This window comes from Mycobacterium sp. E2989 (genome assembly GCF_001667595.1).
GTDB lineage: Bacteria > Actinomycetota > Actinomycetes > Mycobacteriales > Mycobacteriaceae > Mycobacterium.
In genome coordinates this window covers 1-57,671 of record NZ_LZJX01000052.1, presented here as the reverse complement: position 1 = coordinate 57,671, position 57,671 = coordinate 1, and the positions used below count along the sequence as shown (strand labels likewise).

Genomic DNA, 57,671 nt, shown 5'->3' with positions numbered 1-57,671 from the left:
TCTGGCTGGCCGCGCGCACCGACCCGAACGCCAAGAAGCACAAGGGCATTTCGATCCTGATCGTGCCCACCTCGTCGCCCGGGTTCTCCTGGCAGCCGCTGCACACCATGCCCGGCATCTCCACGTTCTACACGTTCTACGACAACGTGCGGGTGCCGGCCAGCGCGCTGGTGGGCGGCGAGAACCAGGGCTGGCAGCTGATCACCACGCAGCTGAATTTCGAGCGGGCGGCGCTGGGCAATCTCGGCGCGCTGGAACCGTTGTTCGAGCGGACGCTGCAGTGGGCCACCAGCACCGAGTTCGACGGCGCCCGCGTGATCGACCAGCCGTGGGTGCGGCTCGCGCTGGCGCGGGTCGAGGCCCAGGTGGCCGCCTACAAACTGGTGAACCTGAGGGTGAACGCCGCGATGACCAAGGGCGTGCTCAGCATGGGGGAAGCGTCGGCGGCCAAGGTGTTCGGCACCGAGCTCACCCAGCAGGTCGCCCGCCAGCTGCTCGAGGTGCTCGACCGCAACGGCGTGCGCCGCGGGCCCGGCGCGCCCCTGCGCGGCGCCCTGGAATCCGCGTACCGTCAGGCGGTGATCAACACCTTCGGCGGCGGCGCCAACGAGATTCAGCGTGACATCATCGCCATGGCCGGATTGGGCATGCCGCGAGCTCCCCGTGACCTTCGCGCCACCGCACAGTAGGAGGACAGCAGCACGTGACCGACTCAGAAACCGTCAGCGCCAAGGTGCGGGCCCTCGTCGGCCAGCCGACCGGCGGCACCGGAAAGCCCTCGGTGGCACCGGATCCGGTCAACCAGCCGATGATCCGGCACTGGGCGTACGCGATGGCCGACATGAACCCCGTCTACCTCGACCCCGAGTTCGCCGAGAAGTCGCGGTTCGGCGGCATCGTGTCGCCGCCGGTGATGTTGCAGACCTGGACGATGCCGTCGCCGATCCTGGAGGGCATCGGCGAGCGTGGGGGTGCACCCATCGAAATCAAAAGCAACCCAACGGCGTTCCTCGACGAGGCCGGCTACACCAGCACGGTGGCCACCAACTCGGAGTTCGAGATCGAACGCTACCCGCGGCTGGGCGATGTCATCAGCGCTACGACGGTCTACGAAACGGTTTCCGAGGAGAAGAAGACTGCGCTGGGCACCGGGTTCTTCCTGACCTGGCTCACGACCTACACCGACCAGAATGGTGAGGTGCTGGGACGCCAGCGATTCCGGGTGCTGCGATTCAGGCCGGAGCGCTGATGGCCGCCCGACTTGCGCCGGCCATCACCGCCGACACCGAGTTCTTCTGGAACGGGTTGCGGGAGAACAAACTCCTGATCCAGCGCTGCGGCGGATGCGGACAGCTGCGGCATCCGCCGCGACCCATGTGTCCACACTGCCGTTCCCTGGACTGGGACACCATCGAGTCGTCGGGCCGCGGCACCGTCTACAGCTACGTGATGCCGCACGAGCCGAAGTTCCCGTTCTTCGAATATCCGTACGTGGTCGTGCTCGTGGAACTCGAGGAGGGAATCCGGCTGGTGTCCAACCTGACCGGCATCGCCCCGGCCGACGTCACAACCGGAATGCCGGTCGAGGTGTACTACCAGGGTTTCGATAACGACCTGGTGTTGCACCAGTTCCGGCCGGCGAGCTAGGCGAGCGCTGATGGACTTCACCTTCACCGAGGAGCAGGAGACCATCTCCAAACTCGCCCGCGACCTCTTCGAGCGCCGGGCGGCACCGGAGCGCCTGGCCGAATTGGAGGCCGGCGACGTTCGTTTCGACGCCGCGCTGTGGCGGGAGCTGGCGGCCGCCGACCTGCTTGGGACAGGCCTGCCGGAGTCGGATGGCGGCACGGGCGGTGGCTTCGTGGAGCTCGGGGTGCTCCTGGCCGAGGTCGGCTGGGCGGTCGCGCCGGTGCCTGCCTACGCCACGCTGGTCCTGGGGGCCGACCCGATCGCGCGCCACGGCAATGCCGAACAGCGGCAACGCTTCCTGCCGGGCGTCGTCGCCGGAGACCGCATCCTCACCGCGGGAGTGGCCGAGCCGGGCCGCTCCGACGCGACGGCTCCCGCGACCACCGCGCGCCGCGACGGCGGCAATTGGCGGCTCGACGGCGCCAAGGAACTGGTCCCGGCCGCCCAGCTCGCCGACACCGTACTGATCCCGGCCGCGATCGACGACGGTGAGACCGGTCTGTTTCTGTTACCGGCCGACGCCAACGGCGTCGAGATCCGGCCGGCGGCCACCACCAGCCGCGAGCCGCACGCCGACGTATACCTGAACGGCGCAACGGTTTCGGATGCCGACCGGATCGCCGGGCTCGACCTGATCGAGTCGCTGCGCACCCGCGCGTTGGTCGCGCTGTGCGCAATCCAGCTCGGTGTCGCGGAGCGCGCCCTGCGGATCGCGGCCGAATACACCAGCGGCCGAGAGCAATTCGGCCGGCCCATCGGCAGCTTCCAGGCCGTGCAACAGCGCATGGCCGACGCCTTCATCGATGTCGAGGCGATCCGGTGGACCACGTGGCATGCGGCCTGGTTGATCGCGGACGGTCGGTCCTTGGCGCAAACCCACCGCGCCGCGCGCATCGCGAAGTTCTGGGCCGCCGAGGCCGGCGCCCGCGTCGCCGCCACCGCCCAGCACGTCCACGGCGGCATCGGCATCGACACCACCTACCCCCTGCATCGCTATTTCTTGTGGGCCAAGCACAACGAGCTCACGCTCGGCCCGGCCACGGCCCAGCTGGCCCACTTGGGTGCGACGTATGGCGCCACGTATTCGGAAGGACTTTCATGACGACCACCGCGACCCGCACCACCACCCTGCGCTGGGCCGACATCTCCGTGGGCGACGAGGTCACCCTGCTCGAGGTCCCCATCACCACGACGATGATCGTTGCCGGGGCGATCGCCACCCGCGACTTCATGCCCGTGCACCACGACCGCGACTACGCCAACAAACAGGGCTCGCCCAACCTGTTCATGAACATCCTCACCACCAACGGCTACTGCGTGCGGTTCCTCACCGACTGGGCCGGACCGGAAGCGATGATCAAGAAGCTGTCGATCCGCCTTGGCGTGCCGTGCTTTCCGGACGACCCGCTGCGCTTCACGGGCAGCGTGACCGCGAAGACCGAGGGCACCGGCGGGGAGAACTTCGTCGAGGTGACGTTCAAGGGCTCCAACAGCCTGGGCGACCACGTGTCGGGCACCGCGATCCTCAGCCTGCTCGACGAAGGGGACCGAGCGTGAGCCGCTCGCTGCCGGGCGCCGCGGCCATCGTCGGGATCGGCCAGACGGAGTTCTCCAAGGAATCCGGCCGCAGCGAGCTGCAATTGGCGTGCGAGGCCGTGAGCGCCGCGCTCGACGACGCCGGCCTGACGCCCGGCGACGTGGACGGCATGGTCACCTTCACGATGGATTCCAGCGACGAGATCGACATCGCCCGCAACGTGGGCATCGGCGACCTGAGCTTCTTCTCACGCGTGCACCACGGCGGCGGCGCGGCCGCGGGCACCGTCGTGCACGCCGCGATGGCCGTCGCAACCGGCGTCGCCGACGTGGTGGTGTGCTGGCGCGCGTTCAACGAGCGCTCGGGTTTCCGCTTCGGCGGCAGCGGGCGCAGCATGGCCGAAACCCCTTTGTTCCTGGCGCATTACGCGCCGTTCGGGTTGCTCACGCCGGCGGCCTGGGTCGCGATGCACGCCCAGCGCTACATGTCGACATACGGGGTCACCAACGAGGACTTCGGCCGCATCGCGGTGGTGGACCGCGCGCACGCCGCCCGCAATCCCGACGCGTGGTTCTACCAGCGCCCGATCACGCTGGAGGACCACCAGAATTCCCGCTGGATCATCGAACCGGTGCTCCGGCTGCTGGATTGCTGCCAGGAGAGCGACGGCGGGGTCGCGCTGGTGGTCACCAGCGCCGAACGCGCGCGCGACCTGCGGCAGCCGCCGGCGGTCATCACCGCGGCCGCCCAGGGCGCGGCCGGCAACGGCGAGATGATGACCAGCTACTACCGCGACGACATCACCGGCCTCCCCGAGATGGGCGTGGTCGCCGAGAGGCTGTGGCGCGATTCGGGGCTCAAGCCGCAAGACATCCAAACCGCCTTCATCTACGACCATTTCACGCCGTTCGTGTTCACCCAGCTCGAGGAGCTCGGGTTCTGCGGGCGCGGCGAGGCGAAGGACTTCGCCACGGTCGAACGGCTGTCCCTGGGGGGAGACTTCCCGATCAACACCAACGGCGGGCTGCTGGGCGAGGCCTACATCCACGGCATGAACGGCATCACCGAGGGGGTGCGCCAGGTGCGCGGCACGTCGTACAACCAGGTCGACAACGTCGAACACGTCCTGGTCACGTCGGGCACCGGGGTGCCCACCAGCGGGCTGATTCTGGCGCCCGCGGACTAGAGGGGGATCGGAATGCCCAAGCTCGCACTGCTCACCGCCCACGGCGGGCCCATCGAGCTCGCCGACTTCCCGTTGTCCACCCCGGCGCCGGGGACCGCGGCGCTGCGGCTGCGGATGGCCGGCATCTGCGGCTCCGACTTGCACATCTTCCGCGGCGAGCTGCCGCTGCCGTGCCCGTTCGCCATGGGCCACGAAATGGTCGGCGAGATAGCCGAACTCGGCGACGGCCTGACCGCCGACGCCACCGGCAAGCCGCTGGCCGTCGGCGATCGCGTGGTGACGCCGTACTTCTGGTTCTGCGGGCAATGCCACGCCTGCTCCCGGGGCCGGTCGTACGCGTGCCAGAACCTGATGGCCGGCGAGTACCGCACCCACGACCAGGAACCGCACTTCGTCGCGGCCTACGGCGAGTACTACTACACCAGCCGGCGCCAACCGCTGTACAAGGTGCCCGAGGGCCTGCCCGACGCGGCCGTCGCACCGCTGAACTGCGCCCTGGCCCAGGTGCTTTTCGCGCTGCGCGATGTGCGGCTGGGCGACACGGTCGTCATCCAGGGCGCTGGCGGGCTGGGCATCAACGCCGCGGCCGTGGCACGCACGGCCGGGGCCGCCGAGGTCATCGTCATCGACAAGATCCCCGAACGCCTCGACGTCGCGGCCGATTTCGGCGCCACCCACTGCATCGACGCGAGCGCGATCTCCGCCGCGGAGGTCGCCGAACAAGTCCGCCAACGCACCGACGGCATCGGCGCCGACTGGGTGCTCGAGGTCGTCGGCGTCCCGGGCGTGATTCCTGAGGGCGTCGGGTTCCTCAACAACGGCGGCACGCTTCTCGAGGTCGGCAACGTCGGCATGGGACGCACCTTCGAGCTGGACCCCAGCGCGCTGGTCTACGGCAACAAATCCATCCGCGGCGTGATGTTCTACGACCCCGTCACGCTGGCGGTCGGTCTGACCTTCCTGCAGCACACCGACTTTCCGTTCGACCGCCTGATGCCCGAACCATTCCACCTCGCCGACGTCAACGCCGCCTTCGCCTCGGCCGATGCGGGGCTGGTGCCCCGGGGGGCGTTGGTGCCGTGACGACGCAAGCGGCCCAGGCCATCGACACCCGCGAGCTGATCGTGGAGTCCGCGTACGCCTGCTTCGGCAAGCAGGGGCTGCAGAAGGCGACGATCGTCGACATCGCCAGGACGGCAGGGGTTTCCCGCAGCACCATCTACGAGTACTTCTCGGACAAGGGCGCGATCATCGAAGCGTGCGCCGAACACGCTTCCGAACGCTTCTATCTCGAGATGTCCAAGGCCATGGACTCGGGTGGCTCGCTGGAGGAAAAGCTCGCCCAGGCAGCCGTTTTCGTGACGCAGGCGCGGCGGTCCATCGCGTCCGAGAAGTACTTTGACGAGGACGCGATCAGCCTGCTGCTGACCAAGGACGCCGCCGTGCTGCTGCGCGAGTGCGTCGACTTCTTCGCGCCCTACCTGTCGGCCGCCCGGCTCACCGGCGAGGTGCGCAAGGACCTCGACATCGAGGCCGCCGCGGAATGGTTTGCGCGCATCCTGTTCTCGCTGTTCAGCACGCCGTCCTCGATCCGGGACATGGACGATCCCGAGGTGGCGGCCGACTTCGTGCGCGCGCACGTGGTGCGTGGCTTCGCGGGCGACCGGCCGCGGCCCCGTCGCGCGTAGCGACTCAGCGCCGCTGCCCCGGCCACACCGTCTCACCGGCGTGAACCGGCCGGCCGTGGCCGGGCAACAGATGCGCAACCGGCAACTCCTCCAAGCGCTTTCGCGTGGCGGCGGCGCTGGCGGCGTCGACGATTTCCGGTGTGTGCCAAACCTTGCCGCGGACGGTCAGCACGGCATCGCCGGACAGCAGCGTGCGCGTGGTCGGGTTCCACAGCGCGATGCTGTCATCGGTGTGCCCGCCCGCGTTGATGACGGTCCACTCCGGCGCGCCGGGCAGCGACTGGCCGCCTGCCAGTCCCCCGCGGGGGGATGCCCCCGTCCAGCGCATGCCGGCCGGCGTGCCGTATCCGGCCAACCGGGCGCCGCCCAGGAACCCGCTGAAGCCGACACGATCGAGCGGCTGGTCGATCAGCGTGGGCCAGATGCTCGCGGCCCGGCCCAGGGTCGGCGTGCGCGGTTTCGCTCCGTCGAGGTAGGTAAGCGTTTCGGCGGGCAGCCAGATCGGCGCGGGGTAGCGGGCGGCCAGTTCCGCCGCGCCGGCGACGTGGTCGCTGTGCCCGTGGGTGGCCACCACCGCGTGCACGGTGCCGCCGAGCCGATTCAGCGTCGCCGCCAGATCGCCGGCGACCCGCGGCAACCCGGCGTCGACCACCACCACCCCGTCGTGGCCGTGCAGGACATAGCAGTTGAAGACCCAGCGCGAGAACCGGGTGATGCCGAGTTCGGGCATCGCCTCGATAACCAGGCTCATGGCCGAAAGGCTACGCCTGGTCAGCCGCGGCCAACGAGTGTGAATCGTGGGATTCGAGCGTGCGGCCAGGGCGGTGATCGTCGGCTGTCGTCGCCCAGCCGGCACGCTCGAAGCCCTCGACGCACACTCAATGCCCGCAAATGTAGTGACGGCCCGCTGCGCCCGGCTTCGCCGCGCTTGCGACCGTCACGGCTGGGCCAGCGCCCGCAAGAAGAACGTCAGGTTGGCCGGCCGCTCGGCCAGGCGGCGCATGAAGTACCCGTACCACTGGGTGCCGAACGGCACGTAGACCCGGACGCGATGGCCGGCCGCGGCCAGCCGGCGTTGCTCGCCGTCGCGAATGCCGTACAGCATCTGGTACTCGAAATCCGACCGGCCCGCTTCGCGCGCCAGCGCGGGCACCGCCTCGATGATCGCCGGGTCGTGAGAGGCCACCATCGGGTAGCCGGAGCCGGCCATCAACACCCGCAGGCAGCGCAGGTAGGCGTCCGTGACGGCGGCGGGGTCGCGGTGGGCGACCGCCGCCGGTTCGTCGTATGCGCCCTTGCACAACCGGATTCGCGCCCCGGCCGCCGCGAACTCCTCGCAATCGTCGAGCGTGCGCCGCAGATAGGCCTGCAGGGCCACCCCCAGCCAGCCGAACTCGGCCCGCAACTCGCGCACGATCGCCAGCGTCGAATCCGTCGTGGTGTGGTCCTCGGCGTCCACCGTCACCCACACCCCGGCCCGCTGGGCGGCCGAGCAGATCGACCAGGCGTTCTCCCGGGCGATCTTCTCGCCGTTGCGATCGAGCGCCTGCCCCAGGGCCGACAGCTTCACCGACACCTCGAGCGGCGAGACGGCGGCACGGTCGTCGCACCGGCCCAGGCGGTCGATCAGATCGAGGTAGACGCGCACCGCCGCGCCGGCGTCGTCGGCGTCGGTGACGTCCTCGCCGAGGTAATCCAGGCTGACATAGCGGCCCGAATTACGAAGCGCGGCAGCGCTGTCCAGCGCGATGTCGATGGTCTCGCCGGGGACAAACCGATGCACCACGCGACGGGTGACCGACAACCCTTCGGCGGCCCGGCGCAACCCCGGGCGTCGGCTGGCGGCGATGATCGCCGGCCGCAGGGTGCTGGCGTACACGCGGCCCATCAGTCGGCCGCCATGTGCGGATAGGTGTGCCGCGTCGCCGGGACGAACGTCTCCTTGAGGGTGCGGGCCGACGTCCACCGCAACAGGTTCAGCACCGACCCGGCCTTGTCGTTGGTGCCCGAGCCGCGCGAACCACCGAACGGCTGGCGCCCGACGACCGCGCCGGTCGGCTTGTCGTTGACGTAGAAGTTCCCGGCGGCGAAGCGCAGGCGCTCCTGCGCGGTCAGCACCGCCTCGCGATCGTCGGCGATCACCGCTCCGGTCAGCGCGTATCGCGAGCCGGTGTCGATGACGTCGAGGATGCGCTCGTAGTCGTCGTCGGGGTAGACGTGCACCGACAGCAGCGGACCGAAGTATTCGGTGGCGAACGACTCGTCGGCCGGGTCATCGGAGAGCAACACCGTGGGGCGTACGAAATAGCCGACGCTGTCGTCGTATTCGCCGCCCACCGCGATGGTGACCTGAGCCGCGCTCTTCCCCCGCTCGATGGCCTTGACGTTCTTGGCGAAGGCGCGCTCGTCGATCAGCGCGCCCCCGAAGTTCGTCAGGTCGGTGACGTCGCCGTAGCGCAGCTCGGCGGTCTCCCCCAGGAAGTCGTCGCCGATGCGCCGCCACACCGACAGCGGGACGAACGCCCGCGACGCCGCCGAGCACTTCTGCCCCTGGTAGTCGAACGCGCCGCGAATCAGGGCGGTGCGCAACACATCCGGGCGCGCCGACGGGTGCGCCACGACGAAGTCCTTGCCGCCGGTCTCCCCCACCAGCCGCGGATAGCTCCGGTAGCGGCCGATGTTCGCGCCGACCTGCTGCCACAGGTGCTGGAAGGTGGCCGTCGAACCGGTGAAGTGGATGCCGGCCAGCCGCGGATCGGCCAGGGCCACTTCGGAAACCGCGAACCCGTTGCCGGTGACGAGGTTGATCACGCCGGGCGGTAGCCCGGCGGCCTCGAGCAGCTGCATGGTCAGATACGCCGACAGGGTCTGGGTGATCGACGGCTTCCACACGACGGTGTTGCCCATCAGCGCCGGCGCGGTCGGCAGGTTGCCGGCGATCGAGGTGAAGTTGAATGGCGTGATCGCATAGACGAATCCGTCCAGCGGGCGGTAGTCGCTGCGATTCCATTCCCCTGGCCCGCTGATCGGCTGCTGCGCCAGGATCTGGCGCGCGAACGCCACGTTGAAGCGCCAGAAGTCGATCTGCTCGCAGGGCGAGTCGATCTCGGCCTGGTAGGCGGACTTGGACTGGCCGAGCATGGTCGCCGCGGCGATCTTCTCCCGCCACGGTCCGGCCAGCAGATCGGCGGCCCGCAGGAAAACCGCCGCGCGCTCGTCGAAAGGCATTGCCGCCCAGCCGGCCTTCGCGGCGGTCGCGGCGTCGATCGCCGCCGCCGCGTCGGCGGGCCCGGCGTTGGTCAGGGTGCCCAGCGTCGCGGCGTGCCGGTGCGGCTGGACGACGTCTATGCGTTCGCCGTCGCCCATCCGGTGCCGACCGCCGATGACGTGCGGGAGGTCGATGGGGTGATCGGCCAGCGCGGCCAACTCGGCGCGCAGCCGGTCACGTTCGGGGGAGTGCGGGGCGTAATCGTGGACCGGCTCGTTGGCCGGCAACGGCACCTCGGTTATCGCGTCCATGCTGCCAGGATCCTCGCCGCGACGGCGCCCGGACTTAGCCGATCGGACAAGATGATCCGCCTTTGGTAGTACGATCGGACAATGACCGGGCTGGGCCAGCTGTTGCTGGCGCTGGACGCGACGCTGGTCAGCCTGGTGGAGGCGCCGCGGGGCCTCGACCTGGCCGTGGGCTCGGCGGCGCTGATCGACAGCGACGACGTGCGGCTGGGGCTGGCGGCCGCCGCCGGCTCGGCCGACGTGTTCTTCCTGCTCGGCGTGGCCGACGACGAGGCGCTGCGGTGGATGGACAAGCAGGCGCGCGAGCGCGTTCCGGCGGCGATCTTCGCCAAGGAGCCGTCGACCCGTTTGGTCACGGCGGCGGTCGCGGCGGGGTCGGCGGTGGTGGCCGTCGAGCCGCGCGCGCGGTGGGAACGGCTCTACCAGTTGGTCAACCACGTGCTGGAACATCACGGCGACCGCGCCGACGCGACCGAGGACTCGGGCACGGACCTGTTCGGGCTGGCGCAGTCGCTGGCCGACCGCATTCACGGCATGGTCAGCATCGAAAACGCCCAATCGCACGTGCTGGCGTATTCGGCATCCAACGACGAGGCCGACGAGCTGCGCCGGCTGTCCATCCTGGGCAGGGCGGGGCCGCCCGAGCATCTCGAATGGATCGGGCAATGGGGCATTTTCGATGCCCTGCGAGCCGGCGACGGCGTGGTGCGGGTGGCCGAGCGCCCGGAGTTGGGCCTGCGCCCGCGGCTGGCCATCGGGATCTACCGGCCCGCGGCGGACGCGCGGCGACCGCCGGAGTTCGCCGGCACCATCTGGGTGCAGCAGGGCGCACAACCGCTGGCCGACGACGCCGAGGAGATGTTGCGCGGCGCCGCGGTGCTGGCGGGGCGCATCATGGCGCGGTTGGCGGCCCGGCCCTCCACGCAGCTGCGGCGGGTGCAGCAGCTGTTGGGCCTGATCGACGGCGAACCCGACGTGGCCGCCGTCGCAAGCGAACTCGGCCTGGCCGCCGACGGCGCCGCGGCGCTGGTCGGCTGGGACACCGCGGACGCGGACGCCGGCGCGGCCCGTCAAGTTCGGTTACCCGACGTGATGGCGCTCAGCGCCAGCGCTTTTCGGCCGGACGCCCAGGTGGCCTCCCGGGGATCCCGAATCTATGTGCTGCTGCCCCAGACGCCGACCCGCTCGGCCACCTCCTGGGTGCGCGGCACCATCGCCGGGATGCGCACCGAGCTCGGGATGCAGCTGCGCGCCGCCGTCGCCGCTCCGGTCACCGGCCTCGCCGGGATCGCCGCCGCGCGCGCCGAACTGGACCGGGTGCTGGACAGCGCTGCGCGCCATCCCATTTCGATGCCGCAGGTGACGTCGCTGGCCGAGGCGCGCACCACCGTCCTGCTCGACGAGATCCTCGGCCTGGTTGGCCGCGAGGAGCGCCTGGCCGACCCGCGGATCGTCGGCCTGCGCACCCGGGAGCCGGCGCTGGCCGACACGCTGCGGGTGTATCTGGACAGCTTCGGCGACATCGCCGCCGCCGCGCGGTCGCTGCACGTGCACCCCAACACGGTTCGCTACCGCGTGCGGCGGATCGAGAGGTTGCTGTCGACATCGCTTGCCGATCCCGAGGTGCGGCTGCTGTTTTCGTTGAGTTTGCGACTCCCGGGTGCACCCCGGCGGGAGGCGGTACCCTGACGGCCATGCCGAACGCGTCCGTGGTCGCCCTGCTGCGCGAGCGCGCGGGCCTGCAGCCCGACGATGTCGTGTTCGCCTACACCGACTACGAACGCGATTGGGAGGGCGTCACCGAGACGGTGACGTGGGCGCAGCTCTACCAGCGGACCCTGAACGTCGCGCACGAGGTCAAGCGGCACGGCGCCGTCGGGGACCGGGCCGTGATCCTCGCCCCGCAGGGGCTGGACTACATCGTGGCCTTCCTGGGCGCGATGCAGGCCGGGCTGATCGCGGTGCCGTTGTCCGTTCCGGCGGCGGGCTCGCACGACGAACGGGTGAGCGCCGTCCTGGCCGACACCACGCCAACCGTCGTCCTCACCACGTCCCCGGTGGCCGGGGCGGTTTCCGAGTACCTGGGGCCGGGCCCGGTTGCCGTCGAGGTCGACGCGCTGAACCTCGACGACCCGGGCGCGCCGAGCATCCGCATCAGCGGGGCCCCCGACACGGCGTACCTGCAGTACACGTCCGGTTCCACCCGCGTGCCCGCCGGGGTGATGATCTCGCACCGCAACCTGCACGTGAACTTCCGGCAGCTGATGACCGCCTATTTCGCCGAATTCAACGGCGTTCCCCCGCGCGGCAGCGCGGCGGTGTCCTGGCTGCCCTTCTACCACGACATGGGGCTGGTGCTCGGCGTCATCGCGCCGATCCTGGCCGGCTACCGCGCCAACCTGACCAGCCCGGTGGCCTTCCTCCAGCGCCCGGCGCGGTGGATTCAGGCCATGTCGATCGGCGTCCCGATCATCTCCGCGGCGCCCAACTTCGCCTTCGAGCTGGCCGTCCGAAAGACGACGGACGCCGACCTCGACGGCGTCGACCTCGGCAAAGTCTTGGGCATCGTCAGCGGCGCCGAACGCATCCACCCCGCGACGCTGGAGCGGTTCTGTAAACGGTTCGCCCCGTACGGCTTTCGCGAGAACATGATGCACCCCTCCTACGGTCTGGCCGAGGCCACCGTGTACGTCTCGAGCCGCATCGCGAGCGGCCCGCCCGAGATCGCGCACTTCGACGCCGAGAAGTTGTCCGACGGCACCGCCCAGCGGTGTTCGGCCGAGACCGGCTCACCGCTGTTCAGCTACGGCATGCCCGAGTCGCCGGCGGTGCGGATCGTGGACCCCGATACCCACCAGGAATGCCCGCCGGGTTCGGTCGGCGAGATCTGGGTGCACGGCGAGAACGTGGCCGCCGGCTACTGGCAGAAGCCCGAGGAGACCGCGCGCACGTTCGGCGGCATGCTGGCCGACCCGTCGCCGGGCACGCCCGAGGGACCGTGGCTGCGCACCGGCGACCTCGGCTTCGTTTCCGAGGGCGAGCTGTTCATCGTCGGCCGGACGAAGGACCTGTTGATCGTCTACGGGCGCAACCACTATCCCGAGGACATCGAGTCGACGGTCCAGGAGATCACCGGGGGGCGGGTCGCGGCCATCTCCGTCGCGCTGGACGAGACCGAGAAGCTGGTGACCATCATCGAAATGAAGAAGCGCGGCGATTCCGACGAGGAGGCGCTGCGCCGGCTCGCCGTCGTCAAAAACAATGTCACCGCGGCGATTTCCAACTCGCACGGTCTGAATGTCGCCGATCTCGTGCTGGTCTCACCGGGGTCGATTCCGACCACGACGAGCGGCAAGATCCGCCGGGCCGCCTGTGTCGAACAGTATCGCCGCCAGGAGTTCACCCGGCTGGACGCCTGAGCGGCCCGCTAGGTTTGCGATTCGTCCAGGAAACGGCCCATCACGTCCGGGCCGGTCGAGTGCATGTTGATCGACAGCTCGAGCAGCCGGTCCTTGGCCTTCTTCGGCAGTAGCTCGATGGACTTGGTGGTGGCGGAGTCGTACTTGGCCCCCGGAAAGCGTTGCAACACAAGGTCCTTCTGCTCCTCGGTGGTGTAGATCTCCAGGAGCTTCATGCCGGCGAAGGCGTCCTTCGCCGAATCGGCCATTCCCGCTTTCGCCAGCGCCTCCAGCCGTTCCTCGTTGATCCAGACGTTGACCTTGATCTTCTTGGCGGCGCTCATGATTCGGCCCCCTCCAGCTGGTTGAGCGTGAACACCGGCAGCCGGTTCGCCAGGTATTCCTCGGTGACGAACGGTGAGCCCTGACCGTATTTCGCGGCGGACTCCAGCACGACCTCGAACACCTCGTGCCGCATGACCTGCTGGGTCGGCTTCACCTCGTCGGTGAGGATGCTGCGGATCAGGCTGCCGCTGAAGCTCTGCGCGTGTGTGTCGTGACCGCACAGCGCCGAGTTGGTCACCTCGCGGCATTCGGGGCAGTACCAGTTCTCCCGCAGGAACACCGGTTTGATGCCGAGGTCCGAGCGGTGATCCTGCAGCAGGTTCTGCGAGTCGTAGGGGTGGTAGAAGTCGCCGACGCCGGCGTGGTCGCGACCGAACATGTGGTGGGTGCAGCCGAGGTTGGTCCGCAGGATCGCATGGAAGATCGCCTCGCGCGGGCCCGCATAGCGCATGTCCCACAGCGTGAAGGTCACCTTGTGCACGTCCTCGCGGAAGTAGCCGCTCTTGCGCAACTCGTCCTGCGTCAGCAGGATCGCCTCGTCGATGTAGTCCCCCACCCGCTTCTGGCCGATGATCGCGTTCACCAGCACGCCGGTGTTCAGGTTGTCGACGGGCATGTCCTCGTTCGCGGCCAGCCACGCCTGCTTCATCAGCGCCTCGTGACCGGTGTGCGGGACGTTGCGGGTCTGGTGGGCGACGACGTGTTTCCAGTCCTTCTCCGCCAAGGCGTCCTGATGCTGCTTGGGGGTGAGCCAGAAACTCTTGAACGGCTCGTTGAAGACCGGCTCGTTGATCAGCGTGATGTCCCCGGCGATGAATCGGTTCGCGTACGCGAGCGTCTTCTTCACCCCCGGGTGCCGGGGATCGGTTGTGCCGTAGGTCTTCTCGGCGAAGTGCTGCAGGTCGTAGGAGTAGATCTCGGCGACCTCGAAGGTGGCCATCGGGGCCCCGAGATACTCGAGGACGACGCTGCGGCCCTCTTCGATCCCCAGCTCCTCGATTTCGTCGGAGGACAGGTCGAACACGATCGGGATGCTCCACAGCGTGCCGTCCGGCAGCGCCATCTTGTCCAGCGTGGTGTCGACCTCTTGGCGGCCCATGAACCCCGTCAGCGGCGTGAAGAAGCCATACGACAGGCTGATCACCTCGTGCGCGGTCGCCTTCGAAATGGGCACCCGGGGCAGGCCTTTGATCAGGTCGGCGGCGCCGGCCGTGGCCACCCTTTCCACGATCGGTTTCCCGTTGTGGCCCGTATAGCTCATCTGATGACCTCGCTTCGAGTGGTGTTCGAGCAGTCCGCCTTGATGCCCGTTATCCCGGTTTGCTAAACCCCTCCCGGCTGCGGGCCAGGGCCGGGATCACACCCACCTTCTCGAGGTGGGCGATCACTTCCTCGGCCAGCGTGTCCGCGTCCTTCTGGCCGCCCTCGAGTCGCAACTCGGGCTGCACCGGAGCCTCGTACGGGTCGTCGATGCCGGTGAATCCCTTGATCTCCCCGGCCCGCGCCTTCTGGTAAAGCCCCTTGGGATCCCGCTTTTCGCAGATCTCTATCGGGGTGTCGATGAAGATTTCCTGGAAGTCGCCTTCGACCAGCGTTTCGCGGACCGCGTCGCGATCGCGCCGGTAGGGGCTGATGAAGGCGGTCAACGCGATGATGCCGGCCTCGCAGAACAGCTTGGACACCGCCCCGATCCGCCGGATGTTCTCCTCGCGATCCTGGGCGGAGAAGCCCAGACCGAACCTCTTGGCGAACTCGGCCCCGTGGCGCGGTTCGAGGGTTCCCGGGCCCGCGTTGAGCCCGTAGCGGACGTTGTCCCCATCCAGCAGATAGCTGCGGACGCCCCGCTCGTAGAGCTTCTGCTCGACGGTGTTGGCCACCGTGCTCTTGCCGCTGCCGCTGAGCCCGGTGAACCAGAGGACGCAGCCCCGGTGCCCGTTGAGTTGTTCCCGGCTGCTGCGGCTGATGTGGTGTTCGTGCCAGGTGATGTTGTCCGACATGCTCAGCCCCTCACCACGTCCGCTCGCCAGTCAAACCGGGTTGTAGCCATTCGGCTACTTAAGATGGCCAATTTACAGGAGATTTGACGGGCCCCGCCACCGCGCGGCGGCTGCCGGCTCGCCTGGCCGCGGGGTGGCCTTGCCCGACCGTGACGGCAACGGTTACGACCGCGATGAGTCGAATTGCGTCAGGATGCCGACGGTGCGAGTTCGGTGGCGGCGAGCTCGTCGCACAGATGCTCCGCCAGATCCCGCACGGTGGTGATCTTGGTGGGGCTGATGCGCACGCCCGTTTCGGTTTCGATGCGGGTGCGCAGTTCCAAATTGCCGAGCGAATCCAGCCCGTAGTCGGACAGGGGACGATCGGGATCGATTGTGCGCCTGAGCAACAGGCTGATCTGGCCGGACACCAGCCGACGGATGGCGGTGGGCCATTCCTCGCGGGGCAACCCCTTGAGCTCGGCGAGGAATCTGCCCGTGTCCGGGTCGCCCTGACCCGACGACCGGAACGCCTCGGCGAACCGGCTGCGCTGCGCGAACGAGGTCAACCACGGCGTTCCCGTGATCGGCGCGTAGCCGCAGTAAGCGCGGTCGTAGCGCAGCAGCGACTCGAAGGCGTGGAAGCCCTCGGCGGGCTTGATGGCGATGCCGGCGCCCTCCGCCAGGGCGGTGGCCCGCCCCACCTCGGACCACGCGCCCCAGGCGATCGCGCTGCCCGGCAGCCCCTGCGCGCGGCGCCAGTGCGCGAACGCGTCCAGCCAGCTGTTGGCCGCCGCGTAGGCGCCCTGCCCCGGGGAGCCGACGAGCGCGGCCGCCGACGAGAACGCGCAGAACCAGTCCAGCGGCTGCCCCGCCGTGGCGTGATGCAGGTTCCAGGCACCGTAAACCTTTGGCGCCCAGCACCGTTCGACCAGTTCGTCCGTGACGTTGGTCAGCGTGGCGTCCTCGACCACCGCCGCCGCGTGCAACACGCCGCGCACCGGCAGTCCCGTCGCGGTCGCGCACGCCACCAGGCGTGCGGCCGTGCCCGGCTCGGCGATGTCGCCACACTCCACCACGATGTCGGCCCCGCCGGCGGTCAGGCGCTCAATGGCTTGCCGCGCCCGCGCGTCGGGCGCCGAACGGGAGTTGAGCACGAGCCGCCCGGCTCCCCGGGAGGCCATCTCACCGGCCAGGAACAGTCCCAGCCCGCCGATACCGCCGGTGACGATGTAGGCGCCGTCGCCGCGGAACGGCCGCACCTGTTCCGGGGGAACCGTGGCCACGCTGCGCCCGGCCCGCGGCACGTCGAGCACCACCTTGCCGGTGTGGCCGGCGGCGCCGACCAGCCGGACCGCGGCGGCCGCGTCGTGGATCGGGAAGTGGGTGGTCCGCGGCCGCGGCAACTCGCCGTCGCCCGTGCGCTGGTACACCGTGGTCAGCAGCCGTCGGACCGTCTCGGGATGGGTGACCGTCAGCAGCGCCAGGTCGACCGCGAACAGGGACAGGTTGCGGCGGAACGGATAAAGCCCAAGGCGGGTGTCGCCGTAGATGTCGCGCTTGCCCAGCTCGATGAACCGGCCGCCGAAGGCCAGCAATTCGATTCCCGCGCGCTGCGCGGCGCCGGGCAGCGAGTTGAGCACCACGTCGACGCCGTAACCGTCGGTGTCCCGGCGGATCTGCTCGGCGAACTCCGTGCTGCGCGAATCGTAGACGTGTTCAATTCCCATGTCGCGCAGCAGTTGCCGGCGCTGCGGGCTGCCCGCGGTGGCGAAGATCTCGCAACCGGCGGCGCGGGCGATCGCGATGGCGGCCTGCCCGACGCCACCGGTGCCGGAGTGGATGAGGACCTTGTCGGTGGGTGCGACCCGGGCCAGATCGTGCAGCCCGTACCACGCGGTCGCCGCGGCGGTGGGTACCGCGGCCGCGGCGTCCAGCGGCAGGCCGGGCGGCAGGACGACCGCGTGCCGCGCGTCGGCGATGACGAACGTGCCCCAGCAGCCGTTGCGGGAGATGCCGCCGACCCGATCACCCACCCTAGGCCCGGTGACGTCCGGCCCGACGGCGGTGACCACCCCGGCGAAGTCGCCGCCCAACTGCTGCTGGTAGCCCTCGAAGGTGGGATAGCGGCCGAAGGCGAGCAGCACATCGGCGAAGTTGATGGTGGACGCGGTGACGGCGACCTCGATCTCCCCCGGCCCGGGCGGGACGCGGTCGAACGCGACGAACTCCAGCGATTCGAGGTCGCCCGGGGTGCGGATCTGCAGGCGCACGCCGTCCCGCTCGTGGTCGACGACGGTGGTCTGGCGGTCGGCCGGACGCAGCGGAGCCGACCGCAGCCGCGCGGTGTGCCACTCGCCGTGCCGCCAGGCGGTCTCGTCCTCCTCCGAGCCGCTCTTCAGCTGCAGGGCAACATGTTTGGCATCGGTCGCGGCCTCGACGTCGATCTGGGTGGCGCTCAGGTGCGGGTGCTCGGAATCGATCACCCGCAGCAGCCCGCGCAGCCCGGTCTGCTCCAGGTTGGCCACGTCGCCGGTGGTCACGTTCGCGGCGTTCCTGGTCACCACGAAGAGCCGGGGTGATTCGCCCGGCAACTCGGAGAGCTCGCGGGCGATGGTCGCCAGGTGCGAGACGTAGTCGCGGCCGCCCCGGGTCGGGTCGGCGTCGCCGGCGGGTGGCGCGGTCACCACGACGACACCGGTCAGGCCCTTGAGCGGCCCGTGCCCGTTCGAGGCGGCCGGGCCGTTTCTCGCCAGCAGCGTGCGCAGCTGTGGGGTCTTCGCCGACCCGGGCGGCAGCGCCACCGTGGTGCATTGGGCGCCGTCGGACAACGCCTCGCCGAGTTGCGCCGTCAGCGGATCGGTCACCTCACCGGCGCTGAGCAGCAGCCACGATCCGGGCTCGCCGCGCGACGGGTCGGGAAGCCTGCGGGTCTCCCATTCGATGGTCAACAACCGCTCGCCCAGCAGCCGGCGCGCCCGGTCGCCCTCGGCGGCGCCACCGGCCAGGCGCAGCCCCTCGACGGTCAGCAGCACGGCGCCGGAGGAGTCCAGCACGTCGATGTCCGCCTCGCACTCGCCGGGGCGCGACGACGTTACCCGCGCGAGGCAGTATTGCGCGTTGCGCGTCGAGGCATGACTGCGCAGGCGGCGCACGCCGACCGGTAGCAGCAGACCCTCCGCGCTCGCCTTCTGCACCTCGGGATGAACGACGACCGACTGGAAGCACGCGTCCAGCAGCGCGGGGTGGATGCCGTAACCCGACTGCTGGGAGCGGATCGCTCCGGGTAGCGCCACCTCGGCAAGCACGGTACCCGCGCCCGCATCGGAGTTGCGCGCCGCGGCCAGGCCCGAGAAGGCCGGGCCGTACTGAATTCCGATGGCGCCGAACGCCTTTCGCAGTTCGCCGCCGTCGGTGCCGGACGGGTGATTGGCGATCAACGTGACCAGGTCGCGGGCGGGCGGCTGCCGCGGCGCGGCCCCATCGGTTACCGGTGGGGCGTGCAGGACCGCGGCCGCCCGGCGAACGCGTTCGCCGTCGGCGTGGGTGTCCACGGTGAATTCCAGGACGCCGGGAGCGGTGACCGTGGCGGTCGACGATGCCGGAGTCTGCCCGTCCAGCAACAGCGTCTGGTCGAACGTGATGTCGCGGACCTCGGCCTGGCCGCCGAGGGTCGCCCGCGCGGCGGCCAGCGCCATTTCGCAGTAGGCGGCACCGGGAAGCGCTGCCACGCGGTGGATTTGGTGGTCGCCGAGCCATGGGTGCGCCTCGGTGCCGACGTCGGACTGCCAGACGTGGCGCTCGGGTTCCTCGTGCAGGTGGACGTGCGCACCCAGCAGCGGATGGACGGCGTGGACCGACGCGCCGTGCGCCTGCTCTTTTGCCTCGCGGCGCAACATCAGGGTGCGGTGCGTCCAGGCCGGGAGCGGGGCGTCCAGCAGGCGGCCGGTGGGGTACTGCACCGAGAAGTCGACCGCGGCGCCGGCGCTGTGCACGTCGGCGACGAAACCACGCAATCCGGCCGGCAGCTCTTGCTCCCGGCGCATGGCCGCCAGCGCCGCGATCGGCGTGTCGAGGGCGCCGGCGTTCTGCTCGACGGCATGGGTGAGCAACGGATGCGGCGCCAGCTCCCCGAAGACGCGGAACCCGTCCTTGAGGGCGGCCTGTACCGCCGCCGCGAATCGCACGGTGTGGCGCAAGTTTTCGGCCCAGTAGTCGGCGGTGAACGACGGGCGTTCGCGGGGGTTCCACAGCGTGGCCGAGTAGTAGGGAACGTCGGACTCCCTCGGCTCGAGGCCGGCGAGGGCCTCGAGGAGTTCGTCGAGGATCGGTTCCACCTGCGGCGAGTGCGAGGCCACGTCCACCGCCACCTCACGCGCCAGCACGTCCTGCTCGCTCCAGGCCGCGACCAGATCCCGGATCGTCTGCGCGTCGCCGCCCACGACCGTCGACGTGGGCGAGGCGACCACCGACAGGACCACGTCGGTGATGCCGCGGATGGACAGTTCCGAGAGCACCTGTTGGCCGGCCAGTTCCACCGACGCCATGGCGCCGCTGCCGGCGATGCGCGCCATCAGCGCCGAGCGGCGGCAGATGACGCGCACGCCGTCTTCGAGCGACAGGCCGCCGGCGACGACCGCCGCGGCGGATTCACCGAGCGAATGCCCGATCACGGCGCCGGGGCGCACCCCGTAGGACTTCATCGTCTCGGCCAGGGCGACCTGCATCGCGAAGATCGTCGGCTGCACGCGGTCGATGCCGGTGACCACCTCCGGCGCCGACATGGCCTCGGTGACCGAGAAACCCGATTCCGCGGCGATCAGCGGCTCCAACGTGGCGATCGTCGCGGCGAACACCGGCTCCCTCGCCAGCAGTTCGGCGCCCATCCTCGGCCATTGCGAACCCTGCCCGGAGAACACCCACACGGGCCCACGATCGTCCTGCCCGACGGCGGGCTGGTAGGGCAAATCGCCGTCGGCGACGTCGCGCAGGGCCGCGCTCAGCTCACCGAAGTCGCTCGCCGACACCACCGTCCGCACCGGCCGGTGCGCGCGCCGGCGCGCCAGGGTGTAGCCGAGGTCGCGCATGCTTACGGCGCCGGCGTGCTCGTCGACCCAGGCCGCGAGGCGGGCGGCCGTGGCACGCAACTGTTCGGCCGACGTGGCCGACACGGCAAACAGCAACGCCGCGGCGCTAACCGGCGCCGGCTCCCCCGCACCGTGCGGCGGCGCCTCCTCCAAGACGGCGTGCACGTTCGTGCCGGATATGCCGTACGACGACACCGCGGCGCGGCGCGGGTGGTGACCGTCGGTGGGCCAGGACGTATTGGCCTGCGGCACAAAGAGTTCGGTTTCGATCTCGGCCATCCCGTCGGGCAGGCGGGTGAAGTGCAGGTTCCGCGGCACCATGCCGTGCCGCAGCGCGAGGATCGCCTTCATCAGCCCCAGCGGTCCCGACGTCGACTGCAGGTGGCCGAAGTTCGTCTTCACCGAGCCCAGCGCGCACGGCCCCTCGGTCCCGTACACGGCGGCCAGGCTCGAGTACTCGATGGGATCGCCGACCGGCGTGCCGGTCCCGTGCGCCTCGACGAAGCCAACGGTGGCCGGGTCGACGCCGGCGGCCGCCAGGGCCTTGCGGTAGACGCCCACCTGGGCGGTTTCCGACGGCGCCGCGATGTTCACGGTGCGGCCGTCCTGGTTCGCGGCGGTGCCGCGCAGCACGGCCAGGATGCGGTCACCGTCGCGCTGCGCGTCGTCGAGCCGCTTGAGCAGCAGCATGACGCAGCCCTCGCCGGACACGAAGCCGTCGGCCGCCACGTCGAAGGCGTGGCAGCGGCCGGTCGGCGACAGCATGCCCTGCAGCGAGCCCGACACGGACTTGCGCGGTTCCAGCGTCACGGCGACGCCCCCCGCGAGGGCAAGGTCGCTTTCCCCGCTGTTCAGGCTGCCGCAGGCCTGGTGGACGGCCATCAACCCCGACGAGCACGCGGTGTCCACGGTGACCGCCGGGCCGTGCAAACCCAGCGTGTAGGCGACCCGCCCCGAGGCGAAGCTGTTGGAAGTCCCGGTGAATCCGTACGGCCCCTCGGCGGCACCGCAGTCGGCGGAGAGCAGTTCGTAATCGCCGTGGGTCAGTCCGACGAAGACCCCGGTCTGCGAGTGGGCCAGACCCGCGGGATCGAGGCCCGCGTGCTCGATGGCGTCCCAGGACGTCTCCAGCAGCAACCGGTGCTGCGGGTCGATCGCGGTGGCCTCGCGCTCGGTCATGCCGAAGAAATCGCAGTCGAAACCGCCGACGTCGTCCAGGAAGGCCCCCCACCGCGTCACCGACCGGCCCGGCACTCCGGGCTCGGGGTCGTAATACAGGTCGGCGTCCCACCGGTCGGCGGGAATCTCGCCGACGAAATCCTCTGCGCGCAACAACGCGTCCCACAGCTGTTGCGGCGAGTCGATGCCGCCGGGAAGCCGGCAGGCCATGCCGATCACGGCAACGGGGGTGGCGTTCGCGAGAGGCAACGTGCGGTCCCCTGTTCTCCGCTGGTGGGCGGTCGGCGGCCGTACGAATGCTCGGCAGAGCCCCCCCGTGCGCATGGGCGCACCACCGCTCACGCATCCGGGCTCAGGATTCGTAAAGTGCGGTATCAGCTTAGCGACCCGAACTCCGTGCGCTGCGCGGTTGGAAAATTTCGGGCGCACAACCGGTCTCGGGTCGACATCGGGCGAAACTCGGGTGGCGCTGGCGTGCCCGCACGCGCGGGGGCGAAAGGACTTGGCGGGGAACCTTATTCGCGAAGGTTATGTCTCTCCGCCATCACCGGATTTGTCGGATTCGCCGGATCCGACGGCGTCGGCCGGGTCCTCGATCACCCGATAGGTCGGGTCCACCATCGTGATGGGCCGGGTGCCCGATTGCCGGGCCTTCCCGCTGACCCGCAAAACCTGGCCGGGCTGGATGTCGGCGCCACCGTGGCCGGGCCGGAAGGTGATCGTCAATTCCCCGCTGTTGTCCCCGACGACGACCTCGCGCAGGGTGCGCCCCCGGTCGTTGACGTCCTCGACCTCGCTGACCCGGCCCTCGACGGTGGCCCGTTGGCCGGAGATCAGGCCGGCCACCAGGATGACCGACGCCGGGCGCTCCGGGTGCTCGTAGGCGTCCACCTTCTCGTCCTCACCCTTGGACACCCACGCCTCGAGCTTGTCGATCTCGCCGGCGATCCGTTGCTCGACGGTGTCGGGGTAGGCCTCCCTGATCCGCGATTCCACGTCGTACGGCACGATGGTCGCCGCCGCGTCGGGGATCAGGCTCACCGCGCTGGAGATCTTGTCCGCGGTGCGGTCGTGCAACAGCCGCCCCAGCAGCCGCCCGAAGGTCCGGCGCGGCAGGAGCACGGTCACGTTGGTGCGCGCTTGTTCGTCGCGGGCCTTGGCGACAAACAGCTGCGCGGCCCGGATGATCCGCCGGTCCGGGCAATCGACGACCCGCAGCGGGGTATCCAGATCGAAGTGGTCCCAACGCTTTCGCAGGACGGCGGCGTGGGCCGGGTCCACCATGAAGTGCACCGCCGTCAGCTCGTCGGCACGCAGTCCCCTGCCGTAGCGCAACGCTTCGATCACCGCCAGGTCGACGGAGTCGACGAACACGAACACCCGGTGCCGCGCGTACTTCACCAGCTCCGGGCGGTCGGTGCGGAACATCTCGAGAATGGCGGCCTCGGCGCGGTATTCGCGGTTGAGCCGGGTCAGGATGAACACCAGCAGCGGGAAAACCACGACCACCAGCCACGCGCCCTCGGTGAATTTCGCGACCGCGAAGATGCCGACGACGATCGTGGACAGGATCGCCGCGGACAGGTTGATCGCCAGGCGGCGGCGCCATCCCGGTTCGCGGTGCGTCAGATGGTGTTTGGTCATGCCGTAGCCGGCCATCGAGAACCCGGTGAACACGCCGATCGCGTAGAACGGGACCAGCGCGTTGACCGAGCCGCCCGTCACCACGAGCAGCAGCACCGACAGCGCGGTCAGGGTGATGATGCCGTTCGAAAAGACCAGCCGGTGCCCGCGTTTGGTGAGTTGGCGCGGCAGGAAGCGGTCCTCGGCGACGAAACTGGCCAGCGCCGGGAATCCGTTGAAGCTGGTGTTCGCGCCGGTGAACAGGATGGCGGCTGTCGCGGCCTGGACCAGGGTGTAGAAGACATTGCCGAGCACGCCGTTGCCGAAGACGGCGCGCCCGATCTGCGAGAGCACCGACGGGTATTCGGTGAGATACGGCGTGGCGTGTGTGACGTGGGCCAGATAGGCGACGCCGGCCAGCAGCAGGCCGAGGATGGTGGCCATGGCGGTGAGCACTCGGCGGGCGTTGCGGCCCTGAGGCTTTCGGAAGTGATCCACGGTGTTGGAGATGGCCTCCACCCCCGTCAGGGACGAGCCCCCGTTGGCGAAGGCTCGCAGCAACACCAAGATCGTGGCCCCCAGCACCAGGCCGTTGCCCTGGTGAACGGGCACGGTTCCGGACAGGTGCGCGGGATCGTAGATCGGCAGATTGCCCAGGGCCGCGCGGATGACGCCGACCACGATGGTCAGGCCGACCATGCCGATGAAGGCGTAGGTGGCGAGCGCGAACGGCAGGCCCGCCTCCTTCAGCCCACGCAGGTTCGCGTAGCAGATGGCGAGCACCACCCCGACCGTGATTTCCAGGCTGTACGGGCCCAGCGAGGGGACGGCCGACACCACCGCGACCGTCCCGGCCGCCGACTGCACCGCGACGGTGACCACGTAGTCGATCAGCAGCGCGGCGGCGGCGATCTGCGCCACCCGGGGACCGAAATTCTCGCGGGCGACGATGTAGGAGCCGCCCGCTCGGGTGTACGCCATCACCACCTGGCGATACGAGGCGGCCACCAGCACCAGGATGAGCAGGATGACACCGGTGATCGGAAGCAACAACACGAAGGCGGCCAGCCCCGCGTGGGGCAGCAACTCGATCAGGATCTGCTCGGGGCCATAAGCGACGGACGAGACCGCGTCCGGCGAAAGCGCGCCCAGGGCAACTGGATTCGACAACTTCTCGGAGGCGATGTCCTCGGTGACCAGCGGCTTGCCCAGGAACACCCGCTTGGCGATGTCCCCGACCGAAAGCGGGATCCGTAGCTTGCCGGCCGACGTGGTCACGACCACCGTCCTTAACTCGAGCGGGCGAACACCTCCGATGCATTGTGCACGGTCGCCGCCGTCCCGGTGGCGGCTTGCTAGGCGAGCCGGTGCACCGCGGCGGCGATCCGCTCGTCGGTGGCCGTCAGCGCGACGCGGACGTGCTGTGCGCCGCGCGGGCCGTAGAAGTGGCCGGGCGCCACCAGGATGCCCCGTTCGGCCAGCCAGGTGACGCTGTCGGCGCATGGCTCGGCGCGGGTGGCCCACAGGTACAGGCCGGCCTCGGAATCCTCGACGGCGAATCCGGCGGCGCGCAGGGCCGGCAGCAACGCGGCCCGCCGCCGCTCGTACCGTTCGCGCTGCGCCCGCTCGTGGGCGTCGTCGTCGAGGGCGGCCACCATGGCCGCCTGCACCGGCGTCGGGACCATCATCCCGGCGTGTTTGCGCACCGCCAGCAGCTCGGCCACCAGATCGGGGTCACCGGCGACGAACCCGGCGCGGTAGCCGGCCAGCGACGAGCTCTTCGACAGCGAGTGGATCGCGAGCAGCCCGGCATGGTCGCCGTCGCACACCGAGGGATGCAGGATGGACAGCGGTTGGGCCTCCCAGCCCAGCCCCAGGTAGCACTCGTCGGAGGCCACGATGCTGCCCCGGTCGCGCGCCCAGCCGACCACCTTGCGCAGGTGGTCGACGCCCAGCACACGCCCGGTGGGGTTGCTCGGCGAGTTCAGGTAGACCAGGGCCGGCGATTGCGGGCCGAGCTGGGTCAGCGAATCCGCGCGCAGCACCGTCGCGCCGGCCAGCCGGGCCCCGACGTCGTAGGTCGGGTACGCCAGCTCGGGCACCACGATCGCGTCCGCGGGCCCGAGTCCGAGCAGGCTCGGCAGCCAGGCGATGAGTTCCTTGCTTCCGATCACCGGCAGGACGGCGGCCTCGGTCAGCCCCGTGATGCCGAAGCGCCGCGCCAGGGCGGCGACCGCCGCCTCGCGCAGTCGCGGGGTGCCGGCGGTGGCGGGGTAGCCGGACGCGGAACCGGCGGCCGCCAACGCGTCGGAGATCACCGGCGCGACCGGGTCCACCGGGGTGCCGACGGACAGGTCGACGATGCCGTCGGGATGCGCGACAGCCAGCGCCTTCGCCCCAGCCAGTGTGTCCCAGGGGAATTCCGGCAGGGCCGCCGAGACCCGCCCGCGGGTGGCTCGCGGCCGCGCCCCGGGCTTATCCAGCACCGGCCCGCTCAGTCGCCCTCGCCCTGCGGCGGCAGGTCCTTGACCACCTGCGGGTCGTTCTCGGTCATGCCGACCTTGGCGGCGCCGCCCGGCGACCCGAGCTCGGTGAAGAAGTCGGCGTTGATCTGCGTGTACTGGCTCCACTGCTCGGGCACGTCGTCTTCGTAGTAGATCGCTTCGACGGGGCAGACGGGCTCGCACGCACCGCAGTCGACACACTCGTCGGGGTGGATGTACAGCATCCGCGCGCCCTCGTAGATGCAGTCGACGGGGCACTCCTCGATGCATGCCTTGTCTTTGATGTCGACACAGGGCTCGGCGATCGTGTAGGTCACAGACGTCTCCTCCATGTACTGCGGTGTGGGCTGCTCTTCGGCTCGCGCCCGGTGCTTCCGGCCGCTCCAGACAAAGCTTTCGGTTACTGATACTAGACGTTGCACATACACGTCAACCACTTGGCACGCCCGTTGAATCGACGATTTAAGACCACCAGTCTCGCAAGCCGCGACCGGGGCCCGTTTCGCCAAGGGCGAACACCGCCCCCGGGCCGCCGACCTGCGCATAGTCGCAGTCCAGCCGGGTTCGGCGATATTCGTTGAGATGGAAGCACGGTCGTGGCGCCTGGTAGCCTCGACCGGAAGACGGCAACCGCTGGGCAGATGTCGTCGCCTTTAAAAGCGGTGCATTAACGGGGAAGGTGTCCACACATGAGGCTGTCGTTGACCAAATTGACCGTTGCGGTGGGTAGCGCTGCAGTGGCGTTGACCGCCGGCGCCGGGATCGCATCCGCGGACCCGTCGGACGCGATCATCAACACCACGTGCAACTACGGGCAGGTGATCGCGGCGCTCAACGCCACCGACCCGGCGGCGGCCGCGCAGCTGAACAACTCGCCGATCGCGCAGTCCTACATCCGCAACTTCCTGGCCGCGCCGCCGCCGAAGCGCCAGCAGATGGCCCAGCAGATCCAGGCGATGCCGTCGGCGATGAAGTACTACGACGACATCAACCAGGTCGCCGTCACCTGTAACAACTTCTGAGTCAGTAACCGCTGAGCAGGCCGCGGACGCGGCCCAGGGTTTCCGGTCCGACGCGGCTGCAGATGCGCGACGGGTCCGCGGGCTTACGCCCCCAGAGCAGCAGCACGCGCGCGGCCGGATCGGTTTCCAGCGTGGCGGGTCCCTCGGGTTGCCTGAGTTCGATGGCGGTCCGGTCCGCCTCGGCGCTGATCAACACGTCGTCGGTGCCGGGGGTCCGCAGCCGCGCCTCGACGCGTTCGTCCGGCCGTAGCCGCTTGGCGCCCTTGACCAGCAGCGGCTTGCCGACCGCCAGGACGCTGTGGGTGGTCATCCAGGGCTCGGCCAGCCGCGCCTGGGCGGCGGCATCATCACCGGTGATGTCCCAGCCGTGCAGCACCAGCTCCTCGCGCATGTGCTCGGCGAACCAGGGCACCTTCATCGTGCGGCCCGTCCAGGCCACGTCGGTGTCCTGCGGCACGGCGTCGGCCTCCGCCGAGACGGCGCTCAGGGTGGCCATCCGGTCGAGCAGGGCGTCCCACAACTGGGCGTCGGTCAGGGCGCGCAGCGGTCCCTCGCGCTCCTCGAAGGAGCGCGTGCCGACGGTTTCACCGGCCAAGTGCGCGCCCAGCACCCGGGCGAGCTCCTCGGCGTTGCCCGCCTGATGGATGACGATGTCGCGCACTGTCCATGCCTCACACCAGGTTCCGGCGTCGGGCCGCCGCCGCTGCACCGCGTCGACGAACGGCCGCCACTCCGGGAACCGGTCCTGGTCGATGTCTTGCTTCACGGCGTCGGTTATACCCGCCGCCGGTGACACGCAAGCGCCGCTACGCCGCCCGCGGGGCGTACGTCGTGGTGCGCTGACGCGCCGGGCGCCCGATCCCTTCGGCGATGGCCGTCAGCTCTTCGACGGTCTTGGCCGACCCGTGCTCCGAGCCGGCCATCCGCGAGATGGTCTCCTCCATCAGCGTGCCGCCCAGATCGTTGGCGCCGCCGTTGAGCATCACCTGGGTGCGCTCGACGCCCAGCTTCACCCAGCTGGTCTGAATTTGGGATATCCGGCCGTGCAACATGATTCGCGCCAGCGCGTGCACGGCCCGGTTGTCGCGGTGGGTGGGACCGGGCCGGGCGGCGCCGGCCAGATACAGCGGCGAGCTCTGGTGCACGAACGGCAGCGGCACGAACTCGGTGAACCCGCCGGTGCGATCCTGGATCCCGCGCAGCACGTTGAGGTGGGCGACCCAGTGCCGCGGGCTGTCCACGTGGCCGTACATCATCGTCGACGACGAGCGCAGGCCCACCTCGTGCGCGGTGGTGACGATGTCGATCCATTCCGACGTCGGCAGCTTGCCCTTGGTGAGCACCCAGCGCACCTCGTCGTCCAGGATCTCGGCAGCGGTGCCGGGGATGGTGTCCAGTCCGGCCTCGCGCAGGCTGATCAGCCACTCGCGCACGCTCAGCCCGCTCTTGGTCACGCCGTTGGCGATCTCCATGGGCGAGAACGCGTGCACGTGCATGGACGGCACCCGCGCCTTGACGGCGCGGACCAGATCGGCGTAGCCGGTGACCGGCAACTCGGGGTCGATCCCGCCCTGCATGCACACCTCGGTGGCGCCCTCGACGTGCGCCTCCCACGCGCGGTCGGCCACCTCTTGCGTCGACAGCGAATACGCGTCGGCGTCACCCTTGCGCTGCGCGAACGCGCAGAACCGGCAACCCGTGTAGCAGATGTTGGTGAAGTTGATGTTGCGGTTCACCACGAACGTCACATCGTCACCGACGGTGTCGCGGCGCAGCGAATCCGCCAGCGCGGCAACGGCTTCCAACGCGGGCCCGTCGGCGGTGGCCAGCGCCAGGTATTCGCCGTCGGTGCAGCCGGCGGGATTGCGCTCGGCCGCCCGCAGCGCGGCGAGCACGTCGGTATCGATGCGCTCGGGGGTCCGTGCGGCCAACTCGTGGACGTGGGCGCGGATCGATTCCCAGTCGCCGAACGCGCTGTCCAGGTCGCTGCGGGCTTCGGTCGCGCGGCCCTCGGTGTCGATCGCCTCGTTGAGGTCGGTCCGCCCGGCGGACGCGACGTCGTCGGGCTCCTGCCACGGCAGCCCCACCGGGTTGACGTCGCGGGCCAGCCCGGTAGCCGGATCGGCCAGCGCCATGACGTGGCCGCGCACCCGCGGGTCGATCCACGCCGCGCCCGCCTGCACGTATCTCGGCTGGGCGGTCAGCCGCTGCACCAGTTCGTATCCCGCCTCGGCGGTGACGTCGGCCAGCTCGTCGAGCGCGGGCCACGGCCGCTCCGGGTTCACGTGGTCGGGCGTCAGCGGCGACACCCCGCCCCAGTCGTCGACCCCGGCGCCGACCAGGGCCAGGCACTCGTCGCGGGACACCAGGTTCGGCGGCGCCTGGATGCGCATGCCGGGACCGAGCACCAACCGCGCGACCGCCACCGTCGCCAGGTAGTCGTCAATTCCCGCGTCCGGGACGGCGGCCATCGCGGTGTGCTCCTTGGCCCGGAAGTTCTGCACGATCACTTCCTGGACGTGGCCGAACTCCTTGTGGGACTTGCGAATCGCGTGCAAGGTCTCGGCCCGCTCGGTCAGCGTCTCGCCGATTCCGACCAGCAGACCGGTCGTGAACGGAATGGACAACCGGCCGGCGTCGGTGAGCGTGCGCAGCCGGACCGCCGGATCCTTGTCCGGACTGCCGTAGTGCGCAAGCCCTTTCGTTTCGAACAACCGACGCGACGTGGTCTCGAGCATCATGCCCATCGACGGCGCCACCGGCTTGAGCCGCGCCATCTCCGACCAGCTCATCACGCCGGGGTTCAGGTGCGGCAGCAGCCCGGTCTCTTCGAGCACCCGGATCGCCATGGCCCGCACGTAGGACAGCGTGGAGTCATATCCGCGTTCGCCGAGCCACTGCTGCGCCTCCGGCCACCGGTCCTCGGGGCGGTCGCCAAGGGTGAAAAGCGCTTCCTTGCAACCAAGTTCGGCCCCGCGACGGGCGATGTCGAGGATTTCGTCGGGCTCGAGATACATCCCCGCCCCCTGCGCACGCAGCTTGCCCGGCACGGTGACGAACGTGCAGTAATGACACGTGTCGCGGCACAAATGGGTGACCGGGATGAACACCTTGCGCGAATAGGTGATCGGCAGCCCGCCACCGGGGCCGCGCCGGCCGGCCGACGTCAGGCCCGCGTCGCGCACCCGCGCCGCGCTCGCGCACAAAGCCGCGAGGTCTTCACCCCGCGCGGTCATCGCGACGGCAGCCTCATCGACGTTGAGCGCGACGCCGTCTCGGGCGCGGCGCAACACCCGCCGCAGCGCCGAGGCGCTGGTCTTAGGCGGAACCACAGGATTAGGAAGAGCGGTAGGCTCCTCGCCCGGAGTCAGCGGCACCTTCGTGTAACTTCCCCACGATCGAATTTCATCCGCGTGTCCCAACATGTGAAATTTTCTCCGACCCGTGCGGGCCCCGTCTGCGCAACAGTAAACAGTAGCGTCAGGGCCGCAACCCGGGACATCCCGGCCCGCGCGAACCTCAGGCCCCGCGACCCCGCCGCCACAGCACCCAGAACGGCGGCGCCACACCGAGCACGATCAGCAGCAGGGCCCCGTAGGCCAGCAGGCCGCGGCCGCCCAGGATGACGTCGTCCGCCGGGCCGCCCATGCTGATCACGGCCACGGTGAGCAGCCACGTCCACAACGGCAGCGCGGCCAGCCGCGACGACGTGGTCCACCGCCCGGCGGCCCACACCAGCGCGGCGTTGACCAAGCCGGAAATCAGGCCACTGATGGGAAACGGGACGGCCCCGATATAGGACGGCAGCAGCAGGGCCCCGGCAAGTGCGGAGAGGACCCCGTCGACCGCGAGCAGCGCCAGGACAACGAAACGTATCGCGGGGTCTGTCGCGCCGGCGTCCTCGGTGGATGCGGCGCGCGGCTTCGTTTCGGTCAGGTCGGGACGCTGTCGATGTTGGAGAGTATCGAGCCGATAACCCACTGCAGGCTGTCGAGCCGGTCCTGCCAATGCTGCTGATTAGGGTCCAGGTCGGGGTCCATGCGAAGTCCTTCCGTGGCTGCCTGATCGAAAAGCCTACCGCGTGTCGACCGCGCTGAAATCAAGCCCCGCAAGCAGATCTGTTTCCCAGCCGCGCTCGTCGCGCTCGCCCGCCGCGCCGGCGGCCAGCACATAGTGCTCCTCCGCCACGATCGGCAGCGCCATGTTGTTCGACAGCGCACAGGTCCGGCCGGTCGGGCCGATGACCACCTGGGTGGCGTGCGCGGCCAGTGCCGCCCGCTTCGCCTCCCACGCCAGCGGACCCGCCTCGACGACGGCGTCGATCTTGTCGTCCGAATAGCCGAAGTCGAACTCGTCGCGCGGCGGAATCGCCCAGTGCGGCAGCAGATCGTTGTCGTCCAGCGTCTCCCACGCGGCCTCGAAGGCGCTCTCGGCCACCACGGTCCAGTAGAACTTCGGCACCGTCCATGGCTCGCCCGGAAAGTCGCCGGAGCCGGCCTTAAAACCGGCAGCGGCCACGGCGGCCGTCGTGACCGTGTGGGCGTGGACGTGATCGGGGTGGCCGTAGCCGCCGCCCGGGTCGTAGGTCACGACCACGTGCGGGCGCTGCTCGCGAATGACCGCGACCAGCGCGCCGACGGTTTCCCGCTCGTCGGCGTCGATGAAGCGCTGGCGCCGTCGCGGGGGCGTGCCCCGCATGCCCGAGTCGCGCCAGCGCCCGGCGCCCCCCAGGTAGTGGGGCGCGTCGACGCCCAGCGCGTGCAGCGCCGCGGTGAGCTCGCCGATGCGGTAGCCCCCCAACTGATCCGCGCGGTCGACGGCCAGCTCGGCCCAGCGGTCCCCGATGACCTCGCCCTCCTCGCCGAGCGTGCAGGTGACGACGCGCACGTCGGCCCCGCGGGCCGTGTAGTGGGCGATGGTCGCCCCGTTGCTGAGGCTCTCGTCGTCGGGGTGCGCGTGGACGAACAGCAGCCGCGGAGTGTCGGGCATGACGGCACCCTACCCGCAGCAGTAGCGATAGGAACGCATGCGGCTACTATCGAGGAATGCCGCAGCTCACCCAGACCGCCCCGGCCGGCGGCCGGAGCCGCCGACGGGGCGAGGTCCTCGAACGGGCGCTCTACGAGGCCACGCTGGCCGAGCTGGCGGAGGTCGGGTACGGCGGACTGACGATGGAGGGAATCGCGGCGCGGGCCCACACCGGTAAGGCGGCCCTGTACCGGCGGTGGGCCACCAAGTGCGAGCTGGTGCACGCCGCGTTGGTGCACACCCTGCCGCCGTTGCCCGAGGCGCGGCCCGGCCGTTCGGCCCGGGAAAACCTGCTGACGGTGTTCACCGCCCACCGCGACGTCTGCGCCGGCAAGACCGCCTTCCCCGGCATGGCCACCGTCAACCAGCTGCTGCACGAGCCCGAGATGCGCGCGATCTTCGCCGACGCGGTGGTGGCGCCGCGGCTGCGGATCGTCGAATCGATCCTGCAGGCCGCCGTCGCGGAGGGTGACCTCGACCCGGACATGATCACCCCGCTGACCGCGCGCATCGGCCCGGCGTTGATCAATCAGCACTTCCTGCTGACCGGGTCGCCACCCAACCGGCGGGAGCTGGCGCTCATCGTGGATGCCGTGATGCCGCCGCGGGCGGCGCGAGCGGCCCTGGACTAGCGAGCCGCCGGGGCCGGGTCAGGGCCCGGTCTTGATCCATTGGCCGGCGTCGCCGACGATGCCGACCGGCACCGCACCCGACAGGCCCACGTTCTGCACGCTGGGGCCGGCGGCGACGATCGTGGTGTCCTGCAGGATCGGCAACACGGTGGACATGTTCCACAGTCGCGGCTCGACCGCGGTGATCACGTCGTTGATGTTCTTCGTCCCGTTCAGCGCGGCGTCGATGTTCGACTGGACGCTGCGATCGCAGATGCCGGTGAGGTTGGACGGCGCCTGCACCAGCGCGTTGGGGTCCGCCGGCCGGCTGGGCTGGGTCGACGGCGTGGTGGCGGGGGTGCCCGGCCGACCGGTCGTCGGGGCCGCCGAGGTGGGCGCCCCCGGGGACGTCGGCACCTGCGTGGACTCCAGCGCCGGGCAGCCGTACCGCGAGGCCAGCCGCGTGGCCAGGTTCCCACCCGCCTGATGCCAGCCGACGATCGCGTCCACCTGGTTGTTGTTCAGCGCGTCGCGATACAGCGTGACCGGGTCCAGCGCCAGCACGCTGGCCGCGATGCCGACGTTGCGCAATTGGTCGGCGGCGGTGTTGGCCACCGCGACCGACGTCGGGTCGTTCGCGGCCACGCCGATGACCAGCGAAAGTTGTTGGCCGTCCTTGCTGATCCGGCCGCGGATGACCTCGGGCGGTCCCCCGGTGTTCGTCGGGGTGGGCGCCGGCGAGCCCGACGCGTTGCCCTCGACCTTGTAGCCGGAGCCCTCCAGCAGGGCCAGCGCCGCCGGCGTCGTCATCGCGGGCGGCGCGGTCGGCTCGTAGCCCGGGTCGCTGGGCGCCCGGATCTGGGCCTGGTCCAGCGTGACGGTGTTGTCACTGCCCGCGCCCACCGCCGCGAGCAGGTCGACGTCCAGCAGCCCGAGGATCGCCTTGCGCACCTGCGCGTCGGACAGCTTGGGCTCGTTGGCGCGCAGCGTCAGCTGCATCACCCGCGGCGTCACGATCCGGGCCGTCCGCACGTCGGGGATGGCGGACAGCTGCGCGAACGCCGCGGAACCGCCATGCACCTGGGCCACCTGGGTGTCGCCGTTGCGCACCGAATCGGCCAGCGCGGCCGGCGCCCCGGCCCGCCGGAAGAGGATCAGCGCGGGCTTGGCCGGTGGGCCCCAGTAGCGGTCGTTGCGGGCCACCAGGATCTCGTCGCGCTGCGGATCGATGCTCTCGACCCGGAACTGGCCGCCGGTCACCGGAAGCGCCCGGGCCAGCCCGGCCGCGAAACCGCCCGGCACGTCCTTGACGATGTGCGCCGGAAGGAGGTTGGAGAACAGCTCCTTCCACGAGGGGTACGGCTGGGCGAAGGTGACCACCGCCTGCTTGCCGCCCTCGAGCGACTGCACGCCGGTGATGAGGTCGTAGCCGGCTGGGTCGACGACGCCGGGCTGGCTGACCATCTGGTGCCACAGGTACCAGAAGTCGTCGGCCGCGATCGGGGCGTTGTCCGTCCACTGCGCCTCCGGCCGGATCTTGTAGGTCACCGTGAACGGGTTCTGGTTGGTGACGTCGGCGGACTCCAGCAGAGTGGGGTCCATCTCCCAGCGCGAGCCCGTCGGCGTGGCGGGATCGGGCACCGGGCGGAACGCGCTCGGCAGGACCAGCGCGCTGATCGCCGCGTTCACCGGGGACAGGTCGGACAGCAGGTGCGGGTTGAAGCCGGCGCCGATCGAGTCGATGCCCATGATGATCTGGGTGGGCCGCGGCGGAGGTGGTGGCGAGTTGTGCGGCGTGTCGGTGCTCTGCGGCGCCGGCGGGGGGTTCACCGTGCACGCCGCGAGCGCCAGCCCGGTGAGCGAGACGAGCACGCCGACCGTCACGAATAGTCGGCGGACGCGGCTCGGCATGCCGATCAGGGTATCGAGCAGCTGCCCAGCAGCCCGCCCAAGCACGCGCGATCAACCCCGGGCCTTGGCCCGCGAGCGGCTGCGGGCCCGGGATGTGGCGTCCAGCTCCACCTTGCGCACCCGGACGATCTCCGGGGTCACCTCCACGCACTCGTCCTGGGCGCAGAACTCCATTGCCTGTTCCAGGTCGAGTTCGAGCGGCTTGGCCAGGGTCTCGATCACGTCCGCGGTCGAGGACCGCATGTTGGTGAGCTTCTTCTCCCGGGTGACGTTGATGTCGAGATCCTCGGCGCGCGGGTTGATCCCGACGACCATGCCCTCGTAGGTGTCCTGGCCCGGTTCGACGAAGAACTGGCCGCGGTCGGCGAGCTGAATCAGCGCGAACGGCGTGATGACCCCGGATCGGTCGGAGACCAGCGACCCGGTGTGGCGGGCGCGGATCTCCCCCGCCCACGGCCGGTAGCCGTCGAACACCGCGTTGGCGATCCCGGTGCCGCGCGTGATGGTGAGGAAGTCGGTGCGGAAACCGATCAGGCCGCGGCTGGGCACGATGAAGTCCATCCGGACCCAGCCCGCCGCGTGGTTGGTCATCTCCTCCATGCGGCCCTTGCGCGCGGCCATCAGCTGGGTGATCGCGCCGACGAACTCCTCGGGGCAGTCGATCGTCATCGCCTCGAACGGCTCGTGCAGCTGACCGTCGATCGTGCGGGTCACCACCTGCGGCTTGCCGACGGTCAGCTCGAAGCCCTCCCGGCGCATCTGTTCGACCAGCACCGCCAGCGCGAGCTCACCGCGGCCCTGCACCTCCCACGCATCGGGCCGGCCGATGTCCACCACCCGGATCGACACGTTGCCGACCAGCTCGGTGTCCAGGCGGTTGTGGACCATGCGCGCGGTCAGCTTGTGACCGGACACCTTGCCCGCCAGCGGCGACGTGTTGGTGCCGATGGTCACCGAGATCGCCGGCTCGTCGACCGTGATGCGCGGCAGGGCGTGGGCGTGGTCGGGGTCGGCCAGGGTGTCCCCGATCATGATCTCGGGCAGCCCGGCCACCGCCACGATGTCACCGGCGATCGCCTCGTCGGTGGGGCTGCGCTCGACGCCCTCGGTCGCGAGCAGCTCGGTGATCTTGGCGCTGGTGATCACGGGCAGGCCGTCGACCTCCCGCATCCAGGCGACCTGCTGGCCCTTGCGCAGCTTGCCGTTGTAGATGCGGATCAGGGCGAGCCGGCCGAGGAAGGCCGACGCGTCGAGGTTGGTCACCAGCGCCTGCAGCGGGGCCTCGGGGTCCCCCGACGGCGGCGGGATGTGCTCCATCAGCACGTCGAACAGCGGGTCCAGGTTGTCGCCGGCGGGTACCTCGCCGTCGGCGGGCTGCTCGGTGCTCGCGATGCCCGCGCGCCCGGACGCGTACAGCGTGGGCAGGCCCAGCGCGTGTTCGGCGGCCTTGGCGGCCTCGTCGTCGAGGTCGGACGCGACGTCGAGCAGCAGGTCGTGGCTGGCGTCGACGACCTCGGCGATGCGGGCGTCGGGCCGGTCGGTCTTGTTGACGACGAGGATCACCGGAAGGTGCGCGGTCAGCGCCTTGCGCAGCACGAACCGCGTCTGCGGCAGCGGCCCCTCGGACGCGTCGACCAGCAGCAGCACGCCGTCCACCATGGACAGGCCGCGCTCCACCTCGCCGCCGAAGTCGGCGTGCCCAGGGGTGTCGATCACGTTGATGACCGTGACGGTCCCATCCGGGTTGACGCGGTGCACCGCGGTGTTCTTGGCCAGGATGGTGATGCCCTTTTCCTTCTCCAGGTCACCGCTGTCCATGATGCGTTCCTGGGTGTCGTCGCCGCGGTGGTGCAGCGCCCCGGACTGCCGCAGCATCGCGTCCACCAGGGTGGTCTTGCCGTGGTCGACGTGGGCGACGATGGCGACGTTACGGAATGGCACGTCGGTGATTGTGGCAGCGCGGGGCCGTCAAAGGCGAACCGGCAGGTGCGGCCCGCCCGCCGTACGGTGTGCGTCCGGGGCGGCCCGTCGCGGCGTTTCGCCACCCTTACCGCGCACCGAAAGCCCTGGATGCACCCGGGCGCTACCAGCCCCGGCGGCGGGGCGCGGTGCCGACCAACTCGCCCTTGGCCGCCTCCTCGCGGCTGCGGTAGACGATGTAGGGCCGGAACAGGTAGGCGATCGGCGCGCTGAAGATGTGCACCAGCCGGGTGAACGGCAACAGCGTGAACAACACCATGCCGATCAGGGCGTGCAATTGGTAGTCCAGCGGCGCGTTGATCATCACCTCGCCGTGCGGCTGCAGGAGCCAGATCCGGCGGAACCACATGCCGACCGTGTAGCGGTAGTGGAACTCGCCGCCGTGCGGCCCGGTGCCGATCAGGTCGCAGTACAGGCCCACCACGATGGCCAGCACCAGCACGGTGTACATGATCTTGTCGTTGCGGGTGGTGGCCAGCGACACCGCGGGGCGGGTGAACCGCCGGTAGATCAGCAGGCCGATGCCGGCCAGGGTCGCGAAGCCGGCCAACGACCCGGCGATGACGGCCTGCAGATGGTAGAGGTGGTCGCTCAGTTTGAGCATTTGCGTCACCCGCGGGGGGATCAGCAGGCCCATCACGTGCCCGGCGAACACCGCCAGGATGCCGAAATGGAACATCGGGCTGGCCACCCGCAGCAGCCGCGACTCGTAGATCTGCGAGGACCGCGAGGTCCAGCCGAACTTGTCGTAGCGGTAGCGCCACCAGGTGCCGACGATCAACACCGACAACGTGACGTACGGCGAGATGTCCCAGAACAGCACGCTGTCAAACACCTTGCGCTCCTTCACGTCTGGGTGGCACGGTCAAGTTGAAGGGTTGCAGCCCAACGGCTTCGGCGGGCGGCCCGGCTTGGGCCAGGCGCTCCGCGCGGCGAACGTCGAAGTCGGTCGCCACGGGCAGCGTCGCGCACACCGCCGCCACGCATGCCTCATACGGCGACTCGGCGTCGGCGAGGGCGCCCCGCAACACGTCGAGGGGGACGCGGTGCTCGGTCAGCAGCCGCCGCCCGGCCTCGGGGTCGACGGTGGCCGCGAACTCGAGCACGACGGGCAGGTGGTCGGGCGCCTCGGAGCGCGGGGGCCGCACGCCCGCTTCCCGGTATGCGGCGGCGAACTCCACCATCTCGCGCCCGCGGTTACGGGTGTCCCCGGCGGTCCAGTACGTCAGGTACATCGTGCAGCGGCGCCGCATGTCGAAGGTCGCGACGTAGTCCATCGCGGCGGCCATCGGTTCGCGCGCGCGCAGTGCGGCCAGCGTCTGCCCGAGCAGCGCCGCCGCGGGCCCGGTGAGGTGGCCGAGCAGCTCCTCGACGGTGTCCAGCCGGGCCGGCAACTCGTCGTCCGGGTAGGCCAGCAGCAGCGACGCCGCCTGCCAGATCAGTCGGTCCCGCAGGGTGTCGGTGCGTCCGCGACGCAGCCTCATTGCCCCTTCCCCTGCGGAAACATCCCGGCGGGCACCTGGCCGCCGTCCCAGTTGAGCAGGTTCACCCGCCGCGCGCCGTTGGTGGTGGGCTCGCCACCGGGCCGCTTGAGCGCGTGGAACGTCTCCACGGAGACCGGCACCGGGTCACCCGAGGAGTACATGCCCGGCCCGCCGTCGCCGTCCAACGAGCAACCCATCTGCTCGAGGCCGCGGGCCTGCGGGCTGAAGGCGGTCGGAATGACATACCGCTCTTCGTATTTCGCGATGGCGAGCAGCCGGTACATCTCGTAGATCTGCTCCTCGGTCATCCCGACGGATTGCGGGATGTGCGGCTGCGTTTCACGCCCCAGGTTGATGTCGCGCATGTACGACCGCATGGCCGCCAGCCGCCGCAGCACGCCCTCGACCACGGCGGTGTCCCCGGCGGTGAACAGCTCGGCCAGGTACTGCATCGGGATGCGCAGCGCGTCCAGCGCGCCGAACAGGTTGCCCAGGTCCTCGCCGTCGTGGCCGTCGCGGCTCATCGCGTCGACCACCGGCGACAGCGGCGGGATGTACCAAACCATCGGCATGGTGCGGTATTCCGGGTGCAGCGGCAGCGCCACCCGGTAGGTGTTGATCAGCGCGTGCACCGGCGAACGCTGCGCGGCCTCGATCCACTCGTCGGAGATGCCGCCCGCGCGGGCGGCGGCGATCACCTCGGGGTCGTCGGGGTCCAACAGGATTCGGCGTTGCGCCTCGTACAGGTCCGCCTCGTTCTCCACCGACGCCGCCTCCAGCACCCGGTCGACGTCGTAGAGGACGAGGCCCAGATACCGCAGCCGCCCCACGCAGGTCTCCGAGCAGATGGTCGGCAGCCCGACCTCCATCCGCGGGTAGCACAGCGTGCATTTTTCGGCTTTTCCGGTCTTGTGGTTGAAATAAACCTTCTTGTAAGGACATCCGGAGACGCACATCCGCCAGCCGCGGCAGCGGTCCTGGTCGACCAGCACGATGCCGTCCTCGCTGCGCTTGTACATGGCGCCCGACGGGCACGACGCCACGCACGACGGGTTCAGGCAGTGCTCGCAGATGCGGGGCAGGTAGAACATGAAGGTCTCTTCGAGCTTGAGCTTGACCTCGTCGCTGACCTTCTTCAGGATCGGGTCGCCGGCCAGGATCTCCGGGGACCCGGCCAGGTTGTCGTCCCAGTTCGGCCCCCAGGACACCTTCATCGGCTCGCCGCTGATCAGGCTCTTGGGCGCGGCCGTGGGAAAGGTGTCGCCGGCGGGCGCCGTGGTCAGGTTCTCGTAGTCGTAGGTCCACGGCTCGTAGTAGTCGTCGATGATGGGCAACCGGGGGTTGGCGAAGATGCGCAGCAATTTGTGGATGCGGCCGCCGTCGCGCAGCCGCAGCCGTCCCTTCTTGTCGCGTATCCAGCCGCCCCGCCACCGCTCCTGATCCTCGTAGGTGCGCGGATAGCCTTGCCCCGGGCGGGTTTCGACGTTGTTGAACCACACGTACTCGGTGCCGCTGCGGTTGGTCCAGGCCTGCTTGCAGGTGACCGAGCAGGTGTGGCAGCCGATGCACTTGTCGAGGTTCATCACCATCGCAAGCTGCGCCATGACCTTCATCTAGTAAGTCACCTCCTGGCTGCGCCGCCGCACCACGGTGACCTCGTCGCGCTGGTTTCCGGTGGGCCCCATGTAGTTGAAGGCGAACGCGTGCTGGCCGTACCCCCCGGCGAGGTGGCTGGGCTTGATGCGGACGCGGGTCAGCGCGTTGTGGTTGCCGCCGCGCTTGTTGTTGGTTTCGGTGCGCGGGGTGTCGACCGTGCGTTCCTGCACGTGGTAGACGAACACCACTCCGTCGGGCATCCGGTGGCTGACGATCGCGCGGCACACGTAGATGCCGTTGGCGTTGACGGCCTCGACCCAATCGTTGTCGCGCACTTTGAGTTTGGCCGCGTCGCTGGGGCTCATCCACATCGTCGGCCCGCCGCGGGACAGCGACAGCATGTACAGGTTGTCCTGGTAGGTGGAGTGGAATGACCACTTCGAGTGCGGCGTCAAATACCGCACGGTGAGCCCGATCCCGTCGTCGGTGGGGCCGAGCTCGGGCTGGCCGAACAGCCGCGTCATGTCCAGCGGTGGACGGAACACCGGCAGGTGTTCGCCCAGCTCCTCCACCCAGTCGTGGGCCAGATAGAAATGCATCCGCCCGGTCAACGTGTGGAACGGCTTGAGGTTTTCGATGTTGATCGTGAACGGCGCGTAGCGGCGGCCGCCGGTTTCACTGCCCGACCATTCCGGGCTGGTGATCACCGGCACCGGACGCGCCTGGGTGTCGGCGTAGCTGATGCGCCGCTCCTCGCTGCCCTCGGCCAGGTGTGCCAGCCGTTGACCCGTCCTCTTCTCCAGTTCGCGGAAGCCCTCGACCGCGAGCCGGCCGTTGGTGGTGCCGGACAGCAGCAGCAGCACGTCGGCCATCCGCGCGGCCGTGGTGATCGCTGGACGCCCCGCCGCCGCACCGGAATTCATCACGCCGAACTTGGCGGCCAGCTCCTCGACCTCCCGGAACGGATGCACGGTGATGCCCTTGGTGGTCAGCCCGAAGGTGTCGACGAGCGGCCCCAGGGCCCGCCACTTGTCATAGACGGCGCCGTAATCGCGTTCCACCACGGTGAGTTTGGCCATGCTGCGCCCTGGCACCGGCGTCGCGCCGGTGTGCAGCCAATCTTCCTCGGCGCCGTCGGGATAGGCCATCGCGTCCGGGGTGTCGTGCTGCAGCGCGGTGAGCACCACGTCGCTGCGGGTGCCCAGGTGCCGCTTGGCCTGCGCGCTGAAGGCGCGCGCGATGGCGCCGAAAGCCTCGAAGTCCGAACGGGTTTCCCAGGGCGGATCGGTCGCGGCGCTGAAGGCGTGCACGTACGGGTGCATGTCGGTGCTGGAGATGTCGGCCTTCTCGTACCAGGTGGCCGCGGGGAGCACGACATCGGAGACCAGCGTCGTCGAGGTCATCCGGAAGTCGATCGACATCATCAGGTCGAGCTTGCCCTCGGGGATGTCGCCCTCGCAGACCACGTCGGCGGGCCGTATCCCGTCGGCCGGCGGCTCGGCCTGCACGTTGGAATCGGTGCCGAGCAGGTGACGCAGGAAGTATTCGCCACCCTTGCCCGACGAACCGATCAGGTTGGCCCGCCACACCGTAAGCACCCGCGGCCAGTTGACCGGGTTGTCGGGATCGGTGACCGACAGCTTGAGCGTGCGGTCGCGGAGCTGCTCGGCGACGTACTCGGCGACGTCACGCCCGGCGGCGCGGGCGTCGTCGGCGACGTCCAGGCTGGACCGGTCGAACTGCGGATAGAACGGGCTCCAGCCCATCGCCGTGGCCGAGGCCAGCAGATCCATGGTGTGCTTGCCCGCGAACCTGCCGCGCCCCAAGGGGCTGGCCAGCTTGTCCGCCCCGTAGCCGTCGTAACGCCACTGGTCGGTGTGCGCGTACCAGTAGGAGGCGCCCGGCACCTGCCGCGGCGGACGCACCCAGTCGGTGGCCATCGCCATCGTCTGAAAACCGGTGAGCGGACGCACCTTTTCCTGGCCGACGTAGTGTGCCCAGCCGCCGCCGTTGCGCCCCATCGAGCCGGTCAGCATCAGCAGCGCGAGCACCGCCCGGTAGATGGCGTCGCCGTGGAACCACTGGCAGATGCCGCTGCCCATGATGATCATGGACCGGCCCCCGGATTCCTCTGCGCTGCGGGCGAATTCCCTGGCCACGCGGATGGCCTGCGCCGCGGACACGCCGGTGATGGTCTCCTGCCACGCGGGGGTGTTCTGCTGGGTCGGGTCGTCGTAACCCGTGGGCCATTCGCCGGGCAGTCCCGGCCGGGCGACCCCGTATTGGGCGAGCATCAGGTCGAAAACGGTGCACACCCGGTGCTTGCCGACGCGGCGCACCGGAACGCCCCGCGCGACGGTGGCGCCTTCGCCGTTGATCGTGTCGAAGCTGGCCAGGTGCACCAGCGCGGTGTCGTCCGACCCGAGGACGCTGAGCGCCGGCTTCAGCTCGCCGAGGTCCAGGTTCCACTTTCCGACACCGTCCTCGCCGTACCGGAAACCCAGCGAACCATGTGGCACCGCAACCGAATTCGTCGCCTCGTCCCACACCGCGGGTTTGAGCGCCGCATTCTCGGAGCTCTTGAAGGCCTCGCCCAGGTCGGCCGCAGTGAGGTTCTTCCCCGGCACCAGCATCTCGCCGCGCTCTTCCAGTTTGATCAGGAACGGCAGGTCGGTGTAGCGGCGCGCGAAGTCGGCGAAGAACGGAATCTCCTTTTGCACATAGCATTCCGAGAGGATGACGTGCCCCATCGCCATGGCCAGCGCGCCGTCGGTGCCGGCCGCGCACGGCATCCACTCGTCGGCGAACTTGGTGTTGTCGGCGTAGTCGGGGCTGACGGTCACCACCTTGGTGCCGCGGTAGCGCGCCTCGGCCATCCAGTGCGCGTCCGGCGTCCGCGTGATGGGCACGTTGGAGCCCCACATCATCAAGTACGCCGCGTCCCACCAGTCGCCGGACTCGGGCACATCGGTCTGATCGCCGAACACCTGCGGCGAGGCCACCGGCAGGTCGGCGTACCAGTCGTAGAACGACGTCATCGGCGCGCCGATCAGCTCGAAGAACCGCGACCCGGCGGCGTAGGACACCATGGACATCGCCGGGATGGGCGAAAAGCCGGCGACCCGGTCGGGGCCATAGGTCTTGATCGTGTGGACGTGCGCGGCGGCGATCAGCTCGGTGGCCTCCGCCCAGGTGACCCGGACCAACCCGCCCTTGCCCCGAGCCCGCTGATAGCGCCGCCGGCGCTCGGGGTCGGCCTGAATGTCGGCCCACGCCAACACCGGATCGCCGAGGCGGGCCTTGGCCTCCCGGTACATCTCGACCAGCACGCCGCGGGCGTACGGATAGCGCACCCGGGTGGGCGAGTAGCTGTACCAGGAGAACGACGCCCCACGGGGGCACCCACGCGGCTCGTATTCCGGCCGGTCCGGGCCGACCGAGGGATAGTCGGTCTGCTGGGTCTCCCAGGTGATGATCCCGTCCTTGACGTAGATCTTCCAGGAGCAGGAACCGGTGCAGTTGACCCCGTGGGTGGAGCGCACCACCTTGTCGTGGCTCCACCTGTCGCGGTAGAACACGTCGGCCTCGCGGCCGCCCTTGCGCGTCACCGTGCGCAGGTCGGGCGAGAACTCGCCGGGCGTGAAGAACCGCCCGCTGCGCTCCAGCAACTCCTCGAGCGCGCCACCAACGTGTGGTGTGACAGTCAACAGCTACCCCTTCTACTTCGTGGGACACGCGTCGGGACCGCTGCTTCGATCCAGGTGCACCGAGCCGGAGAGTCGTCGGCCCGCGGGCAATGCCCGCTCGATCGGACACCGGCATCGGGCGCGGCGGACGGACCTATCGCCTTCGCGCGTGGCCTTTTAACGAAAAGTCGTTTGGTCAGCATCGGTTTTACGGACCCAGCGGCGCCGTCATCACCCGACCACTTCCGGCGGGCACTTCAGGGTCAAGTGGTTATTACAAGTTCACGTTGGCGTTATACCTAAAGTTCACCTTGGCCACCTTCTGCGGCGCTGGATGTCAGCTGCGGAAAGGCTGTGGGCTTGTTATGAGGCGGGTTCGGCCAGCGCGCGCACCAGGTCAGCGACCCAGGTCCGGTCGGCGGGGACCCAGTCGACGTCCGGCAGCTCGGCCGCCGTCACCCAGCGCACGGCCCGGTGGTCGTGCGCGTGCGGCTCGCCACCGAGCAGCCGCACGCGGTACGCGCGCAGCGTCATGCGGTCCAGCGCGATGTCATCGCCCAGCCGGTCCCCCACCGCGACGTCGCTGACCGCCAGCCCCAGCTCCTCGGCCAACTCCCGGGCCAGCGCGTCGCGCTCGGTCTCACCGGGCGCCACCTTGCCGCCGGGCAACTCCCAGCGGCCGGCCAGCTCGGGCGGCCGGGCGCGTTGGGCCACCAGGACCGTGGCGCGGCGGATGATCGCGCCGGCGACGACGATCTGGGTCGGCATGGCCAGACGGTATACGGCGGGTGGGTGCGGGCCGAAGGTGGTGAGTCGGCGGGGCGGGCGCCCCGAACCCGCCCGCCCGATTTTTCCGAATTCGGCCCGCGCGCTTGCGAAGCCGCATACGCTTTCGACACGAATCCAACAAGGTAGCGACACGTCACTCCATCGGGCAATTTGGCAAGGATCATGCGACCTTGCTAGGGCGGCGGCAGACCCCAACTGCCGCGGTGTTTCATTTTTCTGGGTGCCGCGTCGTGACCCTCCTTACGCGTGCGCCCGAACCCCATCAAGGAGCCTTTCCCGTGACTGCGACAGATGCATCCGAGGTAACCATCGGCAGAGTGGCTAAGCCGGTCCACCGACGGCTGGTGGACCGCGGCCGAGAAATTGGCCTTTTGGCGTTGAAATACCTTGTGTTGGGCGTCGCCCAAGTCGCCATAAGGGTCGTCGACCTATCCGTCCCCCGAAGGTTTTCTCTGGTCGAGACGACCCCGTTCATCGACCCGCGCCAATTCGAATGGCACGACACCCTCACGGCGGCCTACCCCGAAATTCGGTCCGAGCTGGAAGCTTTGTTGTCCCACGCCGAAACGATCCCGAATCACCAAGACATCGTCGAGGCGATACGGACCCTCACGGACGACGACAAATGGCTGAGCCACTTCCTCTACATCTATGGCCGGCGTTTCGAGAAGCAGTGTGCGGAGTGCCCGGAAACCACGGCCCTGCTCGAGGACATTCCGGGAATGAAGACCGCGTTCTTCTCCATCCTTTCGCCCGGCAAGCGGATACCCCCGCACAAGGGGCCCTACCGCGGCGTCATGCGCTACCACCTGCCCCTCCTCGTCCCCAGCCACGGCGACTGCGCCATCCGGGTGCACGACGAGATCGCCAAATTCGAAGAGGGCGTCGCGATCATGTTCGACGACACGTACGAGCACGAGGTGTGGAACGACACCGAGGAAACCCGCGTGGTCTTATTCCTCGACATCGTGCGGCCGATGAAATTTCCCTTCAACTTGGTGAATTCGGCGATCATCGGTTTTGCCGGCTGGTCTCCACTGGTCAAAGGGATGCAAAAGAACCAGCTGACATTCGATCGCGCGGTCAAGAAGTCCGCTTAACCGCGTTCTGGTCCAGAGCAAAAGCGAGCCATTGCCGATCGAGCGCGCCAGGAGCGACTCGTGGCGTCGCGTTTCGGGTCGCACCCGGGCGGTCATGGCAGTCTAATTCGGTGACCCGGACCGGGGCGCCGGGAGGGGCAAATGGACAGCCATTCCGGCCGAGCGCGCCGAAATGCCGGGACGCCTTTGTCCGTGCCGAGTTCGTCGTGCTTATTCGACATCCCTCGACGACAAAGGCGACGGTCTGTCCAATTGCGGTGGAAAGCCGAGTTGATCCATCTCGGGTGCGGCCGAAAGAACCGCCAATTGCCATTGGTCGGTGCTGTCGGCAGCAGCTGAAATCGCGCTCAGCGATTCGACAGCACGTGGCCGGCCAATAGCGCTGGAACACATGGTTAATTGTTGCCGAATGCGACCGTAGTCACGCGCGCCGGATGCGGGGCGCGCCGCGTCGTTGGCGCGCACGGCCTACCGTCGAGTGCAGGCACAACGGAGAGGACGCAGCGATATGACCGTGTTGACGGACGAGCAGGTGGACGCCGCACTGCCCGATCTCGACGGGTGGGAGCGCATCGACGGTGCGCTGCGCCGGTCGATCAAGTTCGACAGCTTTCTCGCGGGCATCGACGCGGTGCGCCGGGTGGCCGAGCACGCGGAAAGCAAGGACCATCACCCCGACATCGACATCCGGTGGCGGACAGTCACTTTCGCCTTGGTGACGCATTCCGCGGGTGGCATCACCGAGAACGACGTCGCGATGGCACACGACATCGACGAGATCGTCGGGGGTTAGTCCGTCGGGGCGGACCGCCTGCCGCCGGCGGCGACCCACACCAGGGTCGCCACCGCCGCCACGATGTAGACCAGGCCCGCCCACGCCAGGTACCACGGGCGGCTGACCTGCCAGATCGTCGGTTGCGCAAAGCTCAGTAACCACGGCACACCGACGATGGTCAGCGCCAGCCAGCCCCAGCCCACGACCCGCGCGCCGGGGCGCTCGCGCGCAGGCCCGTGAATCGCCCAGATCATCAACGGCACCAACCAAACCCAGTGGTGCGTCCAGGAAATCGGGGACAGCAGCAGCCCGAACATCTCGACCACCAGCACCCTGCCCAGCCGGTCGGACGGATCCAGCGCCCGCCAGGCCAGGACGGCGACCACCGCGGTGGCGCCGATGGCGATCAGCACGGGCGGGCCAAAGCCCGCGTCGTGGCCCAGGATCCGGGAGATGCCGCCACGCCAGGACTGGTTGAACGACGTGGCGATCGGCCCCACCCGGTGCGCGTCGCCCAGCAACCGGGTGAAGTAGTAGCGGGTCTGGTCGCCGACCACCAGGGCCGACACGCCGATGGTCGCCGCGAAGACGGCGACGGAGAACGCGGCCGCGGCCCATCGCCGCGCGCCGACCAGGTAGACGCCCGCGATCGCTGGCGTCAGCTTGATTCCGGCCGCCACGCCGACGAGTAGACCGGACAACCACCACCTCGAAGTCCATACCGCCCACAGCACGGCCAGCATCAGCAACACGTTGACCTGCCCGTAGTCGAACGTGCTGCGCAGCGGCTCGATCCAGATGGTGACGGCGGTCCACAGCATGGCCAGGCGGCGGCCCTCGGCGCCGCCCGCATCGCCGATCAAGCGCTGGCTGATCCGGATCGCACCGTACAGCGCGGCCATCGTCGCGATCTGCCACGCGAAGGCGACCAGGCCGAACGGCAGCCGGGTCAGCGGGTAGAACACGACCGCCGCGAAGGGCGGGTAAGTGAATGGCAGCGGGAAGTCGGGCGTCTGATCCGCGTACACGTAGCTGTAAAGCGTGCCGGGGTGGTCGATTGCGGCGGCACCGCCGAGGTAGACGTGCAGGTCGACGAAGTTCGCGCCGTGCGGCGCCAGATACGTCCAGGCGAACCGGGCGGCCACGCTCGCGACCAGCAGCGCGGGCGCCGCGGCCCGAAGCAGGCTCGCGAACCGCCGGCGCGGGGATGCCGCCGGGGCGGCCGAGGTGGTGTCTATCCGCCCGACTTTAGCGATCCGGGCCAACCGACCCGCACATCCCCGCGGGCCCGGTCGCCGGGCGTTCGGTCACCGCCATCACTCGTATCAATAACGATCAAATAAATGCCACACGTGTCACTTGAGTCCCATCTGTATCAACGTAACTTCGGCCCTGGACCCGTAATCCACAACCAGGGAGAGTCATGCCAACCATCTGGACTTACTTGCGTGCAGCGGCCGTCGTAGTCGGTTCGTCCGCGGCACTACTGACGGGCGGTATCGCCCACGCCGACCCCGTGCCGGCTCCGCCTATCCCGAACATTCCGCAGCAGCTGATCAGTTCGGCGGCCAACGCACCCCAAATCCTGCAGAACCTCGCCACCGCCCTCGGCGCCACCCCGCCGGCCGCGCCGGCCGCTCCCGGCATCACCTTCCCGGGTGTTCCGTCGGCGGCCGCCACGTCACCGGCGACTTCGGCGACCGTGCCCTCCATCCCCGGTCTGGCGCAGGCGCCGACGCCGTCCGCACCGACGACGGCCCAGGGCCTGCAGGGGTTGATCCCCGGCCTGACCCAGCCGGCACCCGCGGCGCCGGCCGCCCCGGCCACGTCGTCCATTCCCGGACTTCCGGCCATCCCGGGGCTGTCGACGCCGACCGCCCCCGCCACCCCGCCGACCCCGCAGCTTCCTCAGGCGAAGGTCGACATGCCGGCGTTCCTGCCCAATCTGCCGGTCAGCGTGCCCGCGCAGATGACCCTCCCGCAGGATCTGACGGCGCTGGCCGGGGCTCCCGCGGCGCCGGCCGCACCGGCCGCACCGGCGACCGGGGCCAACCCGGTGGCTCCGCTGCTCGCCGGCCTGCCCTGAGTAATTAGCCAGACAGCAACGCCAACCCCCTAATGACCGGAGGACACACCGTGGCAACCACTTGGAATCTGTCCAAAGGTTTGGCCGCTGTCGTCACGGCATCGGCTGCCGCGTTAGGGCTCTGCCCGAACGCGGCGGCCGACCCGGCGGCACCGCAACCGAACTCGACTCAAGAACTCCCGGGCCTGCCGGCGCTGTCGCAGCTGAGCCCGATCATTCAGCAGGCCGCCACCAACCCCGGGCAGGCGACCCAGCTGCTCATGGCCGCAGCGCAGGCCTTCAGCCACAACCAGGGCGCGCCCGGCGAGTCCCGGAACGTTGCCCAGTCGGTGAACCAGTTCCTGGCGATGCCGGGCGCGCCGGCCGATCCCGGCACGGCGCTTCCCGACGGTGCGCCCGTTCCGCACGTCCCCGCCGCGGGCGTCGAACCCGGTGCCCAGTCACACCTGCCTACCGGCATCGACCCCGCGCACGCGGCGGGCCCGGGGCCGGTCGCGGCCACACCGGCCGCGCCGCAGGCCCACCTTCCGGCCGGCATCGACCCCGCACACGCGGCGGGTCCCGGACCGGTCGCCGCTCCGCCGGCCCCGTCGGCACCGGCGCCCGGCACGGTCGCACCCGTCGCGGCGCCCGCGCCCTTGCCGCCCACGCCGGCCGCTGCCGCACCGGTGGCCGCACCGGCGGCCGCACCGGCCGCTGCCGCACCGGCGCCCGACGCCGCACCCGCCCCGGCGGCGGCTCCGGGTTTCGGCCCTGACGCCCCACCCACGCAGGACTTCATGTACCCCTCGATCGGCACCAACTGCCTGGCGGACGGCACCAGCGCCATCGCCACCGCGTTGTCGGTGGCGGGGCCGGCGAAGATCCCGACCCCCGGGCCGGGCCCCGGCCAGACCGCCTACGTGTTCACCGCCGTCGGCACCCCCGGCCCCGCCGAGGTGCAGAAGCTGCCGCTGAACGTCACGTGGGTGAACCTGACCACGGGCAAGTCGGGCACGGTGGCGCTCAAGCCGCGCACCGACATCAACGCCGACGGGCCGACGACGCTGACCGCGATCGCCGACACCGGGTCGGGCAGCATCATGTCGACCATTTTCGGGCAGGTCACCACCAAGGAAAAGCAGTGTCAGTTCATGCCCACGATCGGCTCCACGGTGGTGCCGTAGGGCCAGACCCCGGGCGCGCGTGTCCCTTCGGGGGGCACGCGCGCTCGCTTTGTTCGGGCGGCTAGTAGGCCATGAACAGGATCGCGTCGCGGTCGTACTCGAGACCCGGATGATCGCTGGCCAGGTGCGCCTGGGTCAGCTCGACCAACTCGTCCTCGTCCTTGCCGACGATGGCTTCCCCGCACGGACACGTCAGGTGTGTCTTCACGTTGCCGCCCTTCCCTTCTCACCCTTGGCTGCTGCCTTCATCTGCTTCTTGTAGGAACGCACTTCGGCCATCGATTGCGCGTCGACGATGTCGGCGACGGAGATGTGCGTGCCGGCCTTGCCGAACTGCCCGGCCGCCGCGCGCCAGCCCTTGACGTTGACGCCGTACTGCTTGCCCAGCAACGCCAGGAAGATCTGCGCCTTGACCTCGCCGAAACCGGGCAGCCCTTTGATTCGCCGCAGCAGCTCCGCGCCGTCGGGGTCGCCGTGCTTCCACAAGCCGGCGGCATCGCCGTCGTAGGAGTCCACGATGATCTGGGCCAGAGCCTGGATGCGTTTGGCCATGGATCCCGGAAAGCGGTGTATCGCAGGCCTTTCCGAGCACAGCGCGGCGAATTTGTCGGGGTCGTATTCGGCGATCTCATGAGCACCGAAGGCGCCCATCCGGTCGGCGATCTTCTTCGGACCCGCGAAGGCCGTCTCGAAGGGCACCTGCTGATCCAGAACCATCCCGATGAGCAGGGCCAGCGGATTCTCGTCCAGCAGCTCGTCGGCCTCGGGATCTTGAGCGAGCCACAGTTTCACCGTCAACGATCAACCCTTCCGTGCAGCACCTTTGGAACAGACTACTGCGCGCCAATCAGATGACCACCGGGGTTATCGTGACCTGGTGGTGGACGAGGCCCGATTGGCACTGATGCTGGCCCGCGACGAACTGCACGCGCTCGTCACCGCTTACTGCCGGGCCGTCGACCGTGCCGACTATGAGGCGTTACGGGCCCTGTATCACCCCGACGCGACCGACGCGCACGGCTCGTTCTCGACGGGCGGCGTCGAAGAGTTCATCGCCCAGCTGCGCGCCGCCGAACCGTATGTGCGTGTCTCCCAACACAACATCACCACGACGAACTTCGCGATCGACGGCGAGGAGGCCCGCGGCGAGATCTACTGCCTGGTGTTCCACACCTTCGCCGGGCCGGACCACGACCTGGACGTCCTCATCGGCGGCCGCTACCTGGACGAGTACACCAAACACGACGGCCGCTGGAAGTTCCGTCGCCGCACCATCGTGGCGGACTGGGCATACCAGAACGACCCGTCCCAAGTGAACTTCGGACACCCCAGCACCCGGGGAAGCCTGCGCGGCAGACCCGGCCAAGACGACCCTTCGGTCGGCCTATTCACCCCGCCGAAAGGCTGAAGCCGTTGCCGCGCAACGCATGACGCGCGTCGATCACCCGCTCTTGCGGCGGAATTCGCGGCGGTTCTCCACCGGGCCGTGCGCCCGCGACTGCTTGTCGCCACTGTTCTTGTGGTCGGACCCGCCCGACGACTTGGCCATCTTGCGGTCGAGGGCCTCACGGAACTTGCGCTTGGTGTCGTCGTCCGATGCCGGCGCGTCGGGCGACTTCGATTCAGCCATACCGGAAGCCTAGCCCGGGACCGTCGAAAAGGGGCGGCTACCGCACGCCGGGCGGCATGCCGTACACGTGCGCGATCGGCAGGGTCAGCAACACCCGCCGATCGGTGACCATCGCCTGGCGGTATTCGTCCCAGTCGGGGTGTTCGCCGGCGATGTTGCGGTACAACGCAATCAGCGCTTCGACCGTGTCGTCGCCGGGGGCGGCCGCCGGCGGCGTCAGTATCGCCGTGCCCTCGGCCACCGCGTACGACCACCCGTCGTCGGCGTCCACCAGGATCGACGCCCGCGGATCGCGGCGCAGGTTGCGGGTCTTGGCCCGCGGCTCGGTGATGGACACCCGCACCGCCAGGTCACGCGGGTCGAAGTGGTAGCTGACATTCGACAGTTGGGGCCGCCCGTCGCGTTTGATGGTGGCCAGCACCCCGAGGGAGTTGCCACTGATCACGGCCAACAGCTTGTCGTCGAAGACTTGGCGTCCCATGGGGAGAGCCTACGTCGTGGTGAAATCGGGGCATGACCAAATATGCGGCGTTCCTGCGCGGCGTCAACGTCGGCGGGGTCAACCTCAAGATGGCCGAGGTCGCGAGCGCGTTGACCGACGCCGGATTCGCCGATGTGCGCACCATCCTGGCCACCGGAAACGTCCTGCTGGAGTCGTCCGCGCGGGCGGCGTCGGTGCGCAAGAAGGCCGAGGCCGCGCTGCGCGAAAGGTTCGGCTACGACGCGTGGGTGCTGGTCTACGACCTCGAAGCGGTGCGGGCCATCGTGAACGCCTACCCGTTCGAGCCCGAGGTCGACGGCTATCAGTCCTACGTCACCTTCGTCGCCGAACCGGCGGTGCTCGACGAGCTCGCCGGGCTGGGCGCCGCCGACGACGAGAAGATCGCCCGGGGCGACGGCGTCGTCTATTGGCAGGTCCGTAAGGGCGCCACCCTGGACAGCACGATCGGCAAGACCATGGGCAAGCCGCGCTACAAGTCCTCGACGACGACGCGTAACCTGCGCACCCTGGCGAAGGTATTGCGTTGAGTATCAGCCGGTTTCGGCTCAGTCTTCCGGCACGTTGGTGAGGTAGCGCATCGCGTCGGACTTGGTCAGCCCCAGCGCCCGGGCCACCTCGACGTACTCCTTGGCGGCCGCGGCCATCGCCGCGTCCGTCGGGTCGAAGCGCGAAATGAAGGTGCCGAAGCGCCCCCGTGTTTCGACGATCGCCGCCGACTCCAGTTCCCGGTAGGCCCGGGCGACGGTGTTCGCGGCGACCCCCAGCTGGCCGGCCAGGTCGCGCACGGTCGGAAGCCGGGTCCCGGGCGGCAGCGCGCCGGCGCGGACGCCGTCGATGACTTGGGTCCTGAGCTGGTCGAACAGCGGCTTGCCCGCCTTCACGTCGACCTTCAGCAAATCCCGCAGCTCCACGTCTTCAGTATGTCCCACGCACGGCTATCTTTGTGGGATGCGAGTAGCGGTGCTGAGCGGCGCGGGGATCTCCGCGGAGAGCGGGGTGCCAACGTTCCGCGACGACAAGAACGGGCTGTGGGCCCGCTTCGACCCCTACGAGCTGTCCAGCACGCAAGGTTGGCGCGCCAATCCCGAACGGGTCTGGGGCTGGTATTTGTGGCGTCACTACCTGGTGGCCGACGTTGCGCCCAACACGGGGCACCGCGCCATCGCCGCCTGGCAGGACGGCGCCGAGGTCAGCGTCATCACCCAGAACGTCGACGACCTGCACGAGCGCGCCGGGAGCATGCCGGTTCACCACCTGCACGGCAGCCTGTTCGAATTCCGTTGCGACCGTTGCAATATGCCTTACACCGGCGCCCTACCCAAGATGCCCGAGCCGACGCTGGAAGTGGAGCCGCCGGTCTGCCACTGCGGCGGCCTGATCCGGCCGGACATCGTGTGGTTCGGTGAGCCGCTGCCCGAGGGGCCATGGCAGCGCGCCGTCGAGGCGACCGAGGCCGCCGACGTGATGGTGGTCGTCGGAACCTCGGCCATCGTCTACCCGGCGGCCGGGCTGGCCGAGCTGGCCCTGGCCCGCGGCACGGCCGTGATCGAGGTCAACCCCGAAGTCACGCCGCTGTCCAGAAACGCGACGATCAGCATCCGCGAGACCGCCGGCCAGGCGCTGCCCGGATTGCTGCAGCGGCTGCCCGCCCTGCTGGGATAGTCCGGAGCGAACTACGGCTTGCGGGCGCGGCCCAGCAGGAGTTCCGACACCGGCAACGGCGCCCACGGCGGCAACGTGAGCTCGCGCCGGGAAACGTTGACCTCGAAGCCGGCCTCGACGATCGCGCGCTCGGTGTCGCGGTGGGTGTGGCAGTTGCCGAACAACCTGGGCCACAACGTCGCGTCCGCGAACCGCTGCAGGCGGCCGCGGGCGCCGGCGCTCGCCACGTGCTCGAGGTAGCGCAGCTCCCCGCCCGGCCGCAGCAACGCGTACAGGCGGCGCAGCACGTCGTCCGGGTCGCGCACGGAGCACAACACCAGTGAGCACACCACCGCGTCGAACGGCTCGTCGCCGCTGACCCCTTCGGCCGTCTGGTCCGTCACCACGACGCGCACGGGCACCACGTCGGCCGCGGCCCGGGCCTGGGCCACCAACCGCGGCTCGGGCTCCACCGCGACCACCTCGCGTACCGACTCCGGGTAGTGGGGGAAGTTCGTCCCGATCCCCGCGCCGACTTCCAGCACCCGCCCCGACAGCCCGGCCAGATTCTCCCGCCGCAGGGCCCGGATCGCGTCGGTTTCGTGGGTGGCGACGACGGGCCAGATGCGCGCGAAGAACGGGTTGTCCACCGCCGTTGTCATAGAAGCCAACCTTCCGACTCGTGGCCAAATGCGACTCTGGCCAAAGGATAGGTGCGACGGACCACCGCCGCCTCAACCGACGTTGGGCACGGGTTCGGCGACCGGGCCCGCGTCGAGCTGGGCCGGCTCGACGTGGTCGGCGCCCGCCCCCGACTCGCTGATGCCGAACCGATCGTGTAGCCACGCCAGTGGCTTGGGCGCCCACCAGTTCCACCGGCCCATCACGTGCATGAACGCCGGCACGACGACCATCCGCACCAGCGTGGCGTCGGCGAAGACGGCGAGCACCAGGCCGAGGCCGAACATCCGCATGAACGACACGTGGGCGGCGATCAGCGCGGCGAAGGACATCGACATCACCAACGCGGCCGCCGTGATCACCCGCCCGGTGCGGGCGACACCGAGCGCGACGCTCTCGTCGTTGGCGGCGTGCGCCTCCTTCGCGCTCGGCCGTGCCGGCCGGGCGGCCCCGGACGCGAGCCAGTACTCGCGGATCCGCGAGAGCAGGAACACCTCGTAGTCCATCGACAGCCCGAACGCGATGCAGAACAGCAGCACCGGCATGTTGTTGACCAGCGTCCCGCTCGGTGTGGTTCCGAGCGCGCCGAGGTGCCCGTCCTGGAAGATCCACACCAGCGCGCCGAACGCGGCGGTCAGCGACAGGAAGTTGCAGGCGAGCGCCTTGGCCGGCAGGAGCACGCTGCCGGTGAGCAGGAACAGCAACACGAAGGTGACCGCGGCCATCAGCCCGAGGACCAGCGGCAGGATGTCGGTGACGGCGTCGACGCTGTCGCGGTTGACCTGGGCGACCCCGCCCATCATCACGGATCGGCCCGCCGGCCCGGGCACCTCGTGCAGCCGCTTGAGTTGCGCCTCGTTCGCCGGGGAGAAGAGCGGGGCGGTGCTGCTGACGGTGAGGAAGGCGCTGCCGTCGGCCAGCCCGGTGGCCCCGGCCGGGGGTGCCGTCCGGTTGCCTGCGACGAACGTCCCGCCGGGGGCCGACACCGCCGACACGTCGGGCACCCGCGACAAGGCGGCGGCGTAGGAGTCGAGGTCGGCCGGGTCTAGGCCGCGCGCGTCGGGGACGACGATCGGCACGGCCGTCGCGGAGTCGTGCGCGAAGTCGTTGCGCAGTCGGTCGCCGACTTGATGGGACGACGCCGAACGTGGCAGCACCCGGTCGTCCGGGAAGCCCCACTTCACCCCCATGAACGGCGACCCGAGCAGCAGCAGCAGCGCGACGACGGTGAGGCCGATCGGGGCCCAGCGGCGCATCACCAACTTGGTCGACCGGTACCAGAACAGCTGCTCGACCGGCTTGTGCACCGGCTCCGGACGCCGGAACACCCGGCGCATCAGCCGGCGCACGTCCAGTGCGTCCAACCGCGGGCCCAGCAGCACGATGGCGGCCGGGGTTATCACGATCGAGGCGGTCGCGACGAAGGCCACGGTCGCCACCCCGGCGTAGGCGAACGACTTGAGGAAGTACATCGGGAACGCCACGGTCGCCGACATGGACAGCGCCACGGTGACCGCGGAGAACAACACCGTGCGCCCGGAGGTGGCCATGGTCCGGATCAGCGCCTCGTCCCGGTCGCTGCCCTCGGCCAGCTCGTCGCGGTAGCGGCTGACGATCAGCAGGGTGTAGTCGATGGCAAGCGCCAGGCCCAACGCGGTGCTCAGGTTGAGCGCGAAGATCGACACCTCGGTGGTGAACGTGATCAGCCGCAGCACGGTCATCGAGCCGACGACCGCCAGGGCGCCCAGCGCCATCGGCAGCGCCGCCGCCAGCAGCCCGCCGAAGACCCAGATCAGGATCAGGAAGCTCAGCGGAAGCGCGATCATCTCCATCACCAGCAGGTCGGCCTGGTTCTGCGTGTTGATCTGGGCGTACTGCATCGCGGCGCCGCCGGCGCGCACGGTGACGCCGTCCCGGTCGTGGATGTATTGGTCCGCCAGCGTCTGGGCGTTGCTCTGGGCGTAGTTTTCGCCGCCCTTGAGGTTGACGATCAGCAGGCCCGACTTGCCGTCGCGGCTGACCAGGTCGGCCGCCGCTTGCGGCGGGACCGTCCACGGCGACGTCACGTTGTATACCAGCGGCGACGCCTGCAACTGGTGCACCAGGTCGGTGCCGACGTCGCGGGCCTGTGCGCTGTCGGTGCCCCCGGGGGCTGTCACCAGGATCAGCAGCTGCTGACCGCTCTGGCCGAACTTGTCGCTCAGCACACCGATCGCGCGGGCGGACTCCGAATCGGGGTCCTGGAACCCGCCGGGGGACAAGCTCTTGGCGACGGGGATGCCGAACACGGCGGCGGCGATGAAGACGAGGACACCCAAGGCGATGATGCGGCGCGGCGCCGCGATGGCCATTCGGGCGATCCCCTGCAGCATTTTCAGCCCTTCCGCCGCCGGTGCCGATCGCACCTGGCGCTGGCGTACCTGCGACAACGTAACAAACGCTAGTTTTCACGAGTCAAACAGCGTCGTTCTTAAACACGGAAGGCGGCGGCCGCGGGGTTCAATCGCGACGTTCTAAACCGCTGCGACGCTAAGAGTCCGGCCAGAAAATTGTGCGGCAACTAAGCAGGTCAAGGGGCTAAATGCCGCGCTCGACGGTGTACAACCTACCCGCCGGTAAATTGCCACCATTTTCCGAATCGTGACTCAAAGATTCCTTAATGGTGGCCCATACGCTCAGTGTCATGTGGATCGACGACACAAGTGCCGACGTCATCAAGGTTGACTTCGAAGCCCTCTACCACGGCGACGTGCTGGTGGAAGGCGAGACCTCCGAGCAGTTCGACGAACTGCAAGCGGCGAGCTGAGGTACGACCATGAGCATGCTCGCACGCCTGCTGATGGCCGAACCCGCCGTCAGTCGATGGTTCCGTAAATAAGTTTTCTCTCTGCTACGAAAGCCCCCCGCTAGTCGCGGGGGGCTTTCGTGTCTGCGGGTCTCAGCGCGGCGCCATGCGGATCGCGCCGTCGAGGCGGATCACTTCGCCGTTGAGCATCGGGTTTTCGATGATGTGCACGGCGAGCGCGCCGTACTCGTCGGGATCACCCAGCCGGGCCGGGTGCGGCACCTGCTTGCCGAGCGAGGCCTGCGCCTCCTCGGGCAGCGATCCCAGCAGCGGGGTCTTGAACAAGCCGGGCGCGATCGTCACCACGCGGATCAGCTCCCGCGACAGGTCGCGCGCGATGGGAAGCGTCATGCCGACGACGCCGCCCTTGGACGCCGAGTAGGCGGCCTGGCCGATCTGGCCCTCGAACGCGGCGACCGAGGCGGTGTTGATGATGACGCCGCGCTCCTCGCCGATCGGTTCGGTCTTCGCGATGCGCTCGGCCGCCAGCCGCAGCACGTTGAACGTGCCGATCAGGTTGACCTCGATCACCTTCTTGAACCCGTTCAGCGGGAACGGCCCGTCCTTGGACAGCGTCTTGATGGCGTTGCCGATGCCCGCGCAGTTGACGTTGATGCGCAGCGGGCCCAGCGACTCGGCGGTGTCCAGCGCCTTGCCGACGGCGGCCTCGTCGGTCACGTCGGCCTCGACGAACCGGGCGCGCTCGCCGAGCTCTTGGACCGCCTCCTCGCCCCGCAGGTCGATGACCACGACCTGCGCGCCTGCGTCCAGCAGCCGCTTGGTGGTGGCCAGGCCCAGGCCCGAGGCGCCCCCGGTGACGACGGCGACGGCGTCCTTGATTTCCATGCGAGTCCTTTCTCGGGATTCCAGCCAACCAGTTGGTTGGCGACTATACCCAGTCGTTCAGCACGGCCTCGGCGTCGGGCAGCGGCGCCGCCGGCGGGCGCGGCACGTCGGGCGTGGTGCGGGAGAACCGTGGGGCGGGCAGCGGCTGCAGGCCGCCGTCGGCGTCGTAGAACGTCTTGCGCTCGGTGATGTGCGGCTCGGTGTGCACCTCGCCGAACGCCAGCACCGGGGTCACGCAGGCGTCGGAATCCGCGAACACCTTGGCCCAGTGGTCGCGGTCGTGCGCGGCGAAGGCCGCCGTCAGCGCCCCGCGCAACTCGGGCCAGCGGGTGACGTCGTTCTGCGGCGGCAGGTTCGCCGCCTCCAAGCCCAGGCCGGCCAGCATGGCCGCGTAGAACTGCGGCTCGATGGCGCCGACGGCAACGTAACGCCCGTCGGCGCACTCGTAGGTGTCGTAATAGGGGGCGCCGCCGTCGAGCATGTTGGTGCCGCGCACGTCGGTCCACATGCCCAGCCCCCGCATGGCCCACATCATCTGGATCAGCACGCTGGAGCCGTCGACCA

Annotated in this window: 51 protein-coding genes (1 of these 51 running past the window's edge); 20 read left to right on the top strand and 31 right to left on the bottom strand. The window is 69.5% G+C overall.

Going from position 1 to position 57,671, the window contains the following annotated elements:
• The 8 genes in view from A5680_RS10540 to A5680_RS10505 are tightly spaced (at most 14 nt apart) and all read left to right on the top strand, a layout consistent with a single transcriptional unit that may run on beyond the window.
• Positions 1-689: the 3' portion of an acyl-CoA dehydrogenase family protein gene (locus A5680_RS10540; protein ID WP_067818972.1), read on the top strand. It extends 499 nt beyond the left edge of the window; the window shows 689 of its 1,188 coding nt (coding positions 500-1,188); the start codon falls outside the window, past its left edge; it ends in the stop codon at positions 687-689.
• 14 nt (positions 690-703) lie between these two features.
• On the top strand, positions 704-1,249 hold the full coding sequence (locus tag A5680_RS10535) for a MaoC family dehydratase N-terminal domain-containing protein (RefSeq protein WP_067818969.1): 546 nt from the start codon (positions 704-706) through the stop codon (positions 1,247-1,249).
• Positions 1,249-1,647, top strand: a complete 399-nt coding sequence (locus A5680_RS10530) for a Zn-ribbon domain-containing OB-fold protein (RefSeq protein WP_055398792.1) — start codon at positions 1,249-1,251, stop codon at positions 1,645-1,647. The genes A5680_RS10535 and A5680_RS10530 overlap by 1 nt, the downstream gene beginning before the upstream one ends.
• 10 nt (positions 1,648-1,657) lie before the next feature.
• On the top strand, positions 1,658-2,791 hold the full coding sequence (locus A5680_RS10525; protein WP_067818966.1) for an acyl-CoA dehydrogenase family protein: 1,134 nt from the start codon (positions 1,658-1,660) through the stop codon (positions 2,789-2,791).
• Entirely contained in the window at positions 2,788-3,246 is a 459-nt protein-coding gene (locus tag A5680_RS10520) for a MaoC family dehydratase (protein WP_067818962.1), read from the top strand. Before A5680_RS10525 ends, A5680_RS10520 begins: the two co-directional genes overlap by 4 nt.
• Positions 3,243-4,412 carry a lipid-transfer protein gene (locus tag A5680_RS10515; RefSeq protein WP_067818959.1) on the top strand — a complete coding sequence of 390 codons (1,170 nt, stop codon included), beginning with the start codon at positions 3,243-3,245 and terminating at the stop codon, positions 4,410-4,412. The genes A5680_RS10520 and A5680_RS10515 overlap by 4 nt, the downstream gene beginning before the upstream one ends.
• Before the next feature lie 12 nt (positions 4,413-4,424).
• Positions 4,425-5,495, top strand: coding sequence for a zinc-binding dehydrogenase (locus A5680_RS10510; RefSeq protein WP_055398799.1), 1,071 nt, complete (start codon positions 4,425-4,427; stop codon positions 5,493-5,495).
• Positions 5,492-6,100 (top strand): TetR/AcrR family transcriptional regulator, encoded by a 609-nt coding sequence (locus A5680_RS10505; RefSeq protein ID WP_055398801.1) that lies wholly within the window; start codon positions 5,492-5,494, stop codon positions 6,098-6,100. Before A5680_RS10510 ends, A5680_RS10505 begins: the two co-directional genes overlap by 4 nt.
• Positions 6,101-6,104: 4 nt before the next feature.
• Here the strand turns inward: A5680_RS10505 and A5680_RS10500 are convergent, their stop codons facing one another.
• The 3 genes from A5680_RS10500 to pruA all read right to left on the bottom strand — a co-directional run bounded on the left by A5680_RS10500 (position 6,105) and on the right by pruA (position 9,619).
• The gene (locus A5680_RS10500; protein ID WP_067818956.1) at positions 6,105-6,851 is read right to left on the bottom strand and encodes an MBL fold metallo-hydrolase; all 747 of its coding nucleotides are present in this window, start codon (positions 6,849-6,851) and stop codon (positions 6,105-6,107) included.
• Between the two features lie 186 nt (positions 6,852-7,037).
• A complete protein-coding gene (locus A5680_RS10495; protein ID WP_067818953.1) occupies positions 7,038-7,988 on the bottom strand; it encodes a proline dehydrogenase family protein in 951 nt (316 codons plus the stop codon).
• Positions 7,988-9,619 carry an L-glutamate gamma-semialdehyde dehydrogenase gene (pruA, locus tag A5680_RS10490; RefSeq protein ID WP_067818950.1) on the bottom strand — a complete coding sequence of 544 codons (1,632 nt, stop codon included), beginning with the start codon at positions 9,617-9,619 and terminating at the stop codon, positions 7,988-7,990. The genes A5680_RS10495 and pruA overlap by 1 nt, the downstream gene beginning before the upstream one ends.
• Positions 9,620-9,700: 81 nt before the next feature.
• Here pruA and A5680_RS10485 point away from each other — a divergent pair, with 81 nt between their 5' ends.
• Positions 9,701-11,305: a CdaR family transcriptional regulator gene (locus A5680_RS10485; protein WP_067818947.1), complete on the top strand. Its 1,605-nt coding sequence runs from the start codon at positions 9,701-9,703 to the stop codon at positions 11,303-11,305.
• Between the two features lie 5 nt (positions 11,306-11,310).
• Positions 11,311-13,035 (top strand): fatty-acid--AMP ligase FAAL21/FadD21, encoded by a 1,725-nt coding sequence (fadD21, locus tag A5680_RS10480; protein WP_055398810.1) that lies wholly within the window; start codon positions 11,311-11,313, stop codon positions 13,033-13,035.
• Positions 13,036-13,043: 8 nt separating this feature from the next.
• Here fadD21 and A5680_RS10475 read toward each other — a convergent pair whose 3' ends face one another.
• The 7 genes from A5680_RS10475 to fdxA form a co-directional block, all read right to left on the bottom strand.
• The gene (locus A5680_RS10475) at positions 13,044-13,358 is read right to left on the bottom strand and encodes a hypothetical protein (protein WP_055398812.1); all 315 of its coding nucleotides are present in this window, start codon (positions 13,356-13,358) and stop codon (positions 13,044-13,046) included.
• A complete protein-coding gene (gene sat, locus A5680_RS10470) occupies positions 13,355-14,620 on the bottom strand; it encodes a sulfate adenylyltransferase (RefSeq protein WP_055398814.1) in 1,266 nt (421 codons plus the stop codon). Before sat ends, A5680_RS10475 begins: the two co-directional genes overlap by 4 nt.
• A gap of 49 nt (positions 14,621-14,669) precedes the next feature.
• Entirely contained in the window at positions 14,670-15,356 is a 687-nt protein-coding gene (cysC, locus tag A5680_RS10465) for an adenylyl-sulfate kinase (protein ID WP_067818944.1), read from the bottom strand.
• Between the two features lie 188 nt (positions 15,357-15,544).
• On the bottom strand, positions 15,545-21,850 hold the full coding sequence (gene pks2, locus A5680_RS10460) for a type I polyketide synthase (protein ID WP_156675058.1): 6,306 nt from the start codon (positions 21,848-21,850) through the stop codon (positions 15,545-15,547).
• Between the two features lie 279 nt (positions 21,851-22,129).
• A complete protein-coding gene (locus A5680_RS10455; protein WP_067818981.1) occupies positions 22,130-24,502 on the bottom strand; it encodes an APC family permease in 2,373 nt (790 codons plus the stop codon).
• Positions 24,503-24,579: 77 nt separating this feature from the next.
• Positions 24,580-25,707 (bottom strand): succinyldiaminopimelate transaminase, encoded by a 1,128-nt coding sequence (dapC, locus tag A5680_RS10450; RefSeq protein WP_156675059.1) that lies wholly within the window; start codon positions 25,705-25,707, stop codon positions 24,580-24,582.
• A gap of 11 nt (positions 25,708-25,718) precedes the next feature.
• Positions 25,719-26,045 carry a ferredoxin gene (gene fdxA, locus A5680_RS10445; protein ID WP_055398945.1) on the bottom strand — a complete coding sequence of 109 codons (327 nt, stop codon included), beginning with the start codon at positions 26,043-26,045 and terminating at the stop codon, positions 25,719-25,721.
• A 372-nt stretch (positions 26,046-26,417) separates the two neighbouring features.
• On the opposite strand from fdxA, the gene A5680_RS10440 reads away from it, so the two are divergent.
• Positions 26,418-26,750, top strand: a complete 333-nt coding sequence (locus tag A5680_RS10440) for a hemophore-related protein (RefSeq protein ID WP_055398820.1) — start codon at positions 26,418-26,420, stop codon at positions 26,748-26,750.
• Position 26,751: 1 nt separating this feature from the next.
• On the opposite strand, the gene A5680_RS10435 is transcribed toward A5680_RS10440, so the two are convergent.
• From A5680_RS10435 to mshB, 4 genes are all read right to left on the bottom strand, one after another.
• Positions 26,752-27,516, bottom strand: coding sequence for a maleylpyruvate isomerase N-terminal domain-containing protein (locus A5680_RS10435; protein ID WP_067818938.1), 765 nt, complete (start codon positions 27,514-27,516; stop codon positions 26,752-26,754).
• 40 nt (positions 27,517-27,556) lie between these two features.
• Positions 27,557-30,175 carry a bifunctional FO biosynthesis protein CofGH gene (locus tag A5680_RS10430; protein WP_082970329.1) on the bottom strand — a complete coding sequence of 873 codons (2,619 nt, stop codon included), beginning with the start codon at positions 30,173-30,175 and terminating at the stop codon, positions 27,557-27,559.
• 94 nt (positions 30,176-30,269) lie between these two features.
• Positions 30,270-30,731, bottom strand: coding sequence for a hypothetical protein (locus tag A5680_RS10425; protein WP_055398826.1), 462 nt, complete (start codon positions 30,729-30,731; stop codon positions 30,270-30,272).
• A 93-nt stretch (positions 30,732-30,824) separates the two neighbouring features.
• Positions 30,825-31,739, bottom strand: coding sequence for an N-acetyl-1-D-myo-inositol-2-amino-2-deoxy-alpha-D-glucopyranoside deacetylase (gene mshB, locus A5680_RS10420; RefSeq protein WP_067818933.1), 915 nt, complete (start codon positions 31,737-31,739; stop codon positions 30,825-30,827).
• Between the two features lie 56 nt (positions 31,740-31,795).
• On the opposite strand from mshB, the gene A5680_RS10415 reads away from it, so the two are divergent.
• Complete coding sequence (locus A5680_RS10415) at positions 31,796-32,410, top strand: TetR/AcrR family transcriptional regulator (RefSeq protein WP_055398831.1); 615 nt, start codon at positions 31,796-31,798, stop codon at positions 32,408-32,410.
• 18 nt (positions 32,411-32,428) lie between these two features.
• Here the strand turns inward: A5680_RS10415 and A5680_RS10410 are convergent, their stop codons facing one another.
• The 7 genes from A5680_RS10410 to A5680_RS10380 all read right to left on the bottom strand — a co-directional run bounded on the left by A5680_RS10410 (position 32,429) and on the right by A5680_RS10380 (position 43,814).
• A complete protein-coding gene (locus tag A5680_RS10410; RefSeq protein ID WP_197280994.1) occupies positions 32,429-34,306 on the bottom strand; it encodes an ABC transporter family substrate-binding protein in 1,878 nt (625 codons plus the stop codon).
• 45 nt (positions 34,307-34,351) lie between these two features.
• Positions 34,352-36,241, bottom strand: coding sequence for a translational GTPase TypA (typA, locus tag A5680_RS10405; protein ID WP_067818930.1), 1,890 nt, complete (start codon positions 36,239-36,241; stop codon positions 34,352-34,354).
• A 142-nt stretch (positions 36,242-36,383) separates the two neighbouring features.
• Positions 36,384-37,115: a respiratory nitrate reductase subunit gamma gene (narI, locus tag A5680_RS10400; protein ID WP_055398947.1), complete on the bottom strand. Its 732-nt coding sequence runs from the start codon at positions 37,113-37,115 to the stop codon at positions 36,384-36,386.
• Positions 37,108-37,764, bottom strand: a complete 657-nt coding sequence (gene narJ / locus A5680_RS10395) for a nitrate reductase molybdenum cofactor assembly chaperone (RefSeq protein WP_067818927.1) — start codon at positions 37,762-37,764, stop codon at positions 37,108-37,110. The genes narI and narJ overlap by 8 nt, the downstream gene beginning before the upstream one ends.
• Complete coding sequence (narH, locus tag A5680_RS10390) at positions 37,761-39,377, bottom strand: nitrate reductase subunit beta (protein ID WP_067818924.1); 1,617 nt, start codon at positions 39,375-39,377, stop codon at positions 37,761-37,763. The genes narJ and narH overlap by 4 nt, the downstream gene beginning before the upstream one ends.
• A complete protein-coding gene (locus A5680_RS10385; RefSeq protein ID WP_067818921.1) occupies positions 39,378-43,067 on the bottom strand; it encodes a nitrate reductase subunit alpha in 3,690 nt (1,229 codons plus the stop codon).
• A 342-nt stretch (positions 43,068-43,409) separates the two neighbouring features.
• A complete protein-coding gene (locus A5680_RS10380) occupies positions 43,410-43,814 on the bottom strand; it encodes a (deoxy)nucleoside triphosphate pyrophosphohydrolase (protein WP_067818918.1) in 405 nt (134 codons plus the stop codon).
• Positions 43,815-44,065: 251 nt separating this feature from the next.
• Between A5680_RS10380 and A5680_RS10375 the strand changes: the two genes are divergently transcribed.
• Positions 44,066-44,935 carry an aspartyl/asparaginyl beta-hydroxylase domain-containing protein gene (locus A5680_RS10375; RefSeq protein WP_197499766.1) on the top strand — a complete coding sequence of 290 codons (870 nt, stop codon included), beginning with the start codon at positions 44,066-44,068 and terminating at the stop codon, positions 44,933-44,935.
• 508 nt (positions 44,936-45,443) lie between these two features.
• Entirely contained in the window at positions 45,444-45,728 is a 285-nt protein-coding gene (locus tag A5680_RS10370) for a 4a-hydroxytetrahydrobiopterin dehydratase (RefSeq protein WP_067818915.1), read from the top strand.
• On the opposite strand, the gene A5680_RS10365 is transcribed toward A5680_RS10370, so the two are convergent.
• A complete protein-coding gene (locus A5680_RS10365) occupies positions 45,725-46,975 on the bottom strand; it encodes a mannosyltransferase (RefSeq protein ID WP_055398849.1) in 1,251 nt (416 codons plus the stop codon). The two genes, A5680_RS10370 and A5680_RS10365, sit on opposite strands and share 4 nt — an antisense overlap.
• Before the next feature lie 158 nt (positions 46,976-47,133).
• Here A5680_RS10365 and A5680_RS10360 point away from each other — a divergent pair, with 158 nt between their 5' ends.
• Both A5680_RS10360 and A5680_RS10355 read left to right on the top strand, forming a co-directional pair.
• Positions 47,134-47,796 carry a hypothetical protein gene (locus A5680_RS10360; RefSeq protein ID WP_055398851.1) on the top strand — a complete coding sequence of 221 codons (663 nt, stop codon included), beginning with the start codon at positions 47,134-47,136 and terminating at the stop codon, positions 47,794-47,796.
• Between the two features lie 50 nt (positions 47,797-47,846).
• Positions 47,847-48,962 (top strand): hypothetical protein, encoded by a 1,116-nt coding sequence (locus A5680_RS10355; protein WP_067818975.1) that lies wholly within the window; start codon positions 47,847-47,849, stop codon positions 48,960-48,962.
• A gap of 61 nt (positions 48,963-49,023) precedes the next feature.
• Here A5680_RS10355 and A5680_RS10350 read toward each other — a convergent pair whose 3' ends face one another.
• Both A5680_RS10350 and A5680_RS10345 read right to left on the bottom strand, forming a co-directional pair.
• Positions 49,024-49,170 (bottom strand): DUF1059 domain-containing protein, encoded by a 147-nt coding sequence (locus tag A5680_RS10350; protein WP_067277197.1) that lies wholly within the window; start codon positions 49,168-49,170, stop codon positions 49,024-49,026.
• On the bottom strand, positions 49,167-49,754 hold the full coding sequence (locus A5680_RS10345; protein WP_055398853.1) for an HhH-GPD-type base excision DNA repair protein: 588 nt from the start codon (positions 49,752-49,754) through the stop codon (positions 49,167-49,169). Before A5680_RS10345 ends, A5680_RS10350 begins: the two co-directional genes overlap by 4 nt.
• Positions 49,755-49,836: 82 nt before the next feature.
• On the opposite strand from A5680_RS10345, the gene A5680_RS10340 reads away from it, so the two are divergent.
• Entirely contained in the window at positions 49,837-50,370 is a 534-nt protein-coding gene (locus A5680_RS10340; protein ID WP_055398953.1) for a nuclear transport factor 2 family protein, read from the top strand.
• 33 nt (positions 50,371-50,403) lie between these two features.
• Here A5680_RS10340 and A5680_RS10335 read toward each other — a convergent pair whose 3' ends face one another.
• Together A5680_RS10335 and A5680_RS10330 are read right to left on the bottom strand one after the other, a co-directional pair.
• A complete protein-coding gene (locus A5680_RS10335; protein ID WP_055398855.1) occupies positions 50,404-50,592 on the bottom strand; it encodes a DUF5302 domain-containing protein in 189 nt (62 codons plus the stop codon).
• Between the two features lie 37 nt (positions 50,593-50,629).
• On the bottom strand, positions 50,630-51,073 hold the full coding sequence (locus tag A5680_RS10330) for a PPOX class F420-dependent oxidoreductase (protein WP_055398857.1): 444 nt from the start codon (positions 51,071-51,073) through the stop codon (positions 50,630-50,632).
• Between the two features lie 32 nt (positions 51,074-51,105).
• On the opposite strand from A5680_RS10330, the gene A5680_RS10325 reads away from it, so the two are divergent.
• Entirely contained in the window at positions 51,106-51,621 is a 516-nt protein-coding gene (locus A5680_RS10325; protein ID WP_067818911.1) for a DUF1697 domain-containing protein, read from the top strand.
• Positions 51,622-51,639: 18 nt separating this feature from the next.
• Here A5680_RS10325 and A5680_RS10320 read toward each other — a convergent pair whose 3' ends face one another.
• On the bottom strand, positions 51,640-52,005 hold the full coding sequence (locus tag A5680_RS10320; protein ID WP_055398860.1) for a GntR family transcriptional regulator: 366 nt from the start codon (positions 52,003-52,005) through the stop codon (positions 51,640-51,642).
• A 37-nt stretch (positions 52,006-52,042) separates the two neighbouring features.
• On the opposite strand from A5680_RS10320, the gene A5680_RS10315 reads away from it, so the two are divergent.
• Positions 52,043-52,756, top strand: a complete 714-nt coding sequence (locus A5680_RS10315; protein WP_055398862.1) for an NAD-dependent deacylase — start codon at positions 52,043-52,045, stop codon at positions 52,754-52,756.
• Between the two features lie 11 nt (positions 52,757-52,767).
• Here A5680_RS10315 and A5680_RS10310 read toward each other — a convergent pair whose 3' ends face one another.
• Together A5680_RS10310 and A5680_RS10305 are read right to left on the bottom strand one after the other, a co-directional pair.
• Positions 52,768-53,397: a bifunctional 2-polyprenyl-6-hydroxyphenol methylase/3-demethylubiquinol 3-O-methyltransferase UbiG gene (locus A5680_RS10310; protein WP_055398864.1), complete on the bottom strand. Its 630-nt coding sequence runs from the start codon at positions 53,395-53,397 to the stop codon at positions 52,768-52,770.
• Between the two features lie 72 nt (positions 53,398-53,469).
• Entirely contained in the window at positions 53,470-55,788 is a 2,319-nt protein-coding gene (locus A5680_RS10305; RefSeq protein WP_067818908.1) for an MMPL family transporter, read from the bottom strand.
• A gap of 311 nt (positions 55,789-56,099) precedes the next feature.
• Between A5680_RS10305 and A5680_RS26460 the strand changes: the two genes are divergently transcribed.
• On the top strand, positions 56,100-56,222 hold the full coding sequence (locus tag A5680_RS26460) for a hypothetical protein (protein WP_003878506.1): 123 nt from the start codon (positions 56,100-56,102) through the stop codon (positions 56,220-56,222).
• A gap of 132 nt (positions 56,223-56,354) precedes the next feature.
• On the opposite strand, the gene A5680_RS10300 is transcribed toward A5680_RS26460, so the two are convergent.
• Together A5680_RS10300 and A5680_RS10295 are read right to left on the bottom strand one after the other, a co-directional pair.
• A complete protein-coding gene (locus A5680_RS10300) occupies positions 56,355-57,107 on the bottom strand; it encodes a 3-hydroxyacyl-CoA dehydrogenase (protein WP_067818905.1) in 753 nt (250 codons plus the stop codon).
• Between the two features lie 43 nt (positions 57,108-57,150).
• On the bottom strand, positions 57,151-57,671 hold a 521-nt coding region (locus A5680_RS10295), incomplete at its 5' end, for a CoA transferase (RefSeq protein WP_197499765.1).

Excerpts from the sequence above, each read along its gene's own strand:
- A5680_RS10530 (WP_055398792.1), top strand. The coding sequence starts at position 1,249 with ATGGCCGCCCGACTTGCGCCGGCCATCACCGCCGACACCGAGTTCTTC.
- A5680_RS10525 (WP_067818966.1), top strand. The coding sequence starts at position 1,658 with ATGGACTTCACCTTCACCGAGGAGCAGGAGACCATCTCCAAACTCGCC.
- A5680_RS10520 (WP_067818962.1), top strand. The coding sequence starts at position 2,788 with ATGACGACCACCGCGACCCGCACCACCACCCTGCGCTGGGCCGACATC.
- A5680_RS10510 (WP_055398799.1), top strand. The coding sequence starts at position 4,425 with ATGCCCAAGCTCGCACTGCTCACCGCCCACGGCGGGCCCATCGAGCTC.
- A5680_RS10500 (WP_067818956.1), bottom strand. The coding sequence starts at position 6,851 with ATGAGCCTGGTTATCGAGGCGATGCCCGAACTCGGCATCACCCGGTTC.
- A5680_RS10495 (WP_067818953.1), bottom strand. The coding sequence starts at position 7,988 with ATGGGCCGCGTGTACGCCAGCACCCTGCGGCCGGCGATCATCGCCGCC.
- pruA (WP_067818950.1), bottom strand. The coding sequence starts at position 9,619 with ATGGACGCGATAACCGAGGTGCCGTTGCCGGCCAACGAGCCGGTCCAC.
- A5680_RS10485 (WP_067818947.1), top strand. The coding sequence starts at position 9,701 with ATGACCGGGCTGGGCCAGCTGTTGCTGGCGCTGGACGCGACGCTGGTC.
- fadD21 (WP_055398810.1), top strand. The coding sequence starts at position 11,311 with ATGCCGAACGCGTCCGTGGTCGCCCTGCTGCGCGAGCGCGCGGGCCTG.
- A5680_RS10475 (WP_055398812.1), bottom strand. The coding sequence starts at position 13,358 with ATGAGCGCCGCCAAGAAGATCAAGGTCAACGTCTGGATCAACGAGGAA.
- sat (WP_055398814.1), bottom strand. The coding sequence starts at position 14,620 with ATGAGCTATACGGGCCACAACGGGAAACCGATCGTGGAAAGGGTGGCC.
- cysC (WP_067818944.1), bottom strand. The coding sequence starts at position 15,356 with ATGTCGGACAACATCACCTGGCACGAACACCACATCAGCCGCAGCAGC.
- A5680_RS10440 (WP_055398820.1), top strand. The coding sequence starts at position 26,418 with ATGAGGCTGTCGTTGACCAAATTGACCGTTGCGGTGGGTAGCGCTGCA.
- A5680_RS10430 (WP_082970329.1), bottom strand. The coding sequence starts at position 30,175 with ATGTTGGGACACGCGGATGAAATTCGATCGTGGGGAAGTTACACGAAG.
- mshB (WP_067818933.1), bottom strand. The coding sequence starts at position 31,739 with ATGCCCGACACTCCGCGGCTGCTGTTCGTCCACGCGCACCCCGACGAC.
- A5680_RS10415 (WP_055398831.1), top strand. The coding sequence starts at position 31,796 with ATGCCGCAGCTCACCCAGACCGCCCCGGCCGGCGGCCGGAGCCGCCGA.
- narJ (WP_067818927.1), bottom strand. The coding sequence starts at position 37,764 with ATGAGGCTGCGTCGCGGACGCACCGACACCCTGCGGGACCGACTGATC.
- narH (WP_067818924.1), bottom strand. The coding sequence starts at position 39,377 with ATGAAGGTCATGGCGCAGCTTGCGATGGTGATGAACCTCGACAAGTGC.
- A5680_RS10380 (WP_067818918.1), bottom strand. The coding sequence starts at position 43,814 with ATGCCGACCCAGATCGTCGTCGCCGGCGCGATCATCCGCCGCGCCACG.
- A5680_RS10370 (WP_067818915.1), top strand. The coding sequence starts at position 45,444 with ATGACCGTGTTGACGGACGAGCAGGTGGACGCCGCACTGCCCGATCTC.
- A5680_RS10360 (WP_055398851.1), top strand. The coding sequence starts at position 47,134 with ATGCCAACCATCTGGACTTACTTGCGTGCAGCGGCCGTCGTAGTCGGT.
- A5680_RS10335 (WP_055398855.1), bottom strand. The coding sequence starts at position 50,592 with ATGGCTGAATCGAAGTCGCCCGACGCGCCGGCATCGGACGACGACACC.
- A5680_RS10330 (WP_055398857.1), bottom strand. The coding sequence starts at position 51,073 with ATGGGACGCCAAGTCTTCGACGACAAGCTGTTGGCCGTGATCAGTGGC.
- A5680_RS10325 (WP_067818911.1), top strand. The coding sequence starts at position 51,106 with ATGACCAAATATGCGGCGTTCCTGCGCGGCGTCAACGTCGGCGGGGTC.
- A5680_RS10315 (WP_055398862.1), top strand. The coding sequence starts at position 52,043 with ATGCGAGTAGCGGTGCTGAGCGGCGCGGGGATCTCCGCGGAGAGCGGG.
- A5680_RS10310 (WP_055398864.1), bottom strand. The coding sequence starts at position 53,397 with ATGACAACGGCGGTGGACAACCCGTTCTTCGCGCGCATCTGGCCCGTC.
- A5680_RS10305 (WP_067818908.1), bottom strand. The coding sequence starts at position 55,788 with ATGCTGCAGGGGATCGCCCGAATGGCCATCGCGGCGCCGCGCCGCATC.
- A5680_RS26460 (WP_003878506.1), top strand. The coding sequence starts at position 56,100 with ATGTGGATCGACGACACAAGTGCCGACGTCATCAAGGTTGACTTCGAA.
- A5680_RS10300 (WP_067818905.1), bottom strand. The coding sequence starts at position 57,107 with ATGGAAATCAAGGACGCCGTCGCCGTCGTCACCGGGGGCGCCTCGGGC.